51 protein-coding genes and 2 pseudogenes (1 of these 53 running past the window's edge) are annotated in these 56456 nt (G+C 71.6%); 27 read left to right on the forward strand and 26 right to left on the reverse strand.

All coding sequences use genetic code 11. The annotated features are described in order from the left end of the window. Both MKK82_RS19700 and MKK82_RS19705 read right to left on the reverse strand, forming a co-directional pair. Positions 1-864 (reverse strand): CHASE3 domain-containing protein (locus MKK82_RS19700; RefSeq protein ID WP_243986541.1); only part of this gene is annotated, 864 nt, incomplete at its 3' end. Positions 865-1517: 653 nt separating this feature from the next. Then, positions 1518-1739: a hypothetical protein gene (locus MKK82_RS19705; protein WP_238288525.1), complete on the reverse strand. Its 222-nt coding sequence runs from the start codon at positions 1737-1739 to the stop codon at positions 1518-1520. Positions 1740-2200: 461 nt separating this feature from the next. On the opposite strand from MKK82_RS19705, the gene MKK82_RS19710 reads away from it, so the two are divergent. From MKK82_RS19710 to MKK82_RS19755, 10 genes are all read left to right on the forward strand, one after another. After that, entirely contained in the window at positions 2201-2617 is a 417-nt protein-coding gene (locus MKK82_RS19710) for a cupin domain-containing protein (protein WP_238288510.1), read from the forward strand. A 662-nt stretch (positions 2618-3279) separates the two neighbouring features. After that, the gene (locus MKK82_RS19715; protein ID WP_238288506.1) at positions 3280-3519 is read left to right on the forward strand and encodes a hypothetical protein; all 240 of its coding nucleotides are present in this window, start codon (positions 3280-3282) and stop codon (positions 3517-3519) included. A gap of 984 nt (positions 3520-4503) precedes the next feature. Next, on the forward strand, positions 4504-4857 hold the full coding sequence (locus MKK82_RS19720) for a DUF3140 domain-containing protein (protein ID WP_243986542.1): 354 nt from the start codon (positions 4504-4506) through the stop codon (positions 4855-4857). 158 nt (positions 4858-5015) lie between these two features. After that, positions 5016-5528, forward strand: coding sequence for a hypothetical protein (locus tag MKK82_RS19725; RefSeq protein ID WP_238288502.1), 513 nt, complete (start codon positions 5016-5018; stop codon positions 5526-5528). Beyond that, positions 5525-6001, forward strand: a complete 477-nt coding sequence (locus MKK82_RS19730) for a hypothetical protein (RefSeq protein ID WP_238288500.1) — start codon at positions 5525-5527, stop codon at positions 5999-6001. The genes MKK82_RS19725 and MKK82_RS19730 overlap by 4 nt, the downstream gene beginning before the upstream one ends. A gap of 168 nt (positions 6002-6169) precedes the next feature. Next, complete coding sequence (locus tag MKK82_RS19735; protein WP_238288498.1) at positions 6170-6307, forward strand: hypothetical protein; 138 nt, start codon at positions 6170-6172, stop codon at positions 6305-6307. 80 nt (positions 6308-6387) lie between these two features. Beyond that, positions 6388-6666 carry a hypothetical protein gene (locus MKK82_RS19740; protein WP_238288495.1) on the forward strand — a complete coding sequence of 93 codons (279 nt, stop codon included), beginning with the start codon at positions 6388-6390 and terminating at the stop codon, positions 6664-6666. 123 nt (positions 6667-6789) lie between these two features. Continuing rightward, a complete protein-coding gene (locus tag MKK82_RS19745; RefSeq protein ID WP_238288493.1) occupies positions 6790-7569 on the forward strand; it encodes an SDR family oxidoreductase in 780 nt (259 codons plus the stop codon). 66 nt (positions 7570-7635) lie between these two features. Beyond that, on the forward strand, positions 7636-8931 hold the full coding sequence (locus tag MKK82_RS19750; protein ID WP_238288491.1) for an amidase: 1296 nt from the start codon (positions 7636-7638) through the stop codon (positions 8929-8931). 1008 nt (positions 8932-9939) lie between these two features. After that, entirely contained in the window at positions 9940-10743 is an 804-nt protein-coding gene (locus MKK82_RS19755; protein WP_238288481.1) for a class II aldolase/adducin family protein, read from the forward strand. A gap of 289 nt (positions 10744-11032) precedes the next feature. Here the strand turns inward: MKK82_RS19755 and MKK82_RS19760 are convergent, their stop codons facing one another. Beyond that, positions 11033-11932, reverse strand: coding sequence for a LysR family transcriptional regulator (locus MKK82_RS19760; RefSeq protein WP_238288471.1), 900 nt, complete (start codon positions 11930-11932; stop codon positions 11033-11035). 144 nt (positions 11933-12076) lie between these two features. On the opposite strand from MKK82_RS19760, the gene MKK82_RS19765 reads away from it, so the two are divergent. Beyond that, positions 12077-14224 (forward strand): malate synthase G, encoded by a 2148-nt coding sequence (locus MKK82_RS19765; RefSeq protein WP_243986543.1) that lies wholly within the window; start codon positions 12077-12079, stop codon positions 14222-14224. Positions 14225-14285: 61 nt separating this feature from the next. Here the strand turns inward: MKK82_RS19765 and flhB are convergent, their stop codons facing one another. From flhB to MKK82_RS19795, 6 genes and pseudogenes are all read right to left on the reverse strand, one after another. Next, the gene (gene flhB / locus MKK82_RS19770; protein ID WP_243986544.1) at positions 14286-15347 is read right to left on the reverse strand and encodes a flagellar biosynthesis protein FlhB; all 1062 of its coding nucleotides are present in this window, start codon (positions 15345-15347) and stop codon (positions 14286-14288) included. Between the two features lie 14 nt (positions 15348-15361). Further along, positions 15362-16390: a flagellar motor switch protein FliG gene (locus MKK82_RS19775; protein ID WP_238288464.1), complete on the reverse strand. Its 1029-nt coding sequence runs from the start codon at positions 16388-16390 to the stop codon at positions 15362-15364. A 14-nt stretch (positions 16391-16404) separates the two neighbouring features. Then, complete coding sequence (gene fliN / locus MKK82_RS19780) at positions 16405-16797, reverse strand: flagellar motor switch protein FliN (protein ID WP_238288462.1); 393 nt, start codon at positions 16795-16797, stop codon at positions 16405-16407. Positions 16798-16870: 73 nt separating this feature from the next. After that, complete coding sequence (locus MKK82_RS19785) at positions 16871-17212, reverse strand: hypothetical protein (protein WP_238288460.1); 342 nt, start codon at positions 17210-17212, stop codon at positions 16871-16873. Next, positions 17193-18119 (reverse strand): flagellar motor switch protein FliM, encoded by a 927-nt coding sequence (locus MKK82_RS19790; RefSeq protein WP_243986545.1) that lies wholly within the window; start codon positions 18117-18119, stop codon positions 17193-17195. Before MKK82_RS19790 ends, MKK82_RS19785 begins: the two co-directional genes overlap by 20 nt. 2 nt (positions 18120-18121) lie before the next feature. Beyond that, positions 18122-18637: pseudogene (locus MKK82_RS19795) on the reverse strand (MotA/TolQ/ExbB proton channel family protein); the annotation flags it as partial. On the opposite strand from MKK82_RS19795, the pseudogene MKK82_RS19800 reads away from it, so the two are divergent. From MKK82_RS19800 to MKK82_RS19830, 7 genes and pseudogenes are all read left to right on the forward strand, one after another. Then, positions 18630-18815, forward strand: a pseudogene (locus tag MKK82_RS19800) (flagellin); the annotation flags it as partial. The pseudogenes MKK82_RS19795 and MKK82_RS19800 overlap by 8 nt on opposite strands. 169 nt (positions 18816-18984) lie before the next feature. Then, the gene (gene fliF, locus MKK82_RS19805; RefSeq protein WP_243986547.1) at positions 18985-20616 is read left to right on the forward strand and encodes a flagellar basal-body MS-ring/collar protein FliF; all 1632 of its coding nucleotides are present in this window, start codon (positions 18985-18987) and stop codon (positions 20614-20616) included. Then, positions 20616-21239: a hypothetical protein gene (locus MKK82_RS19810; protein ID WP_238288305.1), complete on the forward strand. Its 624-nt coding sequence runs from the start codon at positions 20616-20618 to the stop codon at positions 21237-21239. Before fliF ends, MKK82_RS19810 begins: the two co-directional genes overlap by 1 nt. A gap of 100 nt (positions 21240-21339) precedes the next feature. Beyond that, the gene (locus MKK82_RS19815) at positions 21340-22446 is read left to right on the forward strand and encodes an OmpA family protein (protein ID WP_313902105.1); all 1107 of its coding nucleotides are present in this window, start codon (positions 21340-21342) and stop codon (positions 22444-22446) included. Further along, complete coding sequence (locus MKK82_RS19820; RefSeq protein ID WP_243986549.1) at positions 22443-23759, forward strand: chemotaxis protein; 1317 nt, start codon at positions 22443-22445, stop codon at positions 23757-23759. Before MKK82_RS19815 ends, MKK82_RS19820 begins: the two co-directional genes overlap by 4 nt. Further along, positions 23756-25189, forward strand: a complete 1434-nt coding sequence (locus tag MKK82_RS34240) for a flagellar hook-length control protein FliK (RefSeq protein WP_243986551.1) — start codon at positions 23756-23758, stop codon at positions 25187-25189. Before MKK82_RS19820 ends, MKK82_RS34240 begins: the two co-directional genes overlap by 4 nt. Further along, a complete protein-coding gene (locus tag MKK82_RS19830) occupies positions 25149-25694 on the forward strand; it encodes a transglycosylase SLT domain-containing protein (protein WP_238288297.1) in 546 nt (181 codons plus the stop codon). The genes MKK82_RS34240 and MKK82_RS19830 overlap by 41 nt, the downstream gene beginning before the upstream one ends. Positions 25695-25741: 47 nt before the next feature. Here MKK82_RS19830 and MKK82_RS19835 read toward each other — a convergent pair whose 3' ends face one another. The 5 genes from MKK82_RS19835 to MKK82_RS19855 all read right to left on the reverse strand — a co-directional run bounded on the left by MKK82_RS19835 (position 25742) and on the right by MKK82_RS19855 (position 28626). Beyond that, a complete protein-coding gene (locus MKK82_RS19835; RefSeq protein ID WP_238288295.1) occupies positions 25742-25882 on the reverse strand; it encodes a hypothetical protein in 141 nt (46 codons plus the stop codon). Between the two features lie 457 nt (positions 25883-26339). Continuing rightward, positions 26340-26744, reverse strand: a complete 405-nt coding sequence (locus MKK82_RS19840) for a hypothetical protein (RefSeq protein ID WP_238288294.1) — start codon at positions 26742-26744, stop codon at positions 26340-26342. A 226-nt stretch (positions 26745-26970) separates the two neighbouring features. Continuing rightward, the gene (locus MKK82_RS19845) at positions 26971-27171 is read right to left on the reverse strand and encodes a hypothetical protein (protein ID WP_238288293.1); all 201 of its coding nucleotides are present in this window, start codon (positions 27169-27171) and stop codon (positions 26971-26973) included. A 219-nt stretch (positions 27172-27390) separates the two neighbouring features. Then, on the reverse strand, positions 27391-27978 hold the full coding sequence (locus MKK82_RS19850; RefSeq protein ID WP_238288291.1) for a cell wall hydrolase: 588 nt from the start codon (positions 27976-27978) through the stop codon (positions 27391-27393). A 321-nt stretch (positions 27979-28299) separates the two neighbouring features. Beyond that, positions 28300-28626 (reverse strand): DMT family transporter, encoded by a 327-nt coding sequence (locus tag MKK82_RS19855; RefSeq protein ID WP_238288289.1) that lies wholly within the window; start codon positions 28624-28626, stop codon positions 28300-28302. Between the two features lie 349 nt (positions 28627-28975). Between MKK82_RS19855 and MKK82_RS19860 the strand changes: the two genes are divergently transcribed. Next, entirely contained in the window at positions 28976-30202 is a 1227-nt protein-coding gene (locus MKK82_RS19860) for a serine hydrolase domain-containing protein (RefSeq protein ID WP_238288286.1), read from the forward strand. 65 nt (positions 30203-30267) lie between these two features. Here MKK82_RS19860 and MKK82_RS19865 read toward each other — a convergent pair whose 3' ends face one another. Then, the gene (locus MKK82_RS19865) at positions 30268-31674 is read right to left on the reverse strand and encodes a DUF4105 domain-containing protein (RefSeq protein WP_243986553.1); all 1407 of its coding nucleotides are present in this window, start codon (positions 31672-31674) and stop codon (positions 30268-30270) included. A 931-nt stretch (positions 31675-32605) separates the two neighbouring features. On the opposite strand from MKK82_RS19865, the gene MKK82_RS19870 reads away from it, so the two are divergent. Continuing rightward, positions 32606-33034: a MucR family transcriptional regulator gene (locus MKK82_RS19870; RefSeq protein ID WP_238288269.1), complete on the forward strand. Its 429-nt coding sequence runs from the start codon at positions 32606-32608 to the stop codon at positions 33032-33034. A gap of 214 nt (positions 33035-33248) precedes the next feature. Here the strand turns inward: MKK82_RS19870 and MKK82_RS19875 are convergent, their stop codons facing one another. After that, positions 33249-34274: a PAS domain-containing protein gene (locus tag MKK82_RS19875; protein WP_243986555.1), complete on the reverse strand. Its 1026-nt coding sequence runs from the start codon at positions 34272-34274 to the stop codon at positions 33249-33251. A 648-nt stretch (positions 34275-34922) separates the two neighbouring features. Here MKK82_RS19875 and MKK82_RS19880 point away from each other — a divergent pair. Then, positions 34923-35858: a sugar kinase gene (locus tag MKK82_RS19880; protein WP_238288258.1), complete on the forward strand. Its 936-nt coding sequence runs from the start codon at positions 34923-34925 to the stop codon at positions 35856-35858. Between the two features lie 122 nt (positions 35859-35980). Beyond that, positions 35981-36775 (forward strand): DUF502 domain-containing protein, encoded by a 795-nt coding sequence (locus MKK82_RS19885; RefSeq protein ID WP_238288256.1) that lies wholly within the window; start codon positions 35981-35983, stop codon positions 36773-36775. 279 nt (positions 36776-37054) lie between these two features. Here MKK82_RS19885 and MKK82_RS19890 read toward each other — a convergent pair whose 3' ends face one another. Together MKK82_RS19890 and recG are read right to left on the reverse strand one after the other, a co-directional pair. Next, positions 37055-37378 carry a hypothetical protein gene (locus MKK82_RS19890; protein ID WP_238288254.1) on the reverse strand — a complete coding sequence of 108 codons (324 nt, stop codon included), beginning with the start codon at positions 37376-37378 and terminating at the stop codon, positions 37055-37057. Positions 37379-37696: 318 nt separating this feature from the next. Then, positions 37697-39919: an ATP-dependent DNA helicase RecG gene (gene recG, locus MKK82_RS19895; protein ID WP_238288252.1), complete on the reverse strand. Its 2223-nt coding sequence runs from the start codon at positions 39917-39919 to the stop codon at positions 37697-37699. A 99-nt stretch (positions 39920-40018) separates the two neighbouring features. Between recG and MKK82_RS19900 the strand changes: the two genes are divergently transcribed. Next, positions 40019-40903 carry an alpha/beta hydrolase gene (locus tag MKK82_RS19900; protein ID WP_238288250.1) on the forward strand — a complete coding sequence of 295 codons (885 nt, stop codon included), beginning with the start codon at positions 40019-40021 and terminating at the stop codon, positions 40901-40903. A gap of 228 nt (positions 40904-41131) precedes the next feature. Beyond that, the gene (locus MKK82_RS19905; protein WP_238288227.1) at positions 41132-42358 is read left to right on the forward strand and encodes a UbiH/UbiF family hydroxylase; all 1227 of its coding nucleotides are present in this window, start codon (positions 41132-41134) and stop codon (positions 42356-42358) included. Positions 42359-42451: 93 nt separating this feature from the next. Here the strand turns inward: MKK82_RS19905 and MKK82_RS19910 are convergent, their stop codons facing one another. Both MKK82_RS19910 and MKK82_RS19915 read right to left on the reverse strand, forming a co-directional pair. Further along, a complete protein-coding gene (locus tag MKK82_RS19910; protein WP_238288225.1) occupies positions 42452-42796 on the reverse strand; it encodes a hypothetical protein in 345 nt (114 codons plus the stop codon). 161 nt (positions 42797-42957) lie between these two features. Beyond that, complete coding sequence (locus MKK82_RS19915; protein WP_243986557.1) at positions 42958-44214, reverse strand: acyl-CoA synthetase; 1257 nt, start codon at positions 44212-44214, stop codon at positions 42958-42960. A gap of 491 nt (positions 44215-44705) precedes the next feature. Between MKK82_RS19915 and MKK82_RS19920 the strand changes: the two genes are divergently transcribed. After that, complete coding sequence (locus MKK82_RS19920) at positions 44706-45491, forward strand: invasion associated locus B family protein (RefSeq protein WP_238288221.1); 786 nt, start codon at positions 44706-44708, stop codon at positions 45489-45491. 967 nt (positions 45492-46458) lie between these two features. Here the strand turns inward: MKK82_RS19920 and hspQ are convergent. Beyond that, complete coding sequence (hspQ, locus tag MKK82_RS19925; RefSeq protein WP_238288219.1) at positions 46459-46797, reverse strand: heat shock protein HspQ; 339 nt, start codon at positions 46795-46797, stop codon at positions 46459-46461. 512 nt (positions 46798-47309) lie between these two features. On the opposite strand from hspQ, the gene MKK82_RS19930 reads away from it, so the two are divergent. Continuing rightward, a complete protein-coding gene (locus tag MKK82_RS19930) occupies positions 47310-48062 on the forward strand; it encodes a class I SAM-dependent methyltransferase (protein ID WP_238288214.1) in 753 nt (250 codons plus the stop codon). A 269-nt stretch (positions 48063-48331) separates the two neighbouring features. Here the strand turns inward: MKK82_RS19930 and MKK82_RS19935 are convergent, their stop codons facing one another. After that, a complete protein-coding gene (locus MKK82_RS19935) occupies positions 48332-49054 on the reverse strand; it encodes a DJ-1/PfpI family protein (protein ID WP_243986560.1) in 723 nt (240 codons plus the stop codon). 54 nt (positions 49055-49108) lie between these two features. Between MKK82_RS19935 and MKK82_RS19940 the strand changes: the two genes are divergently transcribed. Further along, positions 49109-50092 carry a GlxA family transcriptional regulator gene (locus tag MKK82_RS19940; protein ID WP_238288204.1) on the forward strand — a complete coding sequence of 328 codons (984 nt, stop codon included), beginning with the start codon at positions 49109-49111 and terminating at the stop codon, positions 50090-50092. Positions 50093-50495: 403 nt separating this feature from the next. On the opposite strand, the gene MKK82_RS19945 is transcribed toward MKK82_RS19940, so the two are convergent. From MKK82_RS19945 to mfd, 4 genes are all read right to left on the reverse strand, one after another. Then, positions 50496-51545, reverse strand: coding sequence for an HpcH/HpaI aldolase/citrate lyase family protein (locus tag MKK82_RS19945; RefSeq protein WP_238288195.1), 1050 nt, complete (start codon positions 51543-51545; stop codon positions 50496-50498). A gap of 107 nt (positions 51546-51652) precedes the next feature. Further along, positions 51653-52993, reverse strand: coding sequence for a DUF2778 domain-containing protein (locus tag MKK82_RS19950; RefSeq protein ID WP_238288193.1), 1341 nt, complete (start codon positions 52991-52993; stop codon positions 51653-51655). 175 nt (positions 52994-53168) lie between these two features. Beyond that, positions 53169-54497, reverse strand: coding sequence for an AmpG family muropeptide MFS transporter (locus MKK82_RS19955; RefSeq protein ID WP_238288191.1), 1329 nt, complete (start codon positions 54495-54497; stop codon positions 53169-53171). A 226-nt stretch (positions 54498-54723) separates the two neighbouring features. After that, positions 54724-56456 carry the 3' portion of a transcription-repair coupling factor gene (mfd, locus tag MKK82_RS19960; RefSeq protein ID WP_238288189.1) on the reverse strand. It continues 1876 nt past the right edge of the window, so the window shows 1733 of its 3609 coding nt (coding positions 1877-3609); the start codon falls outside the window, past its right edge — the gene reads right to left on this strand; it ends in the stop codon at positions 54724-54726.

The raw sequence follows: 56456 nt of genomic DNA on the forward strand, positions 1-56456 counted from the left end.
CGACGCCGCCTGCTCCTGCGCCGACGCACGGATCTCCGACGCAGCCGCGTTCAGGTCCGCCGTCGCCGCACGGTTCGTCCGCGCAAGATCCGAAAGCCCAGACACCATCGCGTTCAGAGTCCCCGATAGACGCCCGACCTCCCCGCCCACGCCAGCCTCCAGCCGTCCCGCGAGGTCGCCCTCGCCGACGCGCTCGACGAAGGCCATCACCCGCACGAGCGGCCGGACGATCAGCCGGTTCACGGCCAGACCGATGCCGGCGCAGATCAGGAGGGTGATCAGGGTGCCGCCCCACAGGGCGACGCTCTCGTCGCGCTCGGCCTGCAGGACGCGCGCCCGCTGCATCGCCTGCGTGCGCTCCTCCAGGGACTCGATGGCGGCCAGCTTGGCGCGCAGCGTGTCGAACATCGCCTTGCCCTTGCCGTCGGCCTCGATGTCGAGCGCCTCCGAGCGCGTCGCCGGATCGGCCGCGCGCCGGATGGCCGCCTCGCCGATGTCGGCCTGCCACGTCCGCGCCGCCGTCACGGCATCGGCCAGCAGGGCCCCGCGCTCGGCATCGGTCCCGATTTCGGACCGCAGCTGCCTGATCGCGTCGTCCTGCGCGGGGCGCCCCGACCGGTAGGGTTCGAGGCTCCCCTCGCGACCGGTGATCAGGTAGCCGCGCAGCCCGGTCTCCTGGTTGAGCATGGCCGCGCGGAACCGGTCGAGGGCGCGGATCACCTGGCCGGAATGGGCCAGGGCCTCGTTGGCCGATTGCAGCTGGTTGCGGGTGACCAGCACCGCGCCGCTGCTGAGGATCGTCACGAGCGCGATGACGCCGATGGCACCGCCCAGCGTGCGGTTGAGGCCAGACGTGTTCGGCATATCCGACTTCTCCCCTCGGCCCCGCGGACCGCGTCGCGGAAGGCCGATACCAGGGCGCGTCCGCGCCCGAAACCTGCCCCGCGCGTTCCCGGCGCGCCGGACCCGGCAAGGCCCGCCGATCCGGCGCCGGCATCAAGAACAAGGGCGCCGCCGCCCAAGATCTATTGAGATGTTACGATCAAGACGTCGTGTTTCCGTCTGTAGATCGGGTGCGTCGGCGCACATCCCTCAGGCTTTTGCAGACATGGCGCGGATCCACCGCTTTCCGCCCGGTTTCCGGACGCACTAGGAGATCAGCGCGACCCGACGTGTTTTCGCCGTGGCCGTGTTCACGGCCTTGGCGCCCCCCGCCTTCGCGCAGGCCGTCATCGAGACTCCGACCGACACACGGGTCGTGGTGCCGCCGGGGGCCCCCGGCGTGATCACGCGGCAGCCCAACTCGACGGGCGATGCGGAGGCCTTCACCTACTCGCCCACCGGCCGCGCCGCCGACGGCGGCAATGGCGGCGGCGGATCGTCGGACCCGCGAGGGCGCCGCCGGGCGTGGCCCGCGCCTTGCCCTGGGCGGTTTCGGCTCGTCGATGAGACCGCGAGCCGACTTGCGGCGCGCGTCCGCTGGGCGCGCGCCGTCCTTTGGCGCGAGACGGGCGACCCTAGTCCGAGGCGCCGGCGGCTTCGTCACCGTCCTGGATGCCCAGGGCCGCCTTCTCGGCCAGCAGCGTCGCCAGCGCGGCGCGGATCTGGTCGCCCTGTTCCCCGTAGGGCCGGCCCTGAGCCTCCAACAGGGCGCGACGGTACCGGTCCTGGATCGCGGCGAGGCGCGTCGGCAGCCCGACCTTCGCGGGGGGCTTCGCGACCGCCGCTGGCGCGGGCAACGTCTTCCTGGCGGACTTCCTCTCGGGCATACGGGGCAAGATCGGAGCGGCGCCGCGGTTCCGCACCCGGGCCGATATCGCGGCACGCGGCGGTGCACCGCTCACGGACCTTCGACACGGCCGCATCGCGGGGCCGCGTGGGGCGGGAAGCCGGCTTCCCGCGCCGACACCGCAGATCGGGGCCCGCGGACAGGAAACCTGTGCTCCGCATCGCTAAAACATGTGATCTCCACCGCGAAAGCGGCATTCGGACCGGACACCGCGGGCATTCGGCAGACATCGTCGCGGAGGTGTTTCGTGCAAAGCCCGCTCCTCGGCCCGCAACCGGCGTCCCGGACCTGACGGGGGATCGCCCGTCACGCTAAGAAACGGTGCGCGGGCTCCCGATCGAGCGCGACTTGGCGTCCGGTGAATTGGCGTCCGGTGAAGCAGACAGGCGCGCCGCTCTGGAGGAGGTGTCCATGCTGACGAGACGGGGCTTCGTGGACTGCGCGCTCTGTGCCGTGTTGACCGGCTTCGCGGCGACGGCGGTCGACGCCCAGCAGCAGCCGTCCGGGCAGACCTCCGGCGTCACCCGGACGATCCTCAGCACCGAAGAGCTGCCGGGCGGACACTACGTCGTCGTTCAGGTCGCCGCCGAGATCGCACCGGGGGCGATCGTGGCCCGCCACACGCATCCGGGCATCGAATCCTCCGTCATCCTGGCGGGCGAGGCGGAGCTGCTCGTGGATGGCCAGCCGAACCGCACCTTGAGGGCCGGGGACAGCTTCCAGGTCCCCGCGGTCACGCCGCACAGCCTGCGCAACGGCGCCGGCGCGACCCGGGTCGCGGGGACATACACGGTCGAGAAGGGGAAGCCCCTGGCCTCGCCGGCCTGACCGCCACCGTTCGCCGCGCCGGTCTCGGCGGCCCGAGCACGGAGCCTTCGTCTTCGCGACTGTCCCGGACGGCCATGGGCGGCACCGTGCCGGGCCGGCGCGTCGATGAGCGCCGGGGCGAGGGCGGCCTCCGGCTCGGCCGGGATGGCCGATGCCGCGTCGCGCTGCCGGCGACCTGCCGCCCCCTGGGCCGACGCGGCTGGCAGCAGCGGGGTGCAGCCCGCGGTCCGGTCGACAGGAGGGCGTATCCGGCCGTCATCGGCACCAGGGTCCCGGGCGCAACGCCCCGCTTCACCCACCCGGGCCCCGGGCTCCGACGTCGATCACCCCCGGCCACGCTTGGAAGCCGCGCCTGGGATCGGCGGCACAGCGGATCGGCTGCGAAGCGAAAAACGGGCGCCCTGCACGATCATGGATCGAGATGATAAACCATATTTCCTCATCCCGTTCGACGTCGAGCGCGCGCGGCAAGTGCTACCGCGGCCCGAACCGCCACGGGACCTATTCGGGATCGCGTCGGCCCGGGCCGCGTCGCTCGCACGACGCCGCACCCGCGCACGAATACGTACGATGAAATCAGTATTGCAGTTGAACGGGAAGAATGTAATTTGTGGTCCCAGTAACGAACAGGCGTTGGGCATCCCTCTTCGGAGGCCGGGATCATGTTGACGCTGACTGCTCCGCATCCGGACAATCAGGGCCGTTACGCGGAACGGCGATCCATCGCCGTGGCCAACGTGAACTGGTTCCGGAAGCTCGCCTGGCGCGCGTTGCGTGATGGAAGCCCCCGGGGCGCGATGCGCGCCGCCGCCGCGCGCGCTGCCGCCCGCATCGTCATCCGGCAGGCCAAGCGGGATGCCCTGATCAGCCGCATGGCGCACGAAGCGCTCGAGAGCCTGTAGAGCGCCTCACGAGACGCCCCCGCCCGGGCCTTCGCTCCGCCCGGGTCGGCGACGGGACGCTTCGCGCGATGCGATACGGTCCGCCGCACCGGATGGCGGACCTTCGACGGGGCCGCGCCTTAACCCTCGACGCGCCGCCGCGCGCTCGACCCCGCCGCGCAGGTGCGCGGGCAGAACGCAGCGGTCCTCACGGCGGTCCGTCAGGCGCCGGAACAGGAGGCGCCCGATCCGCGCCCAGGTGCGACGCTCAACCTCGAACCCGGATTCGGCCTCGGGCGGCGGGAGGCCGCCCGCCGCGCCGATCCACCCGATGAGCCGCATCGTGCCGCCGGGACCGAGCGGGCGGTTCAGGCCCTCGCAATGGCGGCGCGCGATCGTTCAGGTCGGCACCGCGTCGGCCGGCTGCGCCCAGAACGCCCCCTCGGTCCCGGATCCGCGGCGGGGGCCGCGGACGGCATGCGCAGGATCCGGGCGCGGGGGCAGGGCGCGGGGGCAGGGGGCGGGGTCAGGAGCCGCCATGCTGCGCCCGCCGCCGGCCCGCGCGGATCGCCCGCCGCGCCGCCATGGGCCGGATCGACGCGGCGGTGCCGTTCAGGGAACCGTCCGGCCGCCGCGGCTTTGCTCCCGGTCGACCGGGAAGCGCGCAATGGCCGAGATCCGCATGTCCGAGGACCAGGATGGGCGCCGGACCATCTTCGCCGCGGGCCTCGTCGTCACGGATCTGACCCGCGACGCCGCGGAGGCGTTCATCGCGAGCTACCGCCGGATCACCGCGCTCTGAGGGCCGGGCGGCTCGGGGGAGCGCCCCGGAACGGCGCGTCCGGCACGGTCCACCCGCCCCCATGCCGTTGGGACCAACCACGTCACGGCGGTGCGCCGCGCGCGACCGGATGCCCGACCGGATGCGCGACCGGCCGGGAACTGAACCCGCGCCGGAGCGATCTCCGGGGGGACTGCCCCGCACGGGCGAACGGGAGGTGAGCGATGGCCGAGAAGGACGATCACGCGGCGACCTATACGGCGTTCAAGGAGGCCGTGAACATGACGGCGTCGGCCCTGGACAAGCACCTGGGCAGCGAGGCCAGCCAATCGGTCGGCCAGAAGAAGGACGGAGCCGGTGAGGCGACCGGCCACCAGGAGGGCCGGCGCATCGTCGAGATCCTGCACACGAAGAAGGCCGACCTGTCGGACGACGACTATCAGCACATGCGCAAGGTCGTCGGCTACGTGCACCGGCACCTGAAGCAGGGCGGCCCGAAGGACGAAGCCGCGCTGCGGGACTCGCCCTGGCGGCTGTCGCTGATGAACTGGGGCCACGATCCCATGAAGGGGGCGTGAGCCCGGGACGGTCCCGCGGCCGGGATCGGTCGCCGGACGGCGCGCCGGAACCGCCGTCTTAACAATCACCCCGCGGCCCGATCCGGCCTTAACCGTTTGTTAACCAATCTAAACAGTTTAGTAAGAAGGGGTTGCGATCGGTAGGGAGTAGACGTTCCGTGAGCGAGCTGCAGAGGCTTCTCGACGATCCTCGGTTCCGGCCCGCCGACAAGGCCAGGCGCGAGCCGGGCGCTGCCCCCGAAGCCGGCAACGTGCTGCGCGTCGTCGCGTCCGCTCCCGAGCAGGCCGAACCCGCGCCGCCGGCACTGCCGGCGCCGCCGCCGCAGGACTGGGACGCGCTGATCCACCGCGTGCAGACCGCGGCCCGCCAAGCGCGGGTGATCGAGGCGCAGTCCCGCGAGCGGGAGGAGCGCATCGAGCACGTGCTGCAGCGCGTCCGGGAGGACATCACCACCGCCAACGAGCGCGCCCGCGTCGCGGAGATGCAGGCCCGGGACGCCCAGGTGCGCGCGGAGGCGCAGATCATCGCCGCCGAGGAGCGGGTCAAGGCCGCCGAGGCGCGCGCCCGCGCCGCCGAGGAGCGGGCCGAGAACGCCGAGGAATGGCTCGGGCGCGTCCAGGACGCGATCCTGTCCGAATTCTCGGACCTGACCGACCAGGCCGCGGCATGAGCAACGCCGCCCGCGCCGCGACCGTCGCGCCGGACGACGGACCGGGCGGGCGCGACGGCCGGGCCGATCCGGTCGACCGGGTCGTCGCGCTGTTCTCGGGCGCCCTGCGGGCCCCGCCCCGGGACGCGGACGGGGATGACTGGTCGGCTTCGCTGACCGCCGTGCGCGGCGTCGCCTCCCAGGTGCGCACCCTCCAGACGAATGCCCGCGACTCGATCCGCGAGGCCCAGCGCTCGGTGCGCGAGGCCGAGACCGCGGTGCGGGCCGCCGAGGATCGGGCCGAGCACGCCGAGGGCCTGCTGCGCGCGGCCGTCGCGCGGGCGGAGCGCGCCGAGGAACAGGCCCGCGCGGCGGCCGAGCGGGCCGAGCAGGCGGAGGCCCGGACCGCGGAGGCGCGCGCGTGGCTGCGGCGCATGCACGAGTGCATGGTCAGCGAGTTCGGCGCCCTGAGCCGGGGCGCGGCCGAGCCCTGAGCGGATCCGGGTGGCAGGATATGGCGTGGCCGGAGGCATCGCGTGTCCATGTGCCGGGTCGCCGGATCCGCCACAATCTGACCAACCTGTTTAAGGGCGCGCCAACGCCTGCCCGGGCAATGATGACGATCGACGTCGCCCCGACGTCGTCGTGCCGGCAGGGTCGTCGTGACGCTCAGCCTCGTTCTCAGCACCGCCCTTCCGCTGCTCACCGGCGTGCTGGCCATGCTGTGGGCGGGGTTCATCGCGCCGGAGATGGAGGATGTCCCCGACGCCCCCGCCGCCCGCGACCCGCGTACGTGGTGAGTGCCGGATGCCGGTGAGGGTTTCTTCACCCTGACGCCGACGGTGCGCGAACCGTCTCGGGGCCAGGCCATTGCTAGGGGATGACGCTGCTCACGATCGTGCCTCCGGCTCAGCCACAGTCCAGCAGGCCGGCCCGGGAACGCCTCGACGGACGCCACGGGGCGCTGCTGGGGAAGCTCGCAGGCGCGCTGGACGTGCCGGTGGAGACGTTCCTGGACGAGGCCCCGGACGGGGAGGCCGGCGAGCTGTTCGCCCTGGTGCGCCACTGGCTGGCGATCGGAGACAGCCAGGGGCGCCGCCGCGTCCTGAGCGCGGCGCGCCAGGAGGCCGAGCGCTCCGGCTACAGCGAGTGCGCGTGAGCGCGGCCGTGAGCGCGACTTGGAGCGCGACTTGGAGCGCGGCACGGATTCCAGGGGGCGCCCGCAGCGTGCCAGGATGAATCCCCACCCTCGTAGCGAGGGCTGGCAACAGGGAGACCGCACATGGATCTCGGCTTGAGTGGGCGCCGGGCCCTCGTCTGCGCGGCGAGCAAGGGTCTGGGCAAGGGCTGCGCCCTGGCCCTCGCCCGCGAGGGTGTCGCGGTCACCATCACGGCCCGCACCGCCGAGACGCTGGAGCGGACCGCCGCGGAGATCCGGCGCGAGACCGGCGTCACGGTCACCGCGGTGGCGGGGGACATCGCCACCGAGGCCGGCCGGGCCGCGGCCCTCGCGGCCTGCCCCGAGCCCGACATCCTGATCAACAACGCCGGCGGCCCGCCCCCCGGCGATTTCCGCGACTGGGACCGCGACGCCTGGATCCGGGCGCTGGACGCCAACATGCTGGCGCCGATCGCGCTCATCAAGGCGACCGTCGACGGGATGATCGACCGCGGGTTCGGCCGGATCGTCAACATCACCTCCGCCGCCGTGAAGGCGCCGATCGAGCATCTCGGCCTGTCGAACGGCGCCCGCTCGGGCCTGACGGGCTTCGTGGCCGGGCTCGCCCGGAAGACCGTCCGGCACGACGTGACGATCAACAACCTGCTGCCGGGCCCCTTCGACACCGACCGGATCCGCAGCAACGCCGAAGCCGGCGCCGCCAAGGCCGGCACCTCGGTCGAGGCCTTCCTCGAGGCCCGGGCCCGCGACAACCCGGCCGGCCGCTTCGGCCAGCCCGACGAGTTCGGGGCGGCCTGCGCGTTCCTGTGCAGCCGGCAGGCGGGCTTCATCACCGGCCAGAACCTGCTGATGGACGGCGGCGCCTATCCCGGCACGTTCTGACGCGGGCCGGCCCCTATCGGGCACTCCGCTTGCAGGGGCGGCTCGAACCATCGCGCGGTGAGGATCATGAGCGTACGCGAGACCGTCGAGGCGCGGCTGGCCCGCATCGCGGAGGGGGACCCGGCGGTCTTCACCCGGCTCTACCCGTCCGAGGCCCGCGCGGCGGCGGACGCCGCCGATGCCCGCCGCCGGGACGGCATCTCCCTCGGCCCCCTCGACGGCGCGATGGTGTCGATCAAGGACCTGTTCGACGTCGCCGGCGAGACGACGCGCGCCGGCTCGATCCTGCTGGCGGACGCGCCTCCGGCGCGGGCAGACGCCCCTGTGGTCGCCCGCCTGCGTCGGGCCGGCGCGGTGATCCTGGGCAAGACCAACATGTCCGAATTCGCCTTCTCGGGGCTCGGCCTCAATCCGCATTACGGCACCCCCGGCAACGCCGCCGATCCGGCGCGCATCCCGGGCGGCTCGTCCTCGGGCGCCGGCGTCTCGGTGGGGCAGGGCACGAGCGACATCGCCATCGGGTCCGACACGGGCGGCTCCATCCGGATTCCAGCCTCGCTGAACGGCGTCGTGGGCTTCAAGCCGACGGCCCGCCGCGTGCCGCTGGAGGGAGCCTTCCCGCTCTCCTACGCCCTCGATTCGCTCGGTCCGCTCGCCCGGACGGTCGCGGAGTGCGCGGCCGCGGACGCCGTGCTGGCGGGCGCGGAGCCCGCGCCGCTGGACGCGTTCGCCGTGGCGGGCCTGCGCGTCGGCGTCCCGCGCGGCCTCCTGTTCACCGAGACGGAGCCGGTGGTCGCCGAGGCCTTCGAGCGGGTGCTGGCCCGCCTGTCCCGCGCCGGCGCCCGGATCGTCGACCACCCGATCGACGACCTCCTCGCCGCCATGGACGCCGCGTTGCCGGACGGCTCCCTCGCGGCGATCGAGGCCGCGGCGATCCACGCCGACTGGCTGGACAGCGAGGCCGCCCGCTACGACCGGCGGGTCCACCGCCGCATCGTGGCCGGCCGGAGCGCGACGGCGGCGCGCTACGTCCGGACGATGCGCCGCCGGACCGAGCTGATCGCCGCCTTCGACCGGCGGCTGGCGCCCCTCGACGTACTGGCGCTCCCGGCGACCGCCGCCACGGCGCCCCTCACCGCCCCGCTGGAGGCGGACGACGCGGCCTTCCTGGCGGCCAATCGCCTGATGCTGCGCAACACCGCCTTCGGCAACTTCTTCGACCTCACCGGCCTGTCCCTGCCGATGCCCGGGCTCGCCCGGCCGGCGGGCCTGATGCTGCTCGCCCGGCACGGACGGGACCGCCGGCTGCTGGCGATCGGGGCCGCGGTCGAGGCGGCGGTCGAGGCCTCCCAGGCGGGCTGAGAGCGGCGCCGGCCACCGGCCCCGCCCTCGTCGCGCGCAGCCCTGTCGAGCCCTGCGCCACCGCTGCGGCTTCGCCGCCCGCACGCTGCCCGGGGCGCCCGGACCAGGGCCGGGGCGGGCGGCGGCGAGGGGGCACGAGGCGAGGCACCAGGCGAGACAGCAGGGGAGGCGGCAGGCAGGCCGCCGCGGCCCCGCGCGGCGGACCGCCGGGGATATGGCTCAAGCGCAGGCCCAACCCGCCTCCGGGGTGACGCGGGACGCCGCGAAGCCCGAACGCAACGTTGCTCAAAGCCGGCCTCCCCGCGTCCCGCGGACGAGCGCGCGCCGGCAGACCGGCACCCGTCCTCGTCCGTTCATGCGTCCGGTGTCCGTCACGCGGGGGCTCGAACGACGCTAAGACGATCCGGGGTGCTCGCGCCCCCCGACGCTTCCGAGCGAGCCTTCGTCGCACGCCCCCTCGTCATGGAGGGCGTCGCCTGACCACCACACCGCCCAGGACAGGGTCGAAGAAGCCCTGCGCGGCCGGCGGCATTTCCGCCGCCCGCCGCCGCCCAGCCCGAGCCGGGGGCATGTCGAGTCCCGCGCCCGGGGCTGCCGCAGCCGGCGGCAGACGCAGGCACCGCCCACCGCCGCCAGCCCGGCGGCTGACCGGACCGGCGCCCCGAGGCGACTCACGACGCGTCGCGGCGGGTGCGGTGAGAAGACAAAATAGGAATATTGTCAAGATCTCGGCTGCGCCGGCGACGCCGCGTGCCCGCGCGACCCTGTCGTCCCGGGATCCTGCGGGGCCCCGGGGATGACGGCGCGCAGCGTTCCCGTCCTGTGCCGCCCCGCGAGCCGCGGCGCTGGCCGTCCCGGCCCCAACACGTTGCCTTGTTGCGTTCCATGGCGCACCGTGCGGGCGATCCGGGCCCGGGCCGCCCGCCGTGGCAGTCCACCGTGCCCGGGTCACGGGACCGCCAGCGCCGGGTGGCGATCCCGACGGGCCTAACCGCAGGGAGCCGCCGCATGAACGCAGCCTCACAACCGATCGTCACGGAGCGGGACACGGATCCGGCCGAGCCGGAGGCCGTCCAGGCGATGCGCGTCGACCTCGCGGCCGCCTACCGGCTGATCCATCGCCTCGGCCTCGACGACAGCATCTACACCCATATCTCGGCGCGGCTGCCGGGGGGCGGGCACCGGTTCCTGATCAATCCCTACGGGATGCGCTTCGAGGAGGTGACGCCGGACAACCTCGTCACCGTCGACATCGACGGGCAGGTGCTGGAGGATCCGATGGGCCTCGGCATCAACCCGGCCGGGTTCACGATCCACAGCGCCATCCACGCCGCCCGCCACGACGCGGTCTGCGTGCTGCACACCCACACGGTGGCGGGCGTGGCGGTCTCCTGCCAAGAGGAAGGGCTGCTGCCCCTGAACCAGTGGTCGATGCAGTTCACGGGGCGCCTCGCCTACCACGCCTACGAGGGCATCGCCCTCGACCTCGACGAGCGGCAGCGGCTGGTGGCCGATCTCGGCGACAAGCCCGTGATGGTCCTGCGCAACCACGGCCTGCTGACCTGCGGGCGCACGGTCGGGGAGGCGTTCCGGCTGATGCACAACATGGAGCGCTCGTGCCGGGCGCAGCTGGCGATCCAGGGGGCGGGCGCCCCGGTGATCCGGCCCTCCGCCGCCGTCGCCGCCAAGACCGCCGGGCAATACGCCGCCGGCTACGACCGCGTCGTGGTCCAGGGGGCGCCCGACAACGAGTGGGCGGCGTTCAAGCGGATGCTGGCGCGCACCGATCCGGATTTCTTCGCGGCGGCGTGAGGGTCCTCACGGGGCGCGTCGCGGCGGTCTTCGAACGATGAACGCGCTCGGGGTCTCGACCTCCTCGTGAGGTGCCCCCGCCGCCGGGCCCGGGCGGGCCTCCGGGAAGCCCCGCGATCCCTGGGGCTGCCGCGAGGCCGCGCGCTCCGGTCTCCGCCGCTCCCGGATGGGGAAGGCCGGGGAGGCCCTCAGCCGCTCGCAGATCCGCCTGTCGATCCGCCCGTTTAAGCCCGGACGGCCAATCCGCGCCCGTTCGGGAGAAGGGCGCCTGGCCGAGGCCGCCAGACCCTCATGCCTCGGCCCAGGCCCCGCTCGACCGGTAGATCTGCTTGAAGAACGCGATGAACGCCCGGGTCTTGCCCGGCACGAAGGCCCGGCTCGGGTAGACCGCGAAGATCCCCGCCGAGGCCGCCGCCGTGTAGGCGGGCAGCACCACCTCCAAGAGCCCCTCGCGCAGCTCCGCGTGCACGTCCCAGGTGGAGCGCAGCGCGATTCCGAGGCCGCCGATCACCGCCTCGCGCACGACCTCGTTGGAATGGGTGCGCAGGGGACCGGACGCGCCGACCGTGCAGGGGCCCTCCGACCCGATCAGCCGCCAGGGGTTCTGGTTCTCGGTGGCGAGGCAGATATGGCCGCGCAGGTCGTCGAGGGTCTCCGGCCGTCCGGCCGCGTCGAGGTAGCCCGGCCGCGCGCAGAGCACCCGCCGCACCGGGGCGAGCCGCACCGCCGTGAGGCCGGAGCTCTTCAGCGCGCCGACGCGGATCGCGAGGTCGTAGCCGCGCTCGACGATCGATTCGAAATCGTCGCTCAGTTCGAGGTTCAGCACGATGTCGGGGTGGAGCGCGAAGAAGGCCCGCAGGTGCGGGACGATGTGCAGCCGCCCGAAGGAGCTCGGCGCCGTCACCCGCAGGGTCCCCCGGGCCCGGGTCGCCGTCTGCGACACGAGGCTCTCGGCCTCCGCGATGGCGTCGACGATCGGGGCGATCCGCTGGAAGAACGCCGCGCCGACATCGGTCGGCGCGACCTGGCGGGTGGTCCGGTGCAGCAGGCGCACGGCGAGCCGCTCCTCCAGCCGCTTCAGCCGCTTCGAGACCACCGCCACCGACAGGCCGAGTTCCGACCCGGCCCGGGTCAGGCTGCCGGTCCGGACCACCCGGGCGAAGATCTCGAGATCGCTCTGGTCGTGCATTCTCAACGCTGCGGAAAGAATCAAATCCCTTTTGCCGCCTTTTTCGCGGGTGCCAAGCGGTCTACCGAGGGAGACCTCAAAAAAACTTCACGCGCCGTTCGATTTTTTCTGACGAACGGCGCCGTCCCCGTCCAAGGAGCCGCCATGTCGGGCCTCGTCGTCGCCGAAGACCTCCGCACCTTCCTGGCCGAGGAGGCGCTGCCCGGGACGGGCCTCTCCGCCGAGGGCTTCTGGTCGGGCTTCGCGGCGATCGTCCGCGATCTCGCCCCGCGCAACCGGGCGCTGCTGGACCGGCGCGACGGCCTCCAGGCCGACATCGATGCCTGGCACCGCGACCATCGCGGCCTGAAGCACGATCCGGACGCCTACGCGGCCTACCTCACGCGGATCGGCTACCTGCAGCCGGAGCCCGCCACCGTCCGGGTGACCACCGCGAACGTGGACGCGGAGATCGCCCGGATCGCCGGCCCGCAGCTCGTCGTGCCGATCTCCAACGCCCGCTACGCGCTCAACGCCGCCAATGCCCGCTGGGGCAGCCTCTACGACGCCCTCTACGGCACCGACGCGATCCCGCAGGACGGCGACCTCGCCCCCGGCACCGGGTTCAACCCGGCGCGCGGCGCCGCGGTGGTGGCCAGGACCCGGGCGTTCCTCGACGCCGTCGCACCGCTCAGCGTCGGCACCTGGTCGGATGCCGTGGGCTTCTCGGTGGCCGGCGGCCGCCTCGCGGTCGACCTCGGCGCGGGCCGCAGCGCCGGCCCGACCGGCGCGGCCGCGTTCGCCGGGTTCACGGGCGACGCCGGGGCACCCTCCGCGCTGCTGCTGCGCCACAACGGCCTGCACGTCGAGATCGTCATCGACCGGGCGAGCCCGATCGGTCGCACCGACCCCGCCGGCATCGCCGACGTGGTGCTGGAATCCGCCCTCTCGACCATCATGGACATGGAGGATTCCGTCGCCGCCGTGGATTCGGCCGACAAGGTCGCGGTCTACCGCAGCTGGCTCGGCCTGATGCGCGGCGACCTCGTCGCCACCCTGCCCAAGGGGGGCCACACCGTCGAGCGGCGCCTCGCCGCGGACCGGACCTACACGGCCCCCGACGGCGGAAGCCTGACCCTGCCGGGCCGGGCGCTGATGCTGGTCCGGCACGTCGGCCATCACATGTACACGGACGCCGTGACCCTCGACGGCCACGAGATCCCCGAGACGCTCCTCGACGCGGCGGTGACCGCGCTGATCGCCCTGCACGACCTGAACGGCACCGGCCCCGTGCGCAACAGCCGGACCGGCTCGGTCTACATGGTCAAGCCGAAGCTGCACGGCCCCGACGAGGTCGCCTTCGCGGTGGAGCTGTTCGGGCGGGTCGAGGCCCTCGTCGGCCTCAAGCCGCGGACGCTCAAGATCGGCGTGATGGATGAGGAGCGGCGCACGACGCTGAACCTCAAGGCGGCGATCGCCGCGGCCGCGGACCGGCTGTTCTTCATCAACACCGGCTTCCTCGACCGCACCGGCGACGAGATCCACACCTCCCTGGAGGCCGGCCCGGTGGTCCGCAAGGACGCCATGAAGGCGACCGCCTGGATCCAGGCCTACGAGGACGGCAACGTCGATGCCGGGCTGGCCTGCGGGCTGCCGGGCCACGCGCAGATCGGCAAGGGCATGTGGGCCGCCCCCGACCGGATGGCGGCGATGCTCGACGCCAAGGGCGCCCATCCGGAGGCCGGCGCCAACACCGCCTGGGTCCCGTCCCCGACCGCCGCGACGCTGCACGCGCTGCACTACCACCGGACCGACGTCCGCGCCCGCCAGGCGGACCTCGCCGGCCGGGCGCCCGCGACCCGGGACGCCATGCTGACCCTGCCGCTCGCCGACGGCCCCTTCGCGCCGGAGGCGGTGCGGGAGGAACTCGACAACAACTGCCAGGGGATCCTGGGCTACGTGGTCCGCTGGATCGACCAGGGCGTCGGCTGCTCGAAGGTGCCCGACATCCACGAGGTCGGCCTGATGGAGGACCGCGCCACCCTGCGGATCTCCAGCCAGCACATCGCCAACTGGCTGCGCCACGGCATCGTCGACCCGGACCAGGTCGCCGAAGCCCTGCGGCGGATGGCGGGCGTGGTCGACCGCCAGAACGCGGGCGATCCGGCCTACCGGCCGATGGCCCCCGGCTTCGACGGGCCGGCCTTCCGGGCCGCGCAGGCCCTGGTGTTCGAGGGCGCGCGGCAGCCGAACGGCTACACGGAGTTCGTGCTGCACCGGTTCCGCCGGGAGGCGAAGCGCCGGGGAGCGTGAGGCGGGAGGCGCGGCGCCGGATGACCGGGGACGGGTCGGTCCGGCACCGCGCCGCTTCGCCTCAGCGCCGCTTGCGCGTCATCACGTAGACGAGCAGGTTCGCCACCGCCCGGTAGAATTCCGCCGGGATGGCGCGATCAACTTCGACGTGATCGTACATCGCCCGGGTCAGGGCCTTGTCGATCACGACCTCGATCCGGTGCTTCTCGGCGATCTCGCGGATGCGGAGGGCGATGAGGTCCCTGCCTTTGGCCAGCACCATCGGGGCGTCGTTCTCGCCTTGGTCGTAGCGCAGGGCGATGGAGTAGTGCGTCGGGTTGGCGAGGATCATCGTGGCGCGGGGCACCGCCGCCATCATCTGCCTGCGCAGGCGGTCCTGCGCCAGCGAGCGCAGTCTGGCCTTCACCAGCGGATCGCCCTCGAGCTGCTTGAATTCGTCTTTCAGCTCCTGCCGCGACATCCGCAGGTCGCGCTGCCAGCGCAGCCGGGTCCAGACCAAGTCACCGGCGACCAGCGCGATGGTGGCGACGCTGACCGCCGAGACGAGGCGGACCGACAGGGTCAGCAGAAACTCAGGCAGCCCGACCGGATCCACAAACATGACATTCACGATCTCGTGCCGGTCCGCGCGCAGCACCAGGATGGACGTGCCGCCGATCGCCAGGAACTTGAAGAGGCTTTTTCCGAACTCGACCAGTCCCTGCAGACCGATCATCCTGTTCCAGCCGGCCACGGGGGAGATGCGCGACCATTGCGGCCGGATCCGCTTGAACACGATGCGCGGCGCGTTCTGGAAGACCGACGCGGCGATACCGGCCGCGAGCAGGATCACCAGGATGGGCAGCAGGAACCGCCCCATCTCAAGGGCCAGCGCGTGGACGAGGGCCATCGCGTCCCGACTGGTCTCCACGGCGTAGTTGCCGGGCTGCTCGAGGAACAGCGCGAGCCGCCGCACGAACGGGACGCCCTGATCCCGCGCCACGTAGACGAGGAAGAGCAGCATCCCCAGGATGGAGGCGAAGATCGGCGCTTCCCGCGAGAACGGGATGTTCCCCTGCTCGATCGCGTCGCTGATCTTCTTGCCGCTCGCCGCCTCGGTCTTGCTCTCCTTATCGTCGGACATGCCGGCCGCCCGTCCTAGCGGATGTAGGTGTCATCCGAATCGGCCGCGCTGAGCTCGATCTCGCCCCGGGCCGCCATCTCCAGCGCTTGGTCGGTGATGGACCGGCGGGCTTCCAGCACGTCCCGCTGCGAGGCGGGCTCGCCGCCCTCCAGCTCGTGCTCCACGATGCGCCGGGCGCGGGCGGTCAGGGCACTGAGCACGACGCTGCGCAGCGGGCCGCTCGTGCCCTTCAGGGCGAGGATGACCTTCTCGTGCGGGACCTGATCGAAGAGCGTCGTGCGCGCCCGCGGTGTCAGGTTGATGATGTCATCGAAGGTGAAGAGCAGGCTCTTCAGGATCTCCGCCGATTTGGGCCGCGACTGCGTGAGGTTGTCCAAGACCTCCTCCATGCTCTGGCGCTCCATCTTGTTGATGATGTCGGCCATGCGCGAATGGGTATCGGCGGCGGCGTTGCGCGCCAGGTTGATCATGAAGTCCTCGTGGATCGTCTGCTCGATCATCTTCATCGTCGCCTCGACGATCGGCTTGAACGTCAGCATCCGCCGCATGACGCCGTTGCGCAGCGGGGTTGGAAGCTGGGCCATCACCTTGGCGGCGCAGGCGGGCTTCACCTTCGACAGGATCAGCGCCACCGTCTGGGGATGCTCCTTCATCAGGTAGGTGGCCAGGGCGCTCTCCGAGCCATTCGAGATCCGGTCCCAGATCGAGCGTTCCCCCGCGCCGAGGACGTCGGCCATGAGTTCGGAGATCTGCTCGGGCGTCAGGACCCCTTCCAGGAGCTTCTCCATCTCCCGGGCCGTTCCGACCAAGTTCGCGCCGTCGGCGAACAGGGCGGCCACCTGCTCGATGATCGACTCGAGCTCACCCCGCGGCACCGGTCCCAGGAGCGCGACCGCCCGCGTGATCTGCTTCAGCTCGGCACCGTCGAAGTACTTGATCAGCCGGCTGGCCGTGGCCTTGTTCATCGCGATGAGGACGGCCGCGACCTCCTCGGACGGTGACAGGATTCTCCGACCGGTCTTGGTCACCGCGCCTGCGGCCATGGCGATGCTTCCTGTCAGCCGTTGGAGTCGGCCGCCGCGGGGCCGACGATCTCGGTGAGGGACACGCCGAAGCGCGAATTGTCGTCCTCGACCACGACCACTTCGCCGCGGGCGATGACGCGGCCGTTGACGACGACGTCGACGGGCTCGCCGACGCGGTGGTCGAGGGGGACGATCGCGCCGCGGCCCAGCTTCATCAGGTTGGAGACCGGCATCGTGGCCGAGCCGAGGACCACCTGCATCAGCACCGGGATCCGCAGGATCGAATCGAGGTTCCGGCCACCGCCCAGGCGCTCGTCCTGCGCGCGCTGCGCCTCGGCCTGGGCCTCGATCTTCGCGAACAGGCTCTCGCTGTGGCCGCCGCCGGACCCGGCATCGGCGCTCGGCTGGTCTGAAGGGGGGGACATCACGCACTCTCCGAGGATGGGAAGGGCCGCGCCGCGGCGACGGCCGGTGTCGCGCCGGACCCGGCGGACGAGATCAGGCGCGCGTCAGGCTGCCGCCCCGGGGGGACTCGTGGCCGGCGGCGTCGGGCGGCGGCGCGGCCGTGAGCCGCGACCGCTCCGCCCGCAGTTCGGCCAGGGCAGCCTTCGCGGTCTCGATCTCGCGGCTCAGATCCTCGAGGACGGTCCGCCCGTCCTGCGCGAAGGCCTGGACGGCGTTGCTGGCGCCCACGAGCGCGGAGGCGCTCCAGTCGACCATGTCCCGGTACTGCGCGTGGTACCGGTCGAGGCGCTTGAGCCGCATGTACATCGGCACGAGGCAGGCGGTGGTCGCGACGAGCGCGGCGAAGAGCAGGGCCTCAGCGGGCGAGAACATCATCGATAAACTCCTGGTCCTGATCGATGAAGCGGTCCACGCGCAGGAGGATGCCGCCGTCGTCCTGTCCGACGACACACCAGAACAGCTCGCGGTCGTTGCCGACGAGCTTGATCTGGGTGCGCGGGTTGGCCCGAAGCTCCAGCACTTGGCCGACCGCCAGCCCGGCGATCTCGCCCAGGGTCAGATGCCTCTCCTCCAGGATCGCCTTCAGGGTCACCGGGGTCTTGCGCACCTCGCCGGCGATCTGCTTGGTCCACCGGGAATCCCGGGCCGAACTCTCGCCCACCAGGATCCGCGCGAGGCTCTGGCGCATCGGATTGAGGACGGATTGCGGGATGACGACGAACATCTCGCCGCCGCGGTTGAGCGCCTGCAGGAGAAACTTCGCCGCCACCGCCTGATTGTTCTGGCGGCCGATGACAGCGAAATCCATGCGCAGCTCGGTGCGCTCCAGCTTGAACGGGGTGTTCGCCACGAGGGCGAAGGCGGATTGCATGGCCCGGCCGACCTGCTCGAACAGGCGCTGGGCGATCCGCATCTCGATGTTCGAGAACGAGCGCTCCTCGTCCAGGGGCGGCTCGGAGCCGTCGGAGCCGAGCAGGACCTCCACCATGGTGAAGATGAAGTCGCGGTCGAAGCCGACCAGGATGTGGCTGTCCCATTCCGGCGCGTGGAAGATGCCCGCCACGGCGTTCGACTCGTAGGGTTCGAGGATGTCGCCGAAGCGCTGGCTCTCGACGTTGCTCAGGGAGAAGTAGACCGGGGAGGCGGCGAAATGCCGGAGCTGATCCGCGCAGAAGGTCGCGACCCGGTCCAGGATCACGTGCAGCATCGGCAGGCGCTCGAGCGAGAGGCCCGCGGCGTCCAGCAGCCGATCCCGGATGTCGTTGGCGGCCAGCTTGTCCATGGTCAGGCCGCCTCGCGGAGGGGGGCCTCGCCGCGGGGCGCCCCCGTGATCGTGGCGTCCTCGACCTCGTCGATCGTCGGCCGGTAGGCGGCCGAGATCGCCTTGCGGCCGTGCTCGACGGCGATCTGCGGCAGGGCGCCGTTCATATAGGCCAGCAGGGTCTGCTTCACGATGACGTAGACCCGCGCCTGGGAATCGCGGGTGGCCTTGACCTTGTTGGCCATCGGCGCGACCAGCGCGTAGGAGACGAAGATCCCCGTGAAGGTGCCCACCAGGGCCGCGCCGATCAGGCTGCCCAGGAGGGCGGGCGACTGGTCGAGGGCGCCCATGGCCTTCACGATGCCGAGGATCGCCGCCACGATGCCCAGGGCGGGCAGCCCGTCGGCCATGCTCATCAGGGCGCCGTAGACCTTCAGCTTGTCGCCGCGGTGGGTGGCGATCTCCTCCTCCATCAGCGCCTCGATCTCGTAGGGCCGCGCGTTGCCGATGAGGATGAGGCGGACGTAGTCGCAGTCGAACTACGTCGACACGCTGATCAAGGTGAACGAGAAGAGCGTCGGCATCCTGGTGGACGCTGACATGGAAGAGGAATCGACCAAGCTGAAGGCCCTCCAGGTCCAGCAGCAGCTCGGCATCCAGTCGCTGACGATCGCGAACCAGAGCACGCAGCAGATCCTCAGCCTGTTCCGGTCGTAATCCCGGCCCTGATCGTCGACGACATCCGCCCCTCGGGGCGGAGGCGGGCCGCGCATCTCCGGATGCGCGGCCTTCTTTGCGTGGTGTCCGGCGCGCGCCACCACCTCCAGGCAAGGTTGATCGGCGAAGCCTGGATCAAGCCACAGCCGTGGAGGCCTGAGTCCCGTCGATGCCCGGTCGCGCGCACCTAGAGAAGCTTTGGCAGAACATCCTGGAGCTGGGGCCCCGGCGCCTGATCGCCCTCGGCCTGGTGGGGCTCACCGTCTTCTTCGCGGTCGGGCTGGGCGCCTATTATCTCAGCCGCCCCCTGCGGGAGACCCTCTACGCCGGCCTGAGCCGCGACGACGTCACCCGCATGGGCGCCGCCCTGAAAGAGGCCGGCATCTCCTTCGACGTCAGCGCGGACGGCACCGCGGTGCTGGTGGGCTACGGGCAGACGGCCCAGGCCCGGATGCTGCTCGCCGAGAAGGGCCTGCCGCAGAGCGGAAAGGCCGGCTACGAGCTGTTCAACGACCTGGGCTCGCTGGGCCTGACCTCGTTCATGCAGGACATCACCCGGGTCCGGGCCCTGGAGGGCGAGCTCGCCCGCACCATCCAGACGCTCAAGGGCGTGAAGGCGGCCCGGGTTCACATCGTGATGCCGGATCCCGGCTCCTTCCGCCGAGAGCAGCAGCCCGCCTCGGCGTCGGTGGTGGTGCGCACCGAGCCCGCCAACGACCCGGCGGTCGCGCCCGCCATCCGCCAGCTCGTGGCCGCCGCGATCCCCGGCATGAAGCCCGACAAGGTGACCGTGCTGAACACCGACGGGACGGTCCTGCTCGCGGGGGACGACGCCACCACGGCGCCGGCCGGACGCTTGGCGAGCCTGGAACAGACCGTCAACCATGAGATCCAGGACAACATCCGCCGGACGCTCACGCCGTATCTCGGCCCGAACAACTTCGAGGTCAGCGTCGTCGCGCGGCTGAACACCGACAAGACCAAGACCGACGAGACGATCTTCAACCCGGACCAGAAGGTCGAGCGCTCCCTGCGGACCGTCAAGGAATCCGAGAGTTCGCAGAACCGCGCCCCGCAGAAGCCGACCACGGCACAGCAGAACCTGCCGAACCAAAACGTCCAGGCCTCCGGCAGCGAGAACTCGAACTCCGAGAGCCAGCGCCGCGAGGAGCTGTCCAACTTCGAGATCTCCTCCAAGACGGTCTCGACGATCAGCGACGGCTATTCCGTCAAGAACCTCTCGGTCGCCGTGCTGGTGAACCGGTCCCGCCTCGAAGCCCTGGCGGGCCCCGCGAAGGACGGGAGCCGGATCGAGATCGAGCCGAAGGTCGCCGAGATCGAGCAGCTGGTCGCCTCGGCATCCGGCTTCAACAAGGTGCGGGGCGACCAGATCAAGGTGGCGGCGGTCAGCTTCGTGAACGACGGCCAGCCGTTGGGCCCCGCGCCACCCCTCGGGCTCGGCGAGGTGCTGCTGCGGCAGTCCGGGACCCTGATCAACGCGGCCACGATCCTGATCGTCGGATGCCTGCTGATCTGGTTCGGCCTGCGCCCGGCCGTCAATGCGATCCTCGCCCCGTCGCCCGCGACCGAGCTGGCCCTGGCCGGGGCGGAGGGCGACGGGGCTCTCGCTCTGCTGCAGGCGGAGCAGGATGCCGCCGCATCGAGCCCCAACCTCATCGAGGATCTGTCGGAGCAGATGGCCCGCTCACCGATCCGCAAGCTGGAGCAGCTGGTGGAACTCGACGAGGAGCAGGTGGCCAACATCCTGAAGCAGTGGCTCACCCGTGAAGAGGCCGCGTGATGACGGACGCTCCCGCGGTCTGGGCCGTCTTCTCGGGCAAGGGCCGGCGCTCCTCCTCCACCTTCGCGGCGCTGGCGCCCAAGCGCGCGGAGGCCGAGCCGCCGCCACCGGACCTCGATGCCGTCGCGGCGACCGCGCGGGAGGAGGGCCGACGGGAGGGCGAGGTCCAGGCCCGTCAGGCCGCACAGGCGGCGGTCGCCGCGGAGCGGGAGGCGGCCGCCGCAGCCCTGGCCGAGGCCCGGCAGCGCTGGGTCGAGGCCGAGGCGGCGGCGCTGACCGCCGCCGTCACGGCGCAAATCCAGGCGCTCGAGACGCGACTGGCCGAGAGCCTGACGCGGGTCCTCCTGCCGTTCCTGACGGACGCCCTGCGGCACGAGGCGATCGACGCGCTGCACGCGACGCTCGCGAGCCTGGCGGCGGACGAGGCGGCCGGCACGCTCGCGGTGACCGGGCCCGCCGACCTCGTCGAGGCCCTCACGCGGCGCCTCGCCCTGCCGCCCGGACGGCTCGTCGTCACCACCGACGGCCAGCCCGATCTGCGCATCCAGATGAACGGAACCGTCGTCGAGACGCGGCTCCGGGCCTGGAGTGAGCGCCTCGCCGCGCTGGTCGAGGATCGGTGACCATGGCCGACACGCAATCCGAGATCATCATCGTCCGGCGGGTGGTCGAAGAGGCCCCCCCCATCACGGGGGCGTCTGGAAGATCGCCCTGGCCGACTTCATGACCACCATGATGGCGCTGTTCCTGGTCCTGTGGCTGATCAAGGCCTCGAACGAGGAAACCAAGACCAGCATCGCGAACTACTTCAATCCGATCAGCCTGTCGGAGGCCCTGCCGGTCCGGAAGGGATTGAACGATCCGCAGCCCACCTCGACCGATACGACCGCGGGCGGCACGGCGGGCGAGGCCGGGGCGTCCCGGGACAAGGGCAGCAACCTGCCCCCGGGATCCGTCGCCCGGGAGCGTGAGCTGTTCCAGGACCCCTACGCCGTCCTGGCCAATCTCGCGGCCCAGGCCGATCCGGACAAGCCCCAGAGCGCCACGATCGGAGACCTCGGCGACGCCGGGCGGCGGGGCGGCGAGGTCCCGCGCGATCCCTTCGACCCGCTATACTGGCAGATCACCACCCTCTCGCCCGCAAGGACGGACCGGTCGGCGCCCACGGGGATCACGCCGCCGCCGGCCCAATCCAAGCCCGACGCGCGGATTGCCAGCGCGCCGGAGAGCCGGAAGGCCGACATCAAGCCGGGCGATGCCGGTCCGGAAGAGGCCAAGGACGGTGAGATCAAGGGCGACCCGGCCAGGGGCGCGGGCGGAAAGGCCGGGGATGCCGGTGCGGACAAGCCCGGTTCGCCCCGCGGGGAGACTGCGGCGGCTCAGTCCGCGCTGAGGGCCGACATCGCCAAGATCTTTCCGCCCTCGGCGCCCGGTCCCCGCGTCGACGTCCAGGGGACCCCGGACGGGATCCTGATCAACGTGACGGACGACCTGAATTTCAGCATGTTCGCGGTGGGCTCCGCCGAGCCGCGTCCGGAGATGGTGCGCGCCATGGCGCGCATCGCCTCGGCGCTCGCCACGCGGCCGGGCCGGATCATCGTCCGCGGCCACACGGACAGCCGCCCGTTCCGATCGGAGGTCTACGACAATTGGCGGCTCTCGACGGCGCGCGCCCACATGGCGGCCTACATGCTGACCCGGGCTGGCCTCGACGAGGGACGGATCTGGCGGGTCGAGGGGGCGGCCGAGCGGTCGCCGCGCAACGCCGCGGATCCGAAGGCGCCCGAGAACCGGCGCATCGAGATCCTCCTGCAGGGGTCTCCGGGATGAGGTGGTTCCTGCCCGGCATTCTCAGCCTGCTCGCCGCGGGCCCCGCAGGGCCGGTCGCCGCCGAGCCCGCTCCCGCGACGGTATCGCCTCCACAGGCGACCCCGCAGGCGGCGCAGCCGGTCACGGCCGCACCCGCCGGCCCGATGCCACCCGCCGGCCCGATGCCACCCGCGACGCCGGGCGCCACGCCGCAGCCCCGGATCGGCGACCCGGTCGCGTGGGTGCGCACCCTGCAGCTCCTGCAGGATCGGGTCGCCGCGGGCTCCCTGTCCGCCCACGCGAGCCAGCCCATGGTGATCGCCCGGATCAACGCGGATCTGCAGAATGCGGGCCCGGATGTCTGGGCCGATCCGCGCAATGTCCGGGCCGCGATCGTCTTCGCCCTGAGTGGCGGCGGTCCGGCGATCCTGCGGCACCTGACCACCCAGGGCAGCCTCGGCAATCCCGAGGCGACCCTCGCGCGGGGGGCGCTCGCCTACGTGGAAGGGCGCGAGGCCGAGGCGACCCGCCTACTCCGGGACATCGACCTGGCGGCCCTGCCGCTGACGCTGGCCGGCCCGATCGGCCTCACGCAGGCCTCGCTCACCGTGACGGAGAACCCGGTTCGGGCGGTCGCCCTCCTCGATCGGGTCCGGCTGCTGCTCCCGGGAACGCTGACCGAGGAGGGGGCCCTGCGCCGCGAAATCTTCACCCTGGGGCAGATCGGCGACCTGAGGAAGTTCGAGACCCTGGCGATCCAGTATCTGCGCCGCTTCCCGCACTCGATCTATGCGGGCAATTTCCGCCAGCGCCTCGCCTTTCAGCTGATGCGGTTCGACGTCGGCCAGGACGCGGACCGCTTGGCGACGCTCAACAGGATCCTGGCCGAGCTCGGCTCGGAGAGCCGGAGGGACATGTACCTCCTGATCGCCCGGACGGCGATCCAGGCGGGCAAGACGGCCTCGGCGCTCGTGGCCACCGACAAGGCTCTCGCGCTCTGCGCGCCCGGGAGCCTGGAAGCGACGCAGGCCCGGCTCTATCGGGCCGCTGCCGAGATCGTGACCCTCGCGACGTTCCGGTCCGGGTTGCGCACCTTGAGAAGCCTCGACCGGGCCATGCTGCCGGCCCGCGACGCCGTCCTGCTCGACACCGCGCTGGCCACGGCCGACGCGATCGGACGGGGGCTCACCGGCCAGCCCGGTCCGAGCGAGACCGAGGCCGCGTCGAAACCGGGGCAGGCCGCCGCGGATGCCGACGGACCCGCCAGCCTGATCCCCAAGGCCCAAGCCATGATCGACCAGGTCGATCTGCTCCTCCGGAAGGCCAGCCCGTGACCCCGATCTCCGCCACGGTCCAGAAATCCGCCCCGCGCGCCGATCGGGACATCGCGTCGCCCCAACCGGAGGCCGACCATCCGAATCCGCCGGGTGCGGAGCGGAGGCGCGACTTCGGAGCCGTCCTGCGCGAAGCCTCGGACCCATCGGCGGCATCCCGGGCCGGCGCGACGCAGGGTGGACCGGCGGCCGCCGACGCGCCGACCGGGCAGGCCGGCTCGGTGGAGGCGGGCGCGACACCCGCACCGACCCCAGTCGATCCCGCCGCGGCGCTGCTCGCCCACCTTCTGAACACCGCCCTGCCGGCGGTCGCCGCGGGGGCACCGGCGTCCCCCCTCGCGACGGTCGCCGCGGCTGACGGCACGCCGATTGCCGGCGGGCCGGATGCGCCGGTCCGCGACGGCGCGTCCGCGACGGCTGCCACGGCTGGATCCGCTCCGTTCCGCAGCACCGGAGCCCTCGCGGCGAACGCCCGCCCGGGCACCCAGCCGGCGGTCGCGGAGGAGGGGGCCACGCTCCGCGGCGCGCCCAAGATCGCGGTGCTCGACCGCGCGGTCCACTTCAAGCCCATCGTGACCGACGGGGCGGCACCCGAACCCGCGAGGCCCGATCCCGCGGCGCCGGCCACCGCGCAAACCGTCACGCCTCAGCCTCTCCGGCCCGCCGTGCCGGAACTGGTTGCCGCGGCGGCGAAGACCGCGGCCAAGATCCGGATCGTGCCTCAGCCGGAGCCCGTCCCCGCTGTCGCCGCTTCGGCCTCCGCGCAGGGTCCCGATACGACAAGCCTCACCGCGCATGAGGACAGTCGGGCGATCACGGGAATCGCCAGGACCGTCCTGGATCCCGAGGGCCGCACCGATCCGGAGCGCATCTCCGGACCGGTGGCCCAGGAGGGTGCGGGCGCCAGTCTGCCGGCCGGAACCGTCACGACGATCGCGGCCGCCATCAGGGACACGGTCGACCGTGTCGCCGAAGCGGCTCCCGCAGCCCGGGTCCAGGCCGATCCTCCGGTGCGCGCCGCCCCGGACGGGCCCCTGCGCACGCTCAGGATCCAGCTGAGACCGGAGGATCTCGGGACCGTCACGGTGGAGCTGCGCCTCACCAACGGTCAACTCGAGACGCATCTGCGCGCCTCGCGGCCCGAGACGGCCGCGCTCCTGCACAGGGACTCGGCGATCCTGACGGACTTGCTGAAGCAGGCTCATTTCCAGGCGGAGGTGACCGTCGGGCAGGCCCGCCCGGGCGACGGGGGCGCGCCCTCCGGGGGCTCCTCCGCGCAGGGGCAGCCCTTCAGCCACGGCGGTGCCCGGCCGGACCCGGGAGGCGAACGGCAGCGGCAGGCGGAGCAGCACCGGCAGGCCGCCGTCAGGGGCGATGGGGAGCGGACAGATGAGACGGTACGTTCTCGCGACGGCGGCGTTTATCTCTAGCGCCGTCCCGTCCGCAGCGAATGTCTGCGAAGCCGAGATGGGACGGGCGTCCGCGCGCTACGGCGTTCCGCTCGGGGTGCTCTACGCGGTCGGCCTGACCGAGACGGGCAAGCGCGGCTCGCTCCAGCCCTACGCCATGAACATCGCGGGCGCGGCCTATTTCGGGTCCGATCTGCGCGACGTGGTGGTGCATTTCACGGAGGCGCGCCGCAGGGGCGTGCGCCTGATCGATCTGGGCTGCATGCAGATCAACCACCACTACCATGGCGGCAAGTTCGGTTCGCTCGAGGCCATGATCGATCCGCGCGCGAACGTCGAGTACGCCACACAATTCCTCAAGGAACTGAAGCAGCGGGAGGGGAGCTGGACGCTGGCCGTGGCGCGCTACCATGCCGGCCCGCACAACAACGCCGCGCAGAAAGTCTACATCTGCCGGGTCATGGCCAACATGGTCGCGACCGGTTTCGGCCAGTGGACCCCGGGCGCCAAGCAGTTCTGCCGCTGAGGCCGCGCCTCGGCCCAAGCCCGTCCGGGCCGCTCACGCCCGTACCATCATGCCCGCACACGCACGCCCCACGCTTCGGCGACCGCGAAGGGGAGCTGGAGGTTGGCTTCGCACATGATGGCGAAGGTCGCGCGGTAGACGTTCATCAGGGACCAGACGTCGAGTCGGTGGTACGCATTGAGGGGCACGCGGAACCGCTCCTGCCCGCCGCCCCGTCGTGGCCGGGTGAAACGACGGCACAGGACCAACACGCCGGGACGGATCGGGTTCTGCGGCGACGCTGTCGCGGCGAGAGGGAGCCGGTTCATCGGCACGGCGAGAAAAATCTGCGGTGGAAACGAGGCGAAAGACTGATGTCGCACGCTCATTTCGGCCTATGAACTGATGACACCGCGAACAGGATTTTAGACACCATCGCTTTATCATAGCCGGAGCAGCACCATGGGCGATCCGCCGGACCCGCGGGATGGTCACTCGGCCAGGACCGTCCTGCTGATCGCGCTCACCCTCGCGGCCATCGCGGTCTCCACCTACACGCTGATCCGGATGGATTAGCCTGGCTCGGACCGCGGATCGGCCCCGCGCGATCCCGGGCCGCCGAGCGCGCCCCGTGACGGCCAGGACCCTATCGGCCGCATCGAGGGCTCACACGCCCCGGCAGGTCCCGTAGCTGACCTTGATCTCGCTGCGGTCCTCGGGATTGAGCTGCGCCTCGACGAAGTTCATCTTGGTCAGATCGATCAGCAGGAAGTAGACGCCGTTCTGGCACTTGATCGCATTGCGGGGCGTGCGCTCGTTCAGGCGCGGCGACGCGGTCTGACACTCGTAATAATCGGAGCGTCCCGCGGAGATCACGGTCAGCAGGCCGCCGCTGGAGACCAGGGAAAAGGTCCGGGCCTTGTGCGGCTTCGCCGCCTCCGGGGCCGCGATGGGGTCGAGGCCGACCGACACCGCCTCCGTACAGGCCATGGGACGGCGCAGCTGGGAAGCCGACGGCGTGATGCTCAGCAAGAGGAGCGCACCAGCGAGCGCTACCCGGTTCGCGATCATCGGCGGCACATCCGTGATTCGTGGGTAGTTTCTACCGGCAAGCTAGGCCGGCGTCCGCGGGTGTAAATGACGCATGTTCGGTTGGTCGCACTGATCAACAGATATGCCTCGGCGTTCGACATCCATTTAGTGACGAAATGGGTCGATCCGGTCGCTCCGAAGGCTTCCGTGCAGGTCCGGCCGCCGGCGGCGGTGACCTGATCGGCCCCGGCACGGCGACGGATGTTCAGAGGTCGCTGGCGTCGGGCTCGTTCGGATTGTCATTGTCCGCGGAAGCCGCCTCCCGCCGCGCCGCGATCTCCACGCCGATCTCCGTCAGCAGCAACCGCGACAGGAGTTGCATCGCCGGCGTACCGTACGTGACCGCGAGCCGGTGCGCGCGGATGGCTGCGTCCGCCAAGCGGTCAAACCCCTCGTCGTCGGGCATGGCGCCGCGAAACCCCGATATCAGTCCAGCAGCATACAACCTTAAGGATAGGTCTGGGTTCAATGGACGCGCGCAGAAACACGTGCTCGACGCGGCGCCTCGGTCAAGCCGGTCGGCCCACGGCCATCGGTGCGCGGACGGCTCCGGCACAGGGGAAGGCAGCCCATCACAGGCTCGGTCGCGGCCGTGGGAACGCGCGTGCCGCGCTCCGGAGCGACTCTATGGCGCGGCCGGGACGGGAGCGGCCGCGAAGGTCGGCCCGACGGGCGAGGGCGAAGTCGCGCGCTCGATCCTGGCCGAGCGGGCGTCGCGCTTCTCGTAGAAGGCGTTGCCGCCGGCCACCGCCACGTAGTGCATGTTGGTGTAGGGGAAGCGATGCCCGGCGGTGTGGAAGTACATCGCCTTTCCGACCTTCGGGTGCCGCTCGCCCGCCAGGACGGCGTCGGCGGCATCCGCGACCTTCTGGAGGTCCTTGTCCTGCATCGGCTTGGTCAGGACCCCCGAGGCGAACTGCCCGGGCTGCCCCACCACCGCGCAGATCCCGCCGGGGAAGATCGCGTTCTCGAGCCGGTTCATGACCACGGTCCCGACGGCGACCAGCCCGTCCGGGTCGCTCCGGTTCGATTCGAAGTACATCGCACGGCCGAGGCAGTCGCGCTCGGCATCGGTGACGACCAGCGGCGGCTTGTGGCCGGGGATCGATCCTGTCGTGAGCACCGGCGCGCCCGTGTTGCAGCCCCCCAGGCTCCAGACCGCCGCCATGACGGTCAGAACAGGAACACTCTTCGTCCGCGCGCTACCCTGCATGCATGCCTGCTCCGTGCTCCCTCAGCCTCGCGGCGGCTCCGAAGTCCGCTGCGGCACCGCGCCTCGACAGGGCGACGGCCGAGCTTGACCGTACGTTCGCGGCGAGGATGTGGCGGCAGCCCGAACGGTTCGGGTCCACCCGGCCGCCCGGGCAGCCGCGGGACCGTCGGGGCGAGCCCAGGTCGAGGGGCGACCCCGCCGCGGCTTCGTCGGCGGCGCGGGCGCCGGACGCGGCATCCGCGCCGCCGGACCGGATCGCCTCCACCGGTCACCGGCCGCTCTGGGCCTGCCGCTCGCGGGCGCCGCCGACCGGGGCCGGGATCAGTGCTGGCCCTGACCGGCGGCCAGGATGGTCACGCCCACGGCGATCACCGCGATGCCCACCAGCATCGTCGGGCTCACCGCCTCGCCGTACAGCCACGCTCCGCCGATGGCCGCGCCGATCATGCCGACGCCCGACCAGATCGCGTAGACGACGCCGATCGGCAGCATGTCCATGCTGGTCGACATCAGCCACAGGGCGGTGCCGTATCCCACTGCCACGATTAGGGTCGGTCCCGGCCGCGTGAGACCGTCGGCGGCCTTGAGGGCCAGGGTGGCGGCAACCTCGGCGCCGATGGCGAGTCCAAGGATGAGGAACGGATTCATGGCACAGGCCCCCTCGGGTTGAGCAAGCGTCGTGAGATGGCCGGAGGATGGTGTAGAGATCTGCGTCGAAGCGGGCATCCCGACAGACGAAGCCGGCATCCTCCGGCGCAGGTCTGCTTCGAATCGACCGCACGATGGGGACGGTCGCCGCGCGACAACGCTGCACGGCATCCATGAACATTTCGAAATCTTCGTCGTCGTCCCCAGCCGGCGTGGTTCAACCCGGTCGCCCCGGGGCCGATCCGAGGGGGTTCGTTAAGGCCTCCCGCCCATGGTGGGGGCCGGACGGCGCAAGCGGCACGGCCGGCGCGTCCGCAACCGTCACGACCCAGAGCGACACAGAGCCTTCATGAGCCCGTCCTCCGCGATCTCGGAGCCTCCGGGCCGGACGCACCACGGTCGCCGCTGGGGCCGCCGCTGGGGCCTGGCCGCGGCGGCCGGCGTCGTGGCGGCGGGCGGCGCCTGGGCCGCCACCGCCCTGATCAACGTTCCCGATCCCGTCACCCTCACGGCGCTCGCGGTGATCGAGCCTTCGGCGGTGGGCCCGTGGTTCCCCAGCCGGGTCGTCCAGGCCCCCGCGCAGGCGAGCGACCTGCCGGTCCGGCCCCGCCCGATCCTCGACCGGGTCGCCTGGAAGGGGCGGACGGTCCCGCTCGCGACGGTGCTGGAGGCGACCCACACCAACGCCTTCCTGATCCTGCAGGACGGCGTCCTGGTCCACGAATGGCAGCGCCCCGGCACGGGCCCGGCGACCCTGTTCCCCTCCTGGTCGGTGGCGAAGTCGATCGTGTCGCTGCTGGTGGGCGCGGCGGTCTCGCGCGGCGCGCTCGCCGAGACCGACCGCGTCTCCGCCCTGCTGCCCGACCTGAAGAACAACGCGGTCTTCAGCCAGATCACCGTCCGCAACCTCCTCGACATGGCGAGCGGGATCGCCGTGCCGGAGAACTACGATCCCCGGCATCCCCTGACCGGTACCGCCGGGATGTACCTGACCCGGGACATCGAGGGCTTCGTGCGCGACAACGCGCACCTGTCGTTCAAGCCGGGCAGCCGGGGCCGCTACCGCAGCATCGACACCGAGTTGCTCGGCCTGATCCTCGCCCGCGTCGAGGGCAGGCCGCTGGCCGCCATCCTCTCGGAGCGGATCTGGAAGCCCATGGGCGCGCAGGCCGACGCCACCTGGAACCTCGACCGGGCCGGCGGCGTCGAGAAGGCGTTCTGCTGCATCAACGCGACGGCCCGGGACTTCGCCCGCCTCGGCCTGCTCGTGGCCGACCAGGGCCGGGAGGGGCCGAACCGCATCATCCCGGCTCGCTGGATCGCGCGGATTCTGACGCCGGCCCGGCGCGACGTCGAAGGCTGGCAATACTCGGCCCAGTGGTGGCACGCGCCGGGGGGCGACGACGGCGACATCTCGGCGATCGGCGTCTACGGGCAGTACATCTACGTCAACCGGGAGACCGGCACGGTGATCGTGAAGCTCAGCGACCACGGGGCCGAGCAGGACGAGATCGACACGCTCTCGGTGATGCAGGCCATCGCGGCCGATCTCGCCGCAGCCCGCAGGGTGCCCTGACCGGCCGCGCCCCGCGAGCCGGAAGCCCGGCATCGCGCGTCCGGTCGGGCCCCCGCCAAACCCGTTCACGCGCCTTTGGGGCCGGCATCCGTCAGGGACGAGCGCCGCGTGATCTGGTTCAGCCGGACGAGGGCGCGGGCCCGCCAGTTGCGGGCGAGCCGCCAGCCGACGCGCTTCCACGGGATTGACGGCACCGGCGAGACAGGATCGACGAGGGCGCTGAGCGCCCGCGTGTAGTCCAGCACCAAACCCGGGGTCCAGGTCATGGACCGGGCGCCGCCGCGCAGGAAGGCCGCCGCCCAGAATTCCGGGGTGGTCAGCGCCAGGGCGAGCGTCCGCCAGGGATGGCCGCCGCGGCTGAACGCGCCCTCGACGGCGACGTCCAGCGCGCGGGCGACGGTGGTCGAGCAGTTGCGGCTGATGAAGTTGTAGGTGGTGTCCTGGCGGTAGGCCGCCCAGAAATCCCGCAGCCGCGCCGCGTCGATGCCGCTGAGCGTGACCGCGACCGTCGCCTCGCACCAATCGGCGGCCTCGTAGGCGTGGGACGGCAGGAACCGGCCGGGGACGTCGTTCTCGTGGCCGGCGCGTAGGCTCGACCGCAAGTTGTCGGGTGAGCGATCGATCTCCACGGCCGGATAGTGACTGATGTAGAGGTCGCCCCCCTGCTCGAGGGCGGCGTGGCCGGTGGAGTACCGCCCCGCCTTGTCGACGGAGGCCACGTAGCGGCGGATCAGCCGCTGGCTGGCGGGCGTGGTGGCCTGTCCGGTCGGAGTCCAGACATGGACCGTCAGGCTGTCGGACCCTGCGGGCGCCTCCAGCCCGGGCGCCGCCTGGAGGCGCCGCGTGCGCAGGCCGACCAGCGCGAGGTTGGCGCCGGTCAAGATCAGGAACATGCCGATGCAGTAGCCCACCGTGCCGGCGTACCAGGTCGGCCACGGCTGGAGGTGAAACAGCCCGAAGGCGACGCTGAGCGCGCCCAGCGCCACCGAGATCCGCCACCCCGAGAACTTCAGCAGGCCCGCGACCGTGATCCGGATGACGCCGTCGACCGTGAAGGCGATGCCGAAGATCATGGCGAGCAGGAAGGTGCTGTGCCGCGTGGCCACGAGGATCAGGACGGCCATGATCGTCAGGAGCCCCCCCTTGAGGAGGCGCAGGCGGCGCGCGGCCCCCAGGGCGGAGGCGCCGACGGCCAGCGAACCCGCTCCCTCGGCGAGCAGGATCAGCCCGAACCACCGCTCCGGGACGTGGAGCGCCCCGTCGAGGGAATCGATCATGACCGTGAGGCCGAGGAGCGACCATACCAGGCCGGTCGCCAGGATCAGGTGCCAGTGCCGGCGGACCGCCGCACGGCCCACGAGCAGCAGCCAGAGGGGCGCCATCCGGCCGCCGACCCCGTCGGTGCCGCCCGGCCCCGGCGAAGCCAGAGCCGAGAGGGAGCGCGGAAGTGACGTCGCACACGGTCCGGACATAGGGGTCGCTCTCGAAAGCGCGGCGAACAGCCTCCCGTACAACATCCGTCGCGCACGCAGGACCGAAGAGAACGCGCGGTGATCGGACGTCGAGCGAGGCGCTCCGGGCGCAAGATCCATGACTTGCCTGAGGACTTTGTTAATCGACTTGCGGTCAGCGGACCGGCACGTGCGTTCCGGGAGCCGATAACCTTAACGAAGTCTGAGGTTTTGCCGCGCAGCCGTGCTGGGCGGATCGTCGTGAGTTCGGATGACAGCCCGGATGACGGCCCGGATGACGGTGCTGGGCCGGACACTCGCGCGTCCATCCAGGCCGGATAATGAATAATATACAAGCCCGCAGGCCGCGCGGAAATTGTCCTCTCGAGAGGCAGGCATTTTCATGATCAATTCGAAATTTGATAATCCTCTGAATACGACCGATAGAAGTCGTATTCACATATGACACCGAAGACAGTGTTAAAGATCTTGTCTTTGAAGATCCAGAACTTCATCCTGGACCGGCACGCGAGGACGGCACGAACCGTCGCAAGGCGGGGCGGCCGCAAACCTTAACGCCTCCCAGGGGGCATTAACGGGCGATGGCGACCGGTCTGTCGGCAACACCAGCGTTGATTCGCGCGCTCACGGACGGTCATCACAGGACCATTCGAAGTCATTGTCCGGATGATCCCGAATGCTCGAGGCAGGTGAGCAATGTCTGTCTCAAACGCTTTGACAAAACAACCTCATGTTTATGGATAAGATCACAAACTGATCAAACTAATCTTTAAGTAAACCCTAGACTTTTGGTACCAATTTTGTACTGTTGGGTGCCAATGTTGGCCAAACCGAAAATCTCTGGAACACATGGAGGGCCGGAAAATCCTTAGACATTTCGCGGTCGCGAAATCGTCCAGATCTTGGTCTTTTTTACAGTACTGGGGGGTCTATGAACACTATCGATTTGCATGAAAAATCCGCAGATCTGAATACGGATCTGATCAAGTGCACGGCATCTCTGGTTGCCGCTTATGTATCGCGGAACGCGGTGGGGGTGGGGGACCTGCCGATCCTGATCGATCAGGTCCACACGGCGATCTCGGTCCTGCAGAATGGGGCGTCCGGCTCCGGCCCGGGCTGGACCGGTCCGACGGCCGCACAGATCGAAGCCTCGATCCAGCAGGACGGGCTGATCAGCTTCATCGACGGCCGGCCCTACAAGACCCTGAAGCGCCACCTCACGGCGCACGGGCTCACCCCCGAGCGCTACCGGGCCAAGTACGGCCTGCCGGCCGACTACCCGATGGTCGCGCCCGGCTACGCCGCCAAGCGCTCGCAGATCGCCAAGGCGATCCAGCTCGGCCACAAGGCCGCCTGAGCGGCGCGCGGCCAGTCCGCCCCCGGCGGGCGTCCGGGGCTCGGAGCCTTGGTCGCCGGGCCGGCTCCGCGACGGTCCCGCGACAGGCTCCGCAGGCCCGGGCCGATACGGCACCGCCGGCCACGGAAAAGCGGAATCCCGGCCCTGCATCCGGTTCGGCCTGAGGGGGCGACCGGACCGGATGCGCGCCGCCCGAAATCCGGCGGCGGCGGCCTCAGTTCCGGGCGACCGCCAGGGTTCCGTCGTCCATGGCCACGAAGCGGATACCGGCCTTGCGCAGCGCCTCGACGGCGTGGAGGCGCGATCGGCTTCCCCGATGCTCGCTGTCCTCCTCCAGCCGCCGCACCGTGGAGTGTGACAGCCCGCTCGCCTGAGCCAAGTCCATCATCGACCAGTCGAGCAGCGCCCGGGCGGCACGCAGGTGCGGGCCGGTGACGCATTGTTCGAGCCCGGCATGAAGGGCGGCCGGCAGGCGCGCCCCGGTCCGCACCGGGTATTTGAGGCCGCACCGGCCGAGATACGTGCCCTCCGGATCCCAGACCGGCATCGTGAGGATCCGGAAATGCCAGAGCTCGCCGTTGGCGAGGCGCTCGTGGGCGATGCCCTGGAAGAACGTCCGCCGCTCGATCTGCTCCCCCGCCATCGCCTGGAACGCCTTGCGCTCCTCCGGGACGATGAGGAGGTAGGGATCGATGCAGATCTCCTCGAGGGGGAGGCCGTGGACCTGGGCCACCTCGAAGGGCAGGTCGCGGACGAGGTCGAGGCCGACCGAGAAGGTGGTGATGCGCTCGGTCAGGTAGAGCGCCCCCCGTCGCCGCCGCTCTTCGTGCCGCACCTGAGCGAGTTGCTCGCGATCGCTCACGTCCAGCGCCATGCCGCTCACGGCAACGGGCCGGCCATCGGCCGAGAAGCGCACCTCCATCGTCAGGGACAGGGTGCGCAGGGTGCCGTTCGGCCGAATCACCCGGGCGCTCACCTCCCGCGGCACGTGGCCCTGCCGAACATCGGCGAGCGCGGGCATCCGGTGCCGGTCCTCCGGGTGGATCAGGGACAGCAGCAGATCGTAGTTCGCCCTGGCGGCATTCGGGACCAGCCCGAGCAGACGATAGAAGCCCGGCGACCAGGTCTGCTCCCCGCCAGCGAACGCCCAGCTCCAGGCACCGCTTACCCCCCGGTCCTCGGTGATCGTCAGGAATTCCCCCGAAGAAAACGTGAGCGCGCTTAAAGCAGAATGAAACATGACCGAACGACCTGTTTCGTCTCATCGACGATCATCAGCGATTTCGCATCCGACCGTCAACGGATGTAAACCGTGAACAATTTCAAAAAAACTCCCGGTCGCGGTTTCGTTCGATCGCGATACGCATTGCAGAGCATCCATGTCTTTGAAGCAGCCCGATCGTCCGCAGCCATCGCCCAGACGATCGCCCAGCCTTCACGCCGGGAGGCCTCGCCACGGTCGGCCGCTCCACCTCGCTCCGGCCGCGAAACGAATCCCGCGACAGTCGCCCGTGAGAGAGGCTGCCTGACGCCACACTCAATGAACAGTTTCCCATCTATTGCACGGGGTATAAAAATTCAGATCGCGAATGAAGGATTAATACTTATAGATTACGCCTTGATCTATTCCGTATTATCAATGTATACTTCAATGATCGTTGGCATATGATCGGACGATGACTTCAATAATGACACAACCCAACCCGAAAACTGGTTTTCCAACAGCGATCCGCGCATGCGGGGAGGAGACGCGTTCGGCGGAGGCTATGCGCGCGGAGGCCTCCCGCGCAGGCCCGTCGCGGGCCTCGGGCACGATCCTCCGCCGACCGGAGATTGACAGGCCGGGCCGAACGGTGCGGGGAACGGGACAGCCACCGGGGGGAACCGCATGAAGGTCGCCTGCATCGGCGAGTGCATGATCGAGCTGTCGGAGCGCCCCGACGGGAGCCTCGTCCGCGGCTTCGGCGGCGACACGCTCAACACCGCCCTCTACCTCGCCCGCCTCGGGGTCGCGGTCGATTACGTGACGGCGCTCGGCGACGACGTCTGGAGCGACGAGATGGCGGCAGCCTGGGGTCACGAGGGCATCGGCCTCGACCGGGTCCGCAGGATGCCGGGCCGGATGCCGGGCCTCTACATCATCCGCACCGACCCGACCGGCGAGCGCAGCTTCCACTACTGGCGCGACCGCGCCGCGGCCCGGGACCTGTTCACCGGGCCGGGCGCCGCCGAGACCCGGGCCGCCCTCGAAACCTACGATCTCGTCTACGTCTCGGGCATCAGCCTCTCCCTCTACGGCGAGGCCGGGCGCGCCGCCCTGGCGGAGACCCTGGCGGCCCTGCGCGCCCGGGGGGGACGGGTCGCCTTCGACACCAACTTTCGGCCCAGCGGCTGGCCCGACCGCGGCGCGGCGCAAGCGGCCTTCCGCGCGGCGCTGGCGCTGGCCGACCTGATTTTCGCCTCGGCGGAGGATCTGGACTGGCTCTTCGGCGCGGCGGGCGAGGACGCGGTGCTGCGCCACCGTGGCCGGGCCGAGATCGTGCTCAAGGTTCCGGGCGAATCGGGGCCCGTCGCCCGGGTGCTGCACGGGGACGCCGATTCGCCCGTTCCGGCCGCTCCGGTGGCGCGGGTCGTCGACACGACCGCCGCCGGCGACAGCTTCGCGGCGGGCTACATCGCCGCGCGCACCGCCGGGTTGGCCCCCGAGGCCGCCGCCGCCGAGGCCCACCGTCTCGCCGGGGCGGTGATCGGGCATCGCGGCGCGGTGATTCCCCGGGACGCGATGCCGGCGCCCGCCCCCCGGCCGGCCGGTTCGGGCGCCTGAGGACGGGCGGGCTCCGGGCACGCGGCCACCCTTGAGACGGACAAGCGCAACCGCTACCTCTCCCTTTGGGGAATGGCCCCTGCAGCAGGATCGCCGCGCGTGGCGCGGCCGAGAGGGCACCCGTGGCGCCGAGTCCCCCGCCGATCCAGGTTCCCGAGCCCGATGCCTCCGCTTCGGGCGGCGCCCCGAAGACGCGGGTCAGCGCACGCGGGCGGCTGCGCACCTACTTCCTCACCGGCATCATCGTGGCCGGACCGCTGGCGATCACCGCCTACATCACGTGGTGGTTCATCGCGCTGATCGATTCCTTCGTGAAGCCGCTCGTGCCGGCGAGCTACCTCCCGGATCATTACCTGCCGTTCTCGATCCCGGGGCTGGGCCTCGTCATCGCGTTCCTGGCGGTGACGCTGCTCGGCTTCCTCACGGCGAACCTCGTCGGCCGCTCGGTCATCGAGTTCGGGGAGGTGCTGCTGGCTCGTACCCCGGTGATCTCCGGGCTCTACAAGGGCCTGCGCCAGATCTTCGAGACGCTGTTCTCGGCCAACGGCACCTCGTTCCGCACGGTCGGGCTGGTGGAATTCCCCGTGAAGGGCACGTGGTCGGTGGTGTTCCTGTCCGCCCCCGCGGCACCCGACATCGAGGGGGCGCTGCGGGCCCGGGGCGCCGCCGCCGCCGACCTCGTCGGCGTCTTCCTGCCTTGCGCACCCAATCCCACCACGGGCTTCTTCTTCTACCTGCCCCGCGCCGAGGTGGTGGAACTCCACATCAGCGTCGACGACGCGGCCAAACTGGTGATGTCGGCGGGGGTGATCCAGCCGGAGGATCCGCAGGGCCGGCTCAATGCCATGGCGGCCTCCCTGCGGGCGGCCCAGCAGGCGGGGGGCCCGGCGCCGCAGCGGGAGCCCCAGGACGCGTAGGGCGGCCCGGCCGGCGACCGGCAGGCGGGCCCAGTTCATCCTCCAGCGCGTCCCGAGGCGCCGCGCAGCGGCGTCGATGGGTGTCCCACAGGTCCCGAGGGCGGCTGGAGGGATCCGTCGCGGCTGCTCCCGCGGTCCGGCACCGCGGGTGAGTCCTCGGGTCGGCTGAACACCGTCCGTGCCGATCCGACCCGCGACCGGGAACGATGATCGGCCACGAAAAAGGCCGTCCCGCGGCACGGGACGGCCCTGCTGGATGCTGCGATACGCCGAGGCTGCTCAGCGCTGCAGCGAGGCCGTCTGCGGCGCCAGGGTCGGGGGGGTCGCCTGCGCCACCGTCACGGCGCTGCGGGGGGTCGTCAGGCCCCAGCCGGCGGCGCATTGCAGGGTGAGGGCGAGGCCCAGCGCGATGCAGAGCCCGTTGGCGGCCAGCCAGAAGGGCCGGGCTGCCCGGCGCACGGCGGCCTGCAACTCGTCCGCGGTCCTGCCCGCCACCTCGGCGGCGCGATCCGAGATCGGCAACAGCCAGGGCTCGTTCGGCAGGGCTTGGATGCCGGCCATCTCGTGGGAGCCCGGCAGGTTTTGGAACAGTCCGTTCGACATGTCCGTCCTCCAGATTCGTCCGTGATGTCCCGGCTTACCGGGCCATTCGTTCATCTCCAGTTAAGGGAAGAATGTGGCTGATGCAAGGTCACGAAACCTGTCCGCAACCCGCCGGGCCGTCCGGCGGGCGCCGTCAAGCTTCCGCAGCGTCCCGCCAAGTCTCTGAAATCGCTGCCGTTTGCGGAGCGCCTGTGACATTGCCGCATCGGACTACTGATCCGGCCGATCGGAGACGCTGCCGGACCCGGCCGTTCATGAACGCCGGCCTTTCCTGAACGACACCGTTCAGGAACGCCGGGGTTTCCTGAACGGTGCCGTTCATCCCGCGCCGATCAGCCGGATCGCGGCCTCGCGCTCGAACAGGTAGAGCAGCACCCGCAGCGCCTGCCCGCGCGCGCTCTTCAGCCCGGGATCGCGCTCGACGATCATCCGGGCGTCGTCGCGGGCCGCTTCCAGCAGGGCACCGTCGCTCTCCAGCCGCGCCAGCCGGAAGGCGGCCAGCCCCGATTGCCGCGTGCCGAGCACCTCGCCCTCGCCGCGCAGCTTCAGGTCGGCCTCAGCGATGCGGAAGCCGTCCTCGCTCTCGCGCATCATCTCCAGTCGCGCCCGCGATACCTGCCCGAGGGGTCCCCGGTAGAGCAGCAGGCACGAGGAGGCCCTGGAGCCACGCCCGACCCGGCCCCGGAGCTGGTGCAGCTGCGCCAGCCCGAAGCGCTCCGCGTGCTCGATCACCATGATGGTGGCCTCGGGCACGTCGACCCCGACCTCCACCACCGTTGTGGAGACCAGCAGCTTTGTGTCGCCGGCCGCGAAGCGCGCCATGGCCGCGTCCTTCTCGGGCCCCGGCATCTTGCCGTGGATCAGCCCGACCGCGTCGCCGAAATGCTGCTTCAGGTCGTCGAACCGCTCGGCCGCGGCGGCGAGGTCGATGAACTCGGATTCCTCCACCAGCGGGCAGATCCAGTAGACCCGCTCGCCCCCGGCGATCGCCCGGGCGAGGCCCGCCACCACCTCGTCGATCCGCTCGGTCGGGAGCGTGATCGTGCGGATCGGCTGCCGGCCCGCGGGCTTCTCGTCGAGGATCGACACGTCCATGTCGCCGAAGAAGGTCAGCGCCAGGGTGCGGGGGATCGGCGTCGCGGTCATGACCAGGAAGTCCACCGCCTCGCCCTTGGCGCCGAGCGCGAGGCGCTGGTGCACGCCGAACCGGTGCTGCTCGTCCACCACCGCGAGGCCGAGATCGCGGAAGGTCACCGCCTCCTGGAACAGGGCGTGGGTGCCGACGAGGATGTCGATCTCGCCCGCGGCGAGGTCGGCGAGGGTGTTCTTGCGCTCCGCGGCCCGGTCGCGGCCGGTCATCAGGCGCAGGCGCAGGCCGCCGGCCAGGGGCTGAAGCCTCTCGAAATGCTGGCGCGCCAGGATCTCGGTGGGCGCCATCAGCGCCGCCTGCCGCCCGGCCTCGACCGCGGATGCCGTGGCGAGCAGCGCCACCGCGGTCTTGCCGGAGCCGACGTCGCCCTGGAGCAGGCGCAGCATCCGGCGCGGAGCCGCGAGGTCGGCGCGGATCTCCGCCACGGCCCGGGCCTGGGCGCCGGTCAGCGCGAAGGGGAGGGCGGCCTCGATGCGGGCGCTCAGGGCGCCGTCGCCGGCATTGACCCGGCCGGCCTTGCGCCGCTGGCGGGCGCGCAGGAGCGCCAGGGCCAGCTGCGAGGCCAGGAGCTCGTCGTAGGCCAAGCGCCGCCGGGACGGCGTCGCGGGCGGCGCCTGGAGCGGGTCCTCGGCCTTGGGGGGCGCCTCCTCGGGGCGGTGCTCCAGGCGGAGCGCGTCCGCGAAGGCGGGGAGGCGGTTCTTCTCCAGCCACGCCGGATCCTGCCATTCCGGCAGAGTCGGCAGGCGGTCGAGGGCGGAGACCGCGAGCTTGTTGATCGCCCGCGAGGTCAGGCCCTCGGTGGCACCGTAGACGGGCTCGACGGCGGGCAGCGCGGCCAGACCCGCCTCGTCCACGATCCGGGACGGGTGGACCATCTGGCGGGTGCCGTCCCAGAGGTCGATGCGGCCGGTGATGTAGCGGTGCGCGCCGAGCGGCAGCATCTTCTCCACGCGGGCCCGGGGCATGCCGAAGAAGACCAGGGAGATGTCGCCGGAGGCATCCTCCACCCGCACCCGGTGCGGGCGCCGGCCCGGTCCGATCTGGGCCGGGCGATGCTCGACCACGGTGACGCCGAGGGTCACCGGCCCCCCCGTAGGCGCCTCGCTGACCGAGCCCATGAGCTTCCGCGCAACGCCGCCCTGGGGCAGGTGGAACAGCAGGTCGACCACCCGGGCCTCGCGCTCGGGGGTGCCGAGCAGCTTCTCGATGAGCGGCGCCATCTTCGGCCCGATCCCCGGCAGGGACCGGGCCGGCGCGAAGAGCGGATCGAGGATGCTGGGGCGCAGGATCGGCGGGGCCGCCTCGGGCGCGCGGGCACCCGACCCATCCGGCGCCTCTAGCGCTTCGGGGTCCTTCAAGGCCGGGTCCTGAGGAGCGCGTGCATCTGTCATGGGGGTTCGGCGGACATGGTGCCGGAGGCGCCTTATCATCCGGTGCATCCCGGCGCGCCAGTGCGTCGTGGTGGAGACCGAGGTGGAAGACCGATTCCCATGGCGCGCGACTTCCTGCCGGGTTTCGACCGGCACCGGATCGAGACCGCCCCCGGCGTGACGATCCACGCCCGCTCGGCCGGGTCCGGGCCGCCAGTGCTTCTGCTGCACGGCCACCCGCAGACCCTGTCCACGTGGCTCCACGTCGCCCCGCGCCTGGCCGGGAGCCGGACGGTCGTGGCCTTGGACCTGCGCGGCTACGGCGATTCGTCCAAGCCCCCGGGCGGAGAGCGGCACGAAGGCTACGCCAAGCGCGCCATGGCGGCCGACGCGGTGGCGGTGATGCGGGCGCTCGGACACGGCCGCTTCGCCGTGGTGGGCCACGACCGGGGCGGGCGCGTCGCCCACCGGCTCGCCCTGGACCATCCCCAGTCCGTCGAGCGGATCGCCCTGTTCGACATCGCCCCCACCGCGACCATGTACGCGCGGACCGACAAGGCCTTCGCGACCCGCTACTTCTGGTGGTTCTTCTTCATCCAGCCCCATCCCCTGCCGGAGACGCTGATCGGAGCCGATCCGGGCTATTTCCTGCGCCACCATGTCGAGGGCCAGTCGAAGACCCCCGGATCGACACCGCCGGACCTCTTCGCCGAGTACCTGCGCTGCTATTCGGACCCCGCCTGCCGCCACGCGATCTGCGAGGATTACCGGGCGGCAGCGGGGATCGACCTGGAGCACGATGCCGCCGATGCGCAGGCGCGCGTCACGGCGCCGCTCCTGGCCCTCTGGGGGGCGAGGGGCACGGTCGGCCAGACCTACGACGTGCTGGAGACGTGGCGCGAGAAGGCCACCGCCGTCTCGGGCCGGGCGCTCGATTGCGGCCACACCCTCCAGGAGGAGCGGCCGGACGAGGTCCTGTCCGAGCTGGCGGCGTTCCTGGGCTGACGGTCTGCGGCACCGTGGCAACGGGCCGCCGGACTTGGCAGGCCCGGTGGAAGGCGCAGATACGGTGATCCGCCGGGCTCGCCCCCTGCGTCCCCGGTTGACGGATTGGGCACCGCCGTGCTCGCGAGCGGGGCGAGGCGCCGACGGGCGGCCGCATCGGCCGACGATTACAGCCGGGATCCTATGGAAGCCCCGGCGCCAGACTTTGCCAAGCGGGACGCCTCAATCGTGCAGGACACCCTAACCGACGACGCCACCCCACGCTTCGACGTCGCCGTGGTCGGGGCCGGGGCCGCGGGCCTCGCCGCAGCCCTGGCCATCGCCCGGGAGGGGATCGCGACGGCGCTGGTCGGCCGCCACGCCCCCGTGGCGGACGGGCGGACCGTGGCGCTCCTCGACGGCTCGGTGCGCTTCCTGGCGGCGCTCGGCGCCTGGGAGGCGGTGGCGCCGCACGCGAGTCCGCTCTGCACCCTGCAGATCATCGACGACACCGGCAGCCTGTTCCGGCCACCGCCGGTGCGCTTCCAGGCCGCCGAGATCGGCCTCGACGCCTTCGGGTGGAACGTCGAGAGCGCGCGCTTGGTCGAGAGTCTGCGCGCCCGCGCCCGGGTCCAGGCGAACCTGACCCTGGTCGAGGCCGATTCCACCGCCGCCGTACCGGGGGAGGCGGTCACCCGCATCGCCCTGGCGGAGGGCGGCGCGGTCGCGGCGCGGCTGGTCGTGGGCGCCGACGGGGGACGCTCCCCGCTCCGCGCCGCGAGCGGCGTGCGCGTCCGCGACTGGACCTATCCGCAGAGCGCGATCACCACGATCCTGGCCCATGACCGCCCGCACCGGGACGTCTCGACGGAGTTCCACACCCGGTCGGGCCCGTTCACCCTGGTGCCCCTTCCGGGCGGCCACCGCTCCAGCCTGGTCTGGGTGACCGGGGAGGGCGCGGCCCGGAGGCTGGCCGCCCTCGACGATGCCGCCCTGGGGCAGGCGGTGGAGCGGCAGGCCCGGGCGATGCTCGGTGCCATGCGGGTCGACGGCCCCCGCGGCCTCGTGCCCATGCGCGGGCTCGCGGTGGCGAGCCCCGTGGCGCAGCGGCTGGCGCTGATCGGCGAGGCGGCCCATGTGTTCCCGCCGATCGGCGCACAGGGGCTGAATCTCGGCCTGCGCGACGCCGCGACCTTGCGCGACGTGGTGCTGGACGCCGCCCGGGACGGCCGCGATCCGGGTGCCCGCCCGGTGCTCGACGCCTATGCCCGCGCTCGCCGGGTCGACACGGCGGCGCGCACCGCCGCGGTGGACCTCCTCAACCGCAGCCTGCTGACCGACCTGATGCCGGTGGACGCGCTCCGCGGGCTCGGCCTGCTGGTGATGGGGCAGCTCGGGCCGCTGCGGCGGCTGGTGATGCGGGAGGGCGTGGTGCCGCGGCTCGGCGCGCCGGAGCTGATGCGCGGGACGCGCTGACGGGCTCGCGCCCGACCGGTATGCGCGCGCTTCGATGAACGCGTCCGGCGTGTCGTGGAGCCGATGATCCCGGCGCGCGGAGCGAGCGTCCGCTCAGAGATCCGGCTGAGCGGCCACGTAGGCGCCGAGGCGGGTGGCGAGGTCGACCGGGCCGCCGAAGCGGGCTCCGCCCGAATCGCCGATCAGGATGACGGGAATGCCGCTGTCGCGAAGCTGGGAGCGCAGGCGGGCGGCCCGGCGGGCATAGGCGGGATCGCGGCGCGTTGGAGCCTGGAGCAGCACCGCGGCGGGACGGGCGATCACGGCCAGCACATCGTCCGCCGCCTCCATCGAGGCGGTGACACTCGCGTAGCCCAGGTTGGCAAGCTCGCCCGATAGGGACCGGTCCACGGCGCGAACGCCGTCGTCGACCACGAGCACTTGTTGCAGCGCACCCATGAGCTTGAGCGGTACTCCATCCGGCACAGCTTGGAAAGGTAGCCGTGACTACAATCCGTTGCAGAACCCGCGAGGGGGCGGTTCGGATCCGTCGAGCCGTGTGCAGATGCGAGATTATACGGTACGCCTGAGCGTGGGATGAACCGCGGATCGGCGGACGTTCAGCCGGCCGCGTTATCGGGGTCCCCCTGCGCGAGGAGGACGGGGCGGCCCGTCTCGCGCCACGTATCCGCGTCCGGCTCGGGCACGTCGCCGCGGTGCAGCGGTGCCACCGCGCAGGCGGGACCACGATAGGCCAGGCTTCCGTCGGCGCCGCGGGCGAGGGCCAGAAGGGCGCGGGGGAGGGGGGCCCGGTCCGGGAAGGCCAGGGTCGCGGCGAGGTCGCGCAGGCCGGGGCGGGTGATCACGGCCTCCTCGCCGAGAGTGAGCGAGTCGAGTCGCTGCGGTGCCGCGAAGCCGGGAGTGGCCCACAGGTGCGCTGGCGCCCGGTGGACCACGTTGAGGGCGCGCACGGTCCAGGGCAGGGGCAGCGCGGCGAGCGCCGGCTCGATCCGGGCGGGCGCGACGAGTCGGGTCGGCACCGGCCGCAGCAGGGCGGCGCGGAAGCCCGCCTCGTCGAAGGGAATCACCGTCTCGAGGCCGGCGCCCACCGTCAGCGCGGCGCCGAGGCCGGTCACGAGGCCGCGCAGATCGTGGGCCGGCAGCAGCGTCAGGATCCGCTCGTCTGCGGTCAGCGGCAGGGCATCGAGATGCGCCGCGATGGCGGCCGCGAGCGCGGCCGCGGGTCGGTAGACGGGCCGATCCGGCTCGCCGCCCTCGAACGTCACGAGGCCGAGGCTCGGGCCCGGCGCGGCCACGCCGCGCTCCAGGGCCATCGCATCGAGGCTGATCACGCCGTCCGGCACGCCGGGGCCGAACGCGGCGAGGTAGCGCAGGTTGAACTGGCGCATGGCCGCCCGGGTGAGATTCTCCGCGGGCCGGCGCTCGCCCCGGCGCCCCTCCGTCAACACGCCGACGAGCCCGGTGGTCTCGATCCCGGCCGCGAGCTGCTCGTCATCCCAGGACGCCGGCATCGCACAGGGCAGGTGGCCGGCTGTCTCGACGGCGAGGTGGGCCAGCGCCGCTTCGGCGCCCCCGGAGAACCACAGGCCGATCCGGCTGCCGGCCGGCAGGCGCCATCCGCCGATGCCGCGGGCGAGCCGGCCGACGATCTCTGCGGCGGCCGCGTAGGTCCAGACGATCGGCGGACGCCCGCACCAGCCGGCCCGGTCGCCCGAATCACGCAGGGCCGTGCGCTGCGGGGCGGCGTGCGCCGCCGCGAACAGGCAGGCGGCCAGCCCGCCACGCGGCCCCTCGGCCCGCGCGAACGCGTCCGCCGCGGCGTCGGCCGTCCTCTCCGCCACCGCGAACGCACTCAACCCGCCGCCCCCCACCGATATTGCAGATCCTGCGGCATGGTCGGCCGATTAGGGTTAACCGACCGCTAAGTCCGGCACGACCGCACGGACCGGCCCTGCGCCGACCGGGCGGCGGACCCCGCCCGTGCGGCTGCCGCAGGGCCTCAGCCGGGTCGATCACGCGCTCGTGCGACGCGGCGCTTGCGGACGGGCGGGCGCGGGCCTATCGGGGGCCGGCCGCGGCTTGGCGGGTGCTGACGTGCCCGCCAAGCCGCGGTGTCAAGCCGCGGTGTCATGCCTTCGCCGCATTCCAGGGGAAAGGCAGGCCGCCCGGTCAGGGCGGGAGATGCGCGCCTCCGGGCGCCGGTCCCGCTCCACGACCGGATCCGTTCATCCGGAGCTCCGGGAGGCACGCCATGGCGGCGCGCACCCGGTCGGTCCGGCGGACCTGCCGCCCGGCGGGCTCCGCATCCTGCCAGCCACACCACGTCTCTTCCAAGGGGTCAGAGCCGATGTCCTTCACCCGCTCCGCGACACGCGCGCGCGCTGCCCTCCTCGGCCTCGCCGGCCTCGGCCTCGCGGCCGCGCCGGCCCTGGCACAGCCGAAGAAGCCGGCCGCCGCACCGGCCCCGACCGCGCCGGCCCCGGCAGCGCCGGGCACCCCGGCGGCCAACACCCCGGCCGCCCAGACCGGTCCGCAGATCGTGACGGTCAAGTCCGAGCCGAGCCAGGCCGACTGGACCAAGGTGTGCGGCAAGGATCAGAACTCGGGCACAGACATCTGCTACACGACCCGCGACTTCGTGTCCGACCAGGGCCAGCCCGTGCTGGCCGTGGCGGTCTACGAGATGAAGAACGCCGCCCAGAAGCAGGACGTGCGGGTGATCCGCTACCTGCTGCCCCTCGGCCTCCTGCTGCAGCCCGGCATCCGCTTCAACGTCGACGGCCAGACCCCGACGGCCGGCCGCTTCGCGGTCTGCTTCCCGAACGGCTGCTTCGCCGAGGCCGGCGGCGTCGATGCCAGCGTCGTCGCGGGGATGAAGAAGGGCACGACCCTCAACGTCTCGGTCCAGAACCAGACCCAGCGTGAGGTCACCTTCGCGGTGCCGCTCGCCGGCTTCGGCAAGGCCTTCGACGGCCCGGCCGTGGACCCGAAGGTGCTCGAGGAGCAGCAGAAGAAGCTCCAGGCCGAGTTGGAGAAGCGCTCCGAGGACATGCGCAAGAAGCTCGAGCAGCAGGGTGGCGCCGCCGGCGGCACGGCTCCGGCGGCCGGCGGCGCGGCTCCGGCCGCGAAGTAAAACCGTTCCGCATCGGCCCGCCGCGAGCGGGCCGGCTTCAGGGGCCGGGCCGCGAGGTCCGGCCCCGCGCGTTCGCGGCGCCTGTCGGATCCCCGTCGGCCCCGGACCGGCAGCACGAACAGCACGCGCGGATCCTGATCCGGCAGGTGATCCCGGGCCTCCGGCAATGCGTGGCCAGTCCGGCCTGCGTCAGGCAGCAGGCCGCCCGGCAGGCGTTGCGGGATGCCGCCTCAAGGTTCGAGGAAGTGGACGCCGTTCACACCGGCGCGTCGCCGGGCGCGATCCGGACGTCGCGGCGTGAGGGGAACCTCTGCGGCCCGTGGACCTTCGCCGCGCCGCGCCACTGCCCCTCTCGGTCATGACCCCGGCATCCGGGAACAGGCCGGCCTTGATCAGTTCCCCCATCCGGGCGTGCCGATCCGCTTCGTGGCCGCGTCGATCGTGTCGACGGGCAAGGGGGTTCGGGGGCGGGCCGCGCGGGACGGCAGGCCCGTGGCCTCGCGCGCACCCACTACGGCGCGCGCCTCCCATTCCGGCGCTATCGGCCGGCCATCGACCGTGGCGGTGACGCCGACGTAGTTCGCCGTCCGCGGGATCGGGCCGCGCGAGGGTCGAGACGCGGAGCCCGCGTCCGTCGACCGGCGGCAGCGGGAAGGCGATCCGCACCGGACGCGGATCCCCCGCCGCGTTGCGGACCTGGTGAGATACGGTGATCCGGCCGCGGGCGATCGACAACTCCTCGCGCCAGCGCAATCCCGGGCCCGCGCGACGCGGCGCAGCCCCTGGCGCGGGCCGGGAGACAGAGGAATCCGGCGACCAGTTGCGCCGCGGCGCCCGGAGAGCCGCGGTGGCGAGGCGGGCTCGGAGGACATGGCGACGGGGCCGCCCGACGGCGTCCGCCGTGGCAGGAGCCCACCACGGTGGGCCTGCCGGGCCCGTCTGCAGCCCCTCGCGGGACCACGTCCGCTCAGTTCGTGGCGCGATCGCGCATGTGGTAGGCGCCGGCATCGTCGCGCACGAACATCTCGGCGATGGCGGCGTGTCGCAGGGCCTCCCCCGACGTATCGGGCAACAGGTTCTGCTCCGACACGTAGGCGACGTACTCGGTCTCGGCGTTCTCGGCCAGCAGGTGGTAGAAGGGCTGATCCTTGCGCGGCCGCACCTCCTCGGGGATCGACAGCCACCATTCCTCGGTGTTGTCGAAGACCGGATCAACGTCGAAGACGACACCCCGGAACGGGTAGATCCGGTGGCGCACCACGGCGCCGATCGCAAACTTCGCGGTTCTCAGTGTTACGTCCATCATGGTTCAGTCCGTCCAGACTGGACAGATAGGTGCGATGATCGAGCCTGTCACCGGGCGTGGACTGATCCTTCGGCATCGGCGGCGCGGAGCGGCAAGTCCCGGGGACGATCGCCTCGGGGCTACCCGCCGACCCGAAGACGACCTGACCGCATCGAGGCCCCGGCCCTCGATGCGCCTGAGTCGGCCCGGACCGCACGGGACCCTCGGGGCCTGAACGCGGCTCCCTCCGGCCCCGGCGATGTCCGAGCGGGAGGGAAGGCAGACCCTCGCAGGCCATCCCGGCCCCTCCCGGACCCTCGACTCGAAGCCCCGTGCCGGGCGGATCAGCCTCCCTGGCCGCCGCGCCATGCGTGACCGAACGAGAGGACTAACGCGCGCGCTGAAACGTCTTGAGAGAAAAGCGGCAGAATTACCAGTCACGATGCCGTGCAGAACAAGCAATTTCACGAGCTCTTCAAAAACACAATGCGCAGCATTATCTCACTGTCCTGGCCACGACACGGGGAACATCTATGATAAAGGAAGCCGTCAAGAAGGTTTTACCGAATGGCATGAAGCACAATATTCATAAGCTGTCAGCGAAGATCGCGCAATCGCGGGAGGCGAGCCGAAACCGCGACAAGTCTGCGCGCGAGGTGTTCTCGGAGATTTACGCGAAGGCAAAATGGGGCGGGGCCGTCGGAGGCATCAACTCGGGTTCAGGCTCCTACGGCCCCGCGGCGGAACTGTACATTCACAACATAAATCGATTTATACAGTCGCACGCTGTCAAGAGCGTCCTGGATATCGGCTGCGGTGACTTCTCCATTGGAAGCCGCCTGATATGTGACGATTATACGGGCATTGACGTTGCGCAATCGGTCGTCGACAGGAACAATGCCGAATATTCCTCGGACGGGCGCCGCTTCGCATGCCTGGACGCCGCGGGACCGGCCGATCTTCCCAGGGCCCAGCTGTGCCTCATTCGGCAAGTACTTCAGCACTTGTCAAATCAGCAGGTCACGGCCATTCTTCGAAAATTCTCGCCATTCGAGTTCGTTATCTTGACGGAGCACCAGCCGGCAGCGTGCGATTTCAGGTCTCATAACAGGGATATCGTGCATGGAAGCAACACGCGTCTGGCTTACGGGTCGGGTTTGTATTTTGACAAGCCTCCCTTCAACTTGAAAACCGATCTTCTATTCGAGCATGCCGGGGACCTGACATCGCACAACATGTACGATAGAGGTTTGATCAGAAGTTTCCTCGTTCAGAATTCCCAGTGATGTGTCCGCTCACGACCGTACGGGTGCCCCCCGCTGAGGCCGCGGTCGCCCGCCGGATTGCCCGCGTGACGTCGGGTTCGCGGATCCGGTTCCGCGGGTGACGCACGACCGCGACGGGGCGCCATCCGCCGTTCCGCACCCGGGTAGAGCGGATCCGGCCGCGGCGATCGCACAGCGCAGGCCGGCACGCCCGGCCTCCCCGGTCCGGATGCGGCCAGCGGCGCGGTGCGGACGACGCGCCCGTGACGGAGGCGCGTCGCGGATCTCTCCTAGGGAATCCGGATCCCGAGGTCCGCGGCGATGGACCGGGCCGTGGCCTCGCGCCGGGCGGTGATGTCGGCAGCCGCGGCCCGCGCCCGCTCCACGATGGCGGGCGGCGCGGTCCGCGGGGTCCCGCTGTCGAAGGGCGGCTCGGGGGCGTACTGCATGCCGAGCTGGATCGCCTGGGCGGCCTCGTCCCCGCGCAACGCGGCGGCGAGCCGCAGCGCCCCGTCGATTCCCGCGGTGACGCCGGCCGCGAAGACCCAGGTGCGGCCGTCGGCGTCGCAGTCGATCACGACGCGCTCATCCACCGGCTCGGCTCCGAACCAGGGCAGCAGATGGGCCGCGTTCCAGTAGGTGGTCGCCCGTCGCCCCACGAGGAGGCCGGCGGCGCCGAGGAGCAGGGCGCCTGTGCAGACCGACAGGACGTGGCCGGCCCCCGCCGCCTGATCGCGGATCCAGCCGAGGAGGTCGGCGTCGCGCATCAGCGCCTCCTGGCCCTGGCCGCCCGGCACGTGGAGTACGTCGAGGCGCGGGGCGTCGGCGAGGACGGCGTCCGGCAGGATCCGGAGGCCGCGGACGTCGCGGACGGGCTCAAGACTCGGCCCGTAGACCCGATAGGTGCTGTTGGGCACCCGCGACAGGACCTCGAACGGGCCGGTGAGGTCGATCTGGTCCAGCCCCTCGAACAGGAGCGAGCCGATCTGAAGATGGGTGTCGGGCGGGATCATGCCGAAATCTCCGTGGTGGACAGGCGGCTTCTAGCGCGTCACAGTTTGGCCGAGATGCCAAAGACCCCTCGTTTTCCGCCAAATCTTCCGCGACCCGTGGAGGTGCTGGCCTTCCCGGCGGTGCAGCTCCTCGACGTGGCCGGGCCCCTCCAGGTTTTCGCCACCGCCAACGAGCACGCCGGCGTCGGCACCCCCTACGCGCCGCTCGTGGTCTCGGCCGGAGACCTGACGCTCACCGCGTCGGCGGGCCTGCGGTTGATTGCCGACCCGCTGCCGGCCTCCGACGCGCCGGTGGACACGCTGGTGATCGCCGGCGGTCCCGGCGTCACGGCCGCCTGCGCCGATCCCGCCCTGGTGGACTGGGTCCGGATCCGCGCCGGGCGGGCGCGCCGGGTGGCCTCGGTCTGCACCGGCGCGTTCCTGCTCGGTGCAGCGGGCCTCCTCGACGGGCGGCGGGCCGTCACCCACTGGAAGCATTGCGGGGCGCTCGCCGCGCGCTATCCGCGTGCCCGGGTCGAGCCGGATCCGATCTTCGTGCGGGACGGCCCGGTCTGGTCCTCGGCGGGGATCACGGCGGGCATCGACCTGACGCTGGCGCTGGTGGAGGAGGATCTCGGCCGCGCGACCGCCCTGGCGGTGGCGCGGCACCTCGTGATGTTCCTCAAGCGCCCGGGCGGACAGGCGCAGTTCAGCGCGGCGCTCGCCCTGCAGGCGGGGGAGGCGCGGTTCGGGACGCTGCACGCCTTCATCGCCGGGAACCTCGCGGGCGACCTGTCGCTGCCGGCGCTCGCCGCGGCGGCCGGGATGAGCGAACGCAGCCTCAGCCGGCACTACCGGGAGGCGACCGGCCTCACCCCGGCCAGGGCCGTGGAGCGCCTGCGGGTGGAGGCCGCCCGGCGCGCGCTCGCCGAGACGGCGCAGCCCGTGAAGCGCATCGCCCGCACCTGCGGCTTCGGCTCCGAGGAGACTCTGCGGCGCAGCTTCCTGCGGCACGTCGCGGCGACGCCGCAGGAGTACCGGGCACGGTTCGGCGGGTGAGGGGCTCGGGCGGTCTCGCGGCGTTCGAGGGCCGCCGGGATCGTCCGGCGCAGGCCCTCGCGATGGTCGGGGAGGTCCGCATTCGGGATGCGGAGCAGGGCGAAGCAGGCACGGTCGACGACGAACCGGTCGACCGGGTGCCGGTACTTCCGCCGTCCAGGGCCCGGTTCCGGAGAACGCGCCGGAGCTTGGCCTCGGCCGACATCCGGGTGCGGCGCAGAGTGCGGGATCGATCTGCTCGCCGCCCGGCTCCGACAGTCCGATCGCGGATCCTGCCGACGATACGGATGCGTCGCTGGTGCGGGCCTGATCCGACGAACCGCTCGGGTCAGCGATGACACGCCCAGGCCAGCGCAACCCGCCCCGTTCCCGCGTGGGAGAGGGGACGGGTCGTGGCAGCCGCTCAGCCCAGATTGTAGACCGCCGCCAGCTCCGGATCCTTCGCGGCCACCAGCTTGGCGAGGTCGACGATGACCTTGGCCTGCTTCCACGTGGCGTCATCCTGCATCTTGCCGTCGAGCATCACCGCGCCCGTGCCGTCCGGCATGGCCTCCACGATCCGGGCCGCGAAGGCGACCTCGGCCGGGTCGGGGGCGAAGACCCGCTTGGCGATCGCCACCTGGCTCGGGTGCAGCGTCCAGGCGCCGGCGCAGCCCATCAGGAAGGCGTTGCGGAACTGCGCCTCGCAGGCATCGCCGTCGGAGAAGTCGCCGAACGGGCCGTAGAAGGCCTTGATGCCGTTGGCCATGCAGGCATCGACCATCCGAGCGATGGTGTAGTGCCAGAGATCCTGCTGGGCCGTGGCCCGCGGCGCGTCGCCGGAGGGATCGCTCAGCACCCGGTAATCCGGGTGGCCACCGCCGACCCGGGTGGTCTTCATGCCGCGCGACGCAGCGAGATCCGCCGGTCCGAGGCTCATGCCGTGCATCCGCGGCGAAGCCGACGCGATGGCGTCGACATTGGCCACGCCCTCGGCGGTCTCCAGGATCGCGTGGACCAGGATCGGCTTCGTCACGCCGTGGCGCGCCTCGAGCTGGGCGAGCAGCTGGTCGATGTAGTGGATGTCCCACGGTCCCTCGACCTTGGGCACCATGACGACGTCGAGCTTGTCCCCGACCTCGGCCACGATCGTGAACAGGTCGTCGAGAATCCAGGGCGAGTTGAGGGCGTTGATCCGGGTCCAGAGGCCGGTGCCGGTGGCGGCGAAGTCGGTGGCCTGCGCCATGGCCACGAAGCCCTTGCGGGCCGCCTCCTTCTGGTCGGCGGGAACCGCGTCCTCCAGGTTGCCCAGCACCACGTCGACCGTGCCGGCGAGCTCCGGCACCCGGGCGCGGACCTTGTCGTTGTGCGGCGGCACGAAGTGGATCATCCGCTCCAGCCGCACCGGCAGCTCGCGGAACGGGGCCGGCGCGCCGGTGGCGAGGGGCTGGAAGAAGCGGCGGGGCAGTTTCATCGGGGGCCTCTTGTACGGGGCTGGCGTTCGGCCCCGTTAAGGCAGGCTTGGGCGTGCGCGTAAAGCCGCGCCGTGCGGAAGTGCCCTTGGACTTCCGACGCAGCCGCTCACCCGCGCCGGCCGGGACGATCGACCATGCCGACCCGACTGCCGAAGAAATCGCCGCTGCTGCCGGCCACCACCACGAGGCGCCGGACCTCGCCCCGCAGGAAGGCCTGCAGGAAGCGGTTATAGTCGCGGAACGAGACGCAGCCGTTCGATGCGCCCGGCTGACGCAACATGTAGGTGTGAGCCAACAGACCGTCGCGTCCGTGGATCGCACCGCTGCCGCCGACCGGGGTGAGGCGGATCGCCCGGACGCCGTGGAACAGGCGCTCGCGCTCGGTCAGCGTGTAGGTTCCGGGCGGCGTCGAGCCGCGCATGCGCAGGTGGACGTAGCGCGGGTTGTCCATCGCGGGCCCGAGACCGGAATGGGCCTCCAGCACCTCGCCCGAGGGCAGCGTCACCGTGCGGGCGGTGATGTCGTAGACCGCGGTGCCGCCCACGGATTCGGGCGCCGGGCTGATCCGGGTGCGCGGGGCCTCCTGGGGCAGGGCGTCGGGGCTGGCATAGGCCAGGACTTGCCGGGCGTCCTGCCGGGCGTCCTGCCGGGCGTCTTGACGAGCGTCCGGCCGGGATGCGGCGTCGACGCCGAAGAGCTTCTCGAAGAAGGAGGGCTCCTCGGCCATCGCGGCGCGGAACACGTCGCGGGTGCGGGGCAGGGTGCGGGCGGCCAGCCGGGCAGCCGGGACGGCGGGCGGACGACGCAGCTCGGGGGGCCGCGCCACCGGCAGGGGCACGAGGGCCGCGGGCGTCGGCGCGGCCTCGGCGATCCGCACCTGCGGCTCCGGCGCCTTCGCGGCCTGGGCGACCCTCGGCTGGACATCGCTCGGCTGAACATCCCGGGCCTGCGCGGCTCGGGCCTGCTCCGCCCTGGCGACTTGCCGGGCGATCGCGCGGATCGCGGGCGGCGGTTCGGCGGCGGCGACCAGGAAGGCGGGGGCGGGGGGGGCCTCGTCCCCGAAGGTCTGAGCGGCGGCAGGGCCCAGGGTGGGGCTCGGATCGAGCATCCAGGCGACGCTCAGGCGCGGCGCCGGGCTCTGGGCCGTCGCCGGGGTGAGCCGGAGCGCGGGCGCGGGCTCCGCGGCGGCAAGAGTCGGCCGCTCACCGGCGGGAAGCGGATCGTGCGGCGGGGTGAGCATGGCCCAGCCGGCGAGGGTCACGGCCGTCAGGGTGATCAGCCCCGTCAGCCGGGCCCGGCGGCGGGCACGCCGCATGGCGCTCGGGTAGGGGGCCCGTGTCCGGACGACCGGATCGTAGACGGTCTCCACGTAGGTGATGCGCGAGGGCGCCGTGCGAACGGGCTCCGCGGCGCGGTACGCGGGTGGGGACATCGCAGCCTGGGCCATTCGGGAACTCGCGCACGCGCCTCCCCGCGGGCAGCCGCCGCCGTTCACCCGCGGAAGCCGTTTCCGCGCGCGTGGCCTGGGTTGCCCAAATGGGAAGGACATCAACCGTCCGTCCCATTAAGCGTCCCTATGGTTAAGTCTTGCTGAAGACGCCCTGTCGTCCGCGAAGACGCGATCAGGTCGCCGTCCCGGGCGCCTCCATGGGCCCGTGCCACCGCGCCACCAGGACACAGAGCACGGCCACCGGCACGCCGATCAGCGACGTGCCGACGAAGAACCACGTGAACCCGGTCCACTCGATCACGAAGCCCGAGAACCCGGCGAGCAGGCTGCCCGGCAGGGCGCAGAGGGACGTGAGCAGGGCGTACTGACTCGCCGCGTGGGCGGTCGCCGAGAGCCGCGACATGTAGGTGATCAGCACGATCGACGCGAAGGCGTAGGCGAAGCCGTCGATCCCCACCGTCAGCGCGAAGGTCCAGAACGCTGCCCCGCCATGGCCCCCGTGCCAGGCGAGGTAGGCCAGCGCGAGGTGCGAGGCGGAGGCCGTCACGGTGCCGATGAGCAGGCTCGCCATCATGCCGATCCGGGGGATGATGGCGCTGGCCAGGAAGGTGCCGCCGAGCGCGATCCAGAAGCCGAACAGCTTGGTCACCGTGGCGATGTCGGTATTGGAATAGCCGAGCGTCTTGAACAGCGGGATCGCCATGGCGCTCGAGACGTAGCCGGGCATCCGGAAGCCGGCGACGAGGGCCAGGACCGGCACGGCGAGGGGTCCGAGCCGGGCGAGGAGGTCGCGGATCGGCGCCCAGACGGTCTCGACGAAACCGCCGGTCGCCGGCGTCTCGGGGGCGGGGGGCTCGGGGGCGAGCAGCGCCGCGATCGTCCCGGGGGCCATCAGCGCGGCCATGCACAGGTAGGCGGCGCGCCAGCCATAGGCGTCGGAGAGGTAGAGGGCGCCGGCGCCCGCCGCGAGGTTGCCGATCCGGTAGCCGATCTCCGACCAGGACGACATCAGCGCCTGCTGCTCGGGGGGCGCGGCGGTGATGCGCCAGCCGTCGATCACCACATCCTGGGTGGCGCCCGCGACGCCGAGCGCCAGGGAGAAGGCCACCGTCCAGGCGAGCCAGTGCGCCGGGTCGCCGAAGGCGATGCCGGCCAGCGCCAGGGCCACCAGAATCTGCGTGGCGACGATCCAGCCCCGGCGCCGCCCCAGCCAGCGGCCCAGCAGCGGCGCGTCGTGCCGGTCGAGGAACGGCGCCCAGAGGAACTTGAGCTTGTACGCGATGGTCAGTTCGCTCATCAGCCCGATCGTGGCGAGCGGCACCTTCGCCTGGACGAGCCACGCCGATTGGGTCGCGTAGACCAGCAGGAACGGGATCCCCTGCGCGAAGCCGAGGCCCAGCACCGCGGCCACGCGCCGGTCGGTGAACAGGGGGGTGAGGAAAGCGCCCGGCGCGGCCCTCACCGGCTCGGGCGCGCCGGTGACCTGCGCCGGGTTTGCCATCCACGCGTCTCCTGAGTCGCGGGGCAGGAGAGAGCAGAGATGCGCTGCCGGCGCAACGATCGCGCGACCGTCGCAACCTCCCCCTTCATCCTGAGGTGACCGCGAAGCGGGCCCCAACGGAGGCTTCCAGAAGCCGCCGCGGTCCCTGGAGGGCTCCTGCGAGGCGGCTTCGCCGCACCTCAGGCTGAAGGGGGGGGGTTGGGAGGGGCGTCGCGCGCGCCGCCCGTCACGCCGCCTTCTTGCCCCGCTCGGCGATCTTCACGAGGCTCCGCAGCACCTCGGTGGCGGTCTTGAGCCGTGCCGGGACCGTGGTCAGTTCGCGCACGAACACCACGCTCATGTCGGGCCGCACCTTCGCGAACGACGCCTGCTCGGCCACGTAGGCCACCAAACCCTGCGGGTTGGCGTAGGACTTGTCGCGGAAGTGGACCACCACGCCCTTCGGTCCGGCCTCGACCTTCTCGATGTTGGCCTTGAGGCAGAGGATCTTGATCGTGCCGATCTTGAGGAGCTGCTCCACCTCCGGCGGCAGCGGTCCGAACCGGTCGATCATCTCGGCGCCGAAGCTCTCCATCTCGGCATCGTCCTGAAGGGTGGCGAGGCGCCGGTAGAGGGCGAGCCGGACGCCCAGATCCTCGACGTACTCCTCCGGGATCGTCACGGGCGCGCCGAGCGCGATGGTCGGCGACCACGCCTCCTCGGGCACGTCCTCGATGCCGGCCTTCAGCGCCGTGACCGCGTCCTCCAGCATCTGCTGGTAGAGCTCGTAGCCAACCTCCTTGATGTGGCCCGACTGGGCGTCGCCCAGCAGGTTACCGGCACCGCGGATGTCGAGGTCGTGGGAGGCGAGCTGGAAGCCCGCGCCCAGCGTGTCGAGGCTCTGCAGCACCTTGAGGCGCTGCTCGGCCTGGGCGGTGAGCTGGCGGTTCGCCGGCGTCGTGAACAGCGCGTAGGCCCGGGCCTTCGAGCGGCCGACGCGGCCGCGCAGCTGGTAGAGCTGGGCCAGCCCGAACATGTCGGCCCGGTGCACGATCAGCGTGTTGGCGGTGGGGATGTCGAGGCCCGATTCCACGATCGTGGTCGAGAGCAGCACGTCGAACTTGCCCTCGTAGAAGGCCGTCATCACGTCCTCGAGCTGGCCCGCCGCCATCTGGCCGTGGGCGACCGCGACCTTGATCTCCGGCATCTCGGCATCGAGGAACTTCTTGACCTCCGCCAGATCCTCGATCCGCGGCACCACGTAGAAGGCCTGGCCGCCGCGGTAGCGCTCGCGCAGCAGGGCCTCCCGGATGGTCAGGGGGTCGAAGGGCGTCACGAAGGTGCGCACCACGAGGCGGTCCACCGGGGGCGTCGCGATGATCGAGAGCTCGCGCACCCCCGTCATGGCGAGCTGGAGCGTGCGGGGGATCGGGGTCGCCGAGAGGGTCAGCACGTGGACGTCCGCCTGGAGCGCCTTCAGCCGCTCCTTGTGGGCCACGCCGAAATGCTGCTCCTCGTCCACGATGATCAGGCCGAGATCCTTGAAGGCGATGTTCTTGGCGAGCAGCGCGTGGGTGCCGACCACGATGTCGACGGTGCCGGCGGCGAGGCCGGCGCGGGTCTGCTTCATCTCCGCCGCGGAGGCGAAGCGGGAGAGCTGCGCCACCTGGACCGGCAGCCCCTTGAAGCGCTCGGCGAAGGTCCGGAAATGCTGACGGGCCAGCAGCGTCGTGGGGACGATCACCGCCACCTGCTTGCCGGCGATCGCGGCCGCGAAGGCCGCGCGCAGCGCCACCTCGGTCTTGCCGAAGCCGACATCGCCGCAGACCAGCCGGTCCATCGGCCGGCCGGCATTGAGGTCGTCCAGCACCGCGTCGATGGCGTTGGCCTGATCCTCGGTCTCCTCGAAGGGGAAGCGGGCGGCGAATTCTCCGTAGAGCCCCTCCGGCGCCTTGAGGGCCGGCGCCTTCCGGACGAAGC

Source organism: Methylobacterium sp. E-046, assembly GCF_022829625.1.
In the GTDB taxonomy this organism is placed as follows: Bacteria; Pseudomonadota; Alphaproteobacteria; order Rhizobiales; family Beijerinckiaceae; genus Methylobacterium; species Methylobacterium longum.

Excerpts from the sequence above, each read along its gene's own strand:
- MKK82_RS19710 (WP_238288510.1), top strand. The coding sequence starts at position 2,201 with ATGCTGACGAGACGGGGCTTCGTGGACTGCGCGCTCTGTGCCGTGTTG.
- MKK82_RS19715 (WP_238288506.1), top strand. The coding sequence starts at position 3,280 with ATGTTGACGCTGACTGCTCCGCATCCGGACAATCAGGGCCGTTACGCG.
- MKK82_RS19720 (WP_243986542.1), top strand. The coding sequence starts at position 4,504 with ATGGCCGAGAAGGACGATCACGCGGCGACCTATACGGCGTTCAAGGAG.
- MKK82_RS19730 (WP_238288500.1), top strand. The coding sequence starts at position 5,525 with ATGAGCAACGCCGCCCGCGCCGCGACCGTCGCGCCGGACGACGGACCG.
- MKK82_RS19740 (WP_238288495.1), top strand. The coding sequence starts at position 6,388 with ATGACGCTGCTCACGATCGTGCCTCCGGCTCAGCCACAGTCCAGCAGG.
- MKK82_RS19745 (WP_238288493.1), top strand. The coding sequence starts at position 6,790 with ATGGATCTCGGCTTGAGTGGGCGCCGGGCCCTCGTCTGCGCGGCGAGC.
- MKK82_RS19750 (WP_238288491.1), top strand. The coding sequence starts at position 7,636 with ATGAGCGTACGCGAGACCGTCGAGGCGCGGCTGGCCCGCATCGCGGAG.
- MKK82_RS19755 (WP_238288481.1), top strand. The coding sequence starts at position 9,940 with ATGAACGCAGCCTCACAACCGATCGTCACGGAGCGGGACACGGATCCG.
- MKK82_RS19760 (WP_238288471.1), bottom strand. The coding sequence starts at position 11,932 with ATGCACGACCAGAGCGATCTCGAGATCTTCGCCCGGGTGGTCCGGACC.
- MKK82_RS19765 (WP_243986543.1), top strand. The coding sequence starts at position 12,077 with ATGTCGGGCCTCGTCGTCGCCGAAGACCTCCGCACCTTCCTGGCCGAG.
- flhB (WP_243986544.1), bottom strand. The coding sequence starts at position 15,347 with ATGTCCGACGATAAGGAGAGCAAGACCGAGGCGGCGAGCGGCAAGAAG.
- MKK82_RS19775 (WP_238288464.1), bottom strand. The coding sequence starts at position 16,390 with ATGGCCGCAGGCGCGGTGACCAAGACCGGTCGGAGAATCCTGTCACCG.
- fliN (WP_238288462.1), bottom strand. The coding sequence starts at position 16,797 with ATGTCCCCCCCTTCAGACCAGCCGAGCGCCGATGCCGGGTCCGGCGGC.
- MKK82_RS19785 (WP_238288460.1), bottom strand. The coding sequence starts at position 17,212 with ATGATGTTCTCGCCCGCTGAGGCCCTGCTCTTCGCCGCGCTCGTCGCG.
- MKK82_RS19790 (WP_243986545.1), bottom strand. The coding sequence starts at position 18,119 with ATGGACAAGCTGGCCGCCAACGACATCCGGGATCGGCTGCTGGACGCC.
- fliF (WP_243986547.1), top strand. The coding sequence starts at position 18,985 with ATGCCCGGTCGCGCGCACCTAGAGAAGCTTTGGCAGAACATCCTGGAG.
- MKK82_RS19810 (WP_238288305.1), top strand. The coding sequence starts at position 20,616 with ATGACGGACGCTCCCGCGGTCTGGGCCGTCTTCTCGGGCAAGGGCCGG.
- MKK82_RS19815 (WP_313902105.1), top strand. The coding sequence starts at position 21,340 with ATGACCACCATGATGGCGCTGTTCCTGGTCCTGTGGCTGATCAAGGCC.
- MKK82_RS19820 (WP_243986549.1), top strand. The coding sequence starts at position 22,443 with ATGAGGTGGTTCCTGCCCGGCATTCTCAGCCTGCTCGCCGCGGGCCCC.
- MKK82_RS19830 (WP_238288297.1), top strand. The coding sequence starts at position 25,149 with ATGAGACGGTACGTTCTCGCGACGGCGGCGTTTATCTCTAGCGCCGTC.
- MKK82_RS19840 (WP_238288294.1), bottom strand. The coding sequence starts at position 26,744 with ATGATCGCGAACCGGGTAGCGCTCGCTGGTGCGCTCCTCTTGCTGAGC.
- MKK82_RS19845 (WP_238288293.1), bottom strand. The coding sequence starts at position 27,171 with ATGCCCGACGACGAGGGGTTTGACCGCTTGGCGGACGCAGCCATCCGC.
- MKK82_RS19850 (WP_238288291.1), bottom strand. The coding sequence starts at position 27,978 with ATGCAGGGTAGCGCGCGGACGAAGAGTGTTCCTGTTCTGACCGTCATG.
- MKK82_RS19855 (WP_238288289.1), bottom strand. The coding sequence starts at position 28,626 with ATGAATCCGTTCCTCATCCTTGGACTCGCCATCGGCGCCGAGGTTGCC.
- MKK82_RS19860 (WP_238288286.1), top strand. The coding sequence starts at position 28,976 with ATGAGCCCGTCCTCCGCGATCTCGGAGCCTCCGGGCCGGACGCACCAC.
- MKK82_RS19865 (WP_243986553.1), bottom strand. The coding sequence starts at position 31,674 with ATGTCCGGACCGTGTGCGACGTCACTTCCGCGCTCCCTCTCGGCTCTG.
- MKK82_RS19870 (WP_238288269.1), top strand. The coding sequence starts at position 32,606 with ATGAACACTATCGATTTGCATGAAAAATCCGCAGATCTGAATACGGAT.
- MKK82_RS19875 (WP_243986555.1), bottom strand. The coding sequence starts at position 34,274 with ATGTTTCATTCTGCTTTAAGCGCGCTCACGTTTTCTTCGGGGGAATTC.
- MKK82_RS19880 (WP_238288258.1), top strand. The coding sequence starts at position 34,923 with ATGAAGGTCGCCTGCATCGGCGAGTGCATGATCGAGCTGTCGGAGCGC.
- MKK82_RS19890 (WP_238288254.1), bottom strand. The coding sequence starts at position 37,378 with ATGTCGAACGGACTGTTCCAAAACCTGCCGGGCTCCCACGAGATGGCC.
- recG (WP_238288252.1), bottom strand. The coding sequence starts at position 39,919 with ATGACAGATGCACGCGCTCCTCAGGACCCGGCCTTGAAGGACCCCGAA.
- MKK82_RS19900 (WP_238288250.1), top strand. The coding sequence starts at position 40,019 with ATGGCGCGCGACTTCCTGCCGGGTTTCGACCGGCACCGGATCGAGACC.
- MKK82_RS19910 (WP_238288225.1), bottom strand. The coding sequence starts at position 42,796 with ATGGGTGCGCTGCAACAAGTGCTCGTGGTCGACGACGGCGTTCGCGCC.
- MKK82_RS19920 (WP_238288221.1), top strand. The coding sequence starts at position 44,706 with ATGTCCTTCACCCGCTCCGCGACACGCGCGCGCGCTGCCCTCCTCGGC.
- hspQ (WP_238288219.1), bottom strand. The coding sequence starts at position 46,797 with ATGATGGACGTAACACTGAGAACCGCGAAGTTTGCGATCGGCGCCGTG.
- MKK82_RS19930 (WP_238288214.1), top strand. The coding sequence starts at position 47,310 with ATGATAAAGGAAGCCGTCAAGAAGGTTTTACCGAATGGCATGAAGCAC.
- MKK82_RS19935 (WP_243986560.1), bottom strand. The coding sequence starts at position 49,054 with ATGATCCCGCCCGACACCCATCTTCAGATCGGCTCGCTCCTGTTCGAG.
- MKK82_RS19940 (WP_238288204.1), top strand. The coding sequence starts at position 49,109 with ATGCCAAAGACCCCTCGTTTTCCGCCAAATCTTCCGCGACCCGTGGAG.
- MKK82_RS19945 (WP_238288195.1), bottom strand. The coding sequence starts at position 51,545 with ATGAAACTGCCCCGCCGCTTCTTCCAGCCCCTCGCCACCGGCGCGCCG.
- MKK82_RS19950 (WP_238288193.1), bottom strand. The coding sequence starts at position 52,993 with ATGGCCCAGGCTGCGATGTCCCCACCCGCGTACCGCGCCGCGGAGCCC.
- MKK82_RS19955 (WP_238288191.1), bottom strand. The coding sequence starts at position 54,497 with ATGGCAAACCCGGCGCAGGTCACCGGCGCGCCCGAGCCGGTGAGGGCC.